The 57,671-nt window shown below is 71.1% G+C and carries 43 protein-coding genes, 3 tRNA genes and 2 pseudogenes (1 of these 48 running past the window's edge); 32 read left to right on the forward strand and 16 right to left on the reverse strand.

Annotated elements, in window-relative coordinates:
- Positions 1 to 365: 365 nt before the first annotated feature.
- Entirely contained in the window at positions 366 to 1,358 is a 993-nt protein-coding gene (locus CC117_RS22285) for an aldo/keto reductase (protein WP_071087355.1), read from the reverse strand.
- A 186-nt stretch (positions 1,359 to 1,544) separates the two neighbouring features.
- On the opposite strand from CC117_RS22285, the pseudogene CC117_RS22290 reads away from it, so the two are divergent.
- A pseudogene (locus tag CC117_RS22290) lies at positions 1,545 to 1,868 on the forward strand (helix-turn-helix domain-containing protein); the annotation flags it as partial.
- Here CC117_RS22290 and CC117_RS40635 read toward each other — a convergent pair.
- Positions 1,865 to 1,951, reverse strand: a pseudogene (locus tag CC117_RS40635) (alpha/beta hydrolase); the annotation flags it as partial. The pseudogenes CC117_RS22290 and CC117_RS40635 sit on opposite strands and share 4 nt — an antisense overlap.
- Positions 1,952 to 2,198: 247 nt before the next feature.
- Here CC117_RS40635 and CC117_RS22295 point away from each other — a divergent pair.
- Positions 2,199 to 5,057 carry a helix-turn-helix transcriptional regulator gene (locus tag CC117_RS22295; protein ID WP_071087258.1) on the forward strand — a complete coding sequence of 953 codons (2,859 nt, stop codon included), beginning with the start codon at positions 2,199 to 2,201 and terminating at the stop codon, positions 5,055 to 5,057.
- A 147-nt stretch (positions 5,058 to 5,204) separates the two neighbouring features.
- Here CC117_RS22295 and CC117_RS22300 read toward each other — a convergent pair whose 3' ends face one another.
- Together CC117_RS22300 and CC117_RS22305 are read right to left on the reverse strand one after the other, a co-directional pair.
- Positions 5,205 to 6,641 carry an alpha/beta hydrolase domain-containing protein gene (locus CC117_RS22300; protein ID WP_084132582.1) on the reverse strand — a complete coding sequence of 479 codons (1,437 nt, stop codon included), beginning with the start codon at positions 6,639 to 6,641 and terminating at the stop codon, positions 5,205 to 5,207.
- Positions 6,642 to 6,869: 228 nt separating this feature from the next.
- Entirely contained in the window at positions 6,870 to 7,433 is a 564-nt protein-coding gene (locus CC117_RS22305) for a TetR/AcrR family transcriptional regulator (RefSeq protein ID WP_198541945.1), read from the reverse strand.
- Between the two features lie 235 nt (positions 7,434 to 7,668).
- Here CC117_RS22305 and CC117_RS22310 point away from each other — a divergent pair, with 235 nt between their 5' ends.
- The 5 genes from CC117_RS22310 to CC117_RS22330 all read left to right on the forward strand — a co-directional run bounded on the left by CC117_RS22310 (position 7,669) and on the right by CC117_RS22330 (position 14,006).
- Positions 7,669 to 10,578, forward strand: a complete 2,910-nt coding sequence (locus CC117_RS22310; protein ID WP_071087263.1) for a helix-turn-helix transcriptional regulator — start codon at positions 7,669 to 7,671, stop codon at positions 10,576 to 10,578.
- Between the two features lie 43 nt (positions 10,579 to 10,621).
- Positions 10,622 to 11,407: an MBL fold metallo-hydrolase gene (locus tag CC117_RS22315; protein WP_071087265.1), complete on the forward strand. Its 786-nt coding sequence runs from the start codon at positions 10,622 to 10,624 to the stop codon at positions 11,405 to 11,407.
- A 120-nt stretch (positions 11,408 to 11,527) separates the two neighbouring features.
- Positions 11,528 to 12,370: an alpha/beta fold hydrolase gene (locus tag CC117_RS22320; RefSeq protein ID WP_071087267.1), complete on the forward strand. Its 843-nt coding sequence runs from the start codon at positions 11,528 to 11,530 to the stop codon at positions 12,368 to 12,370.
- 14 nt (positions 12,371 to 12,384) lie between these two features.
- Positions 12,385 to 13,215, forward strand: a complete 831-nt coding sequence (locus tag CC117_RS22325) for an alpha/beta fold hydrolase (RefSeq protein WP_071087269.1) — start codon at positions 12,385 to 12,387, stop codon at positions 13,213 to 13,215.
- Positions 13,212 to 14,006, forward strand: a complete 795-nt coding sequence (locus CC117_RS22330; protein ID WP_071087271.1) for an alpha/beta hydrolase — start codon at positions 13,212 to 13,214, stop codon at positions 14,004 to 14,006. The genes CC117_RS22325 and CC117_RS22330 overlap by 4 nt, the downstream gene beginning before the upstream one ends.
- Before the next feature lie 43 nt (positions 14,007 to 14,049).
- Here the strand turns inward: CC117_RS22330 and CC117_RS22335 are convergent, their stop codons facing one another.
- The gene (locus tag CC117_RS22335; RefSeq protein WP_198541946.1) at positions 14,050 to 14,481 is read right to left on the reverse strand and encodes a VOC family protein; all 432 of its coding nucleotides are present in this window, start codon (positions 14,479 to 14,481) and stop codon (positions 14,050 to 14,052) included.
- 60 nt (positions 14,482 to 14,541) lie between these two features.
- On the opposite strand from CC117_RS22335, the gene CC117_RS22340 reads away from it, so the two are divergent.
- Both CC117_RS22340 and CC117_RS22345 read left to right on the forward strand, forming a co-directional pair.
- Positions 14,542 to 15,147, forward strand: a complete 606-nt coding sequence (locus CC117_RS22340) for a TetR/AcrR family transcriptional regulator (RefSeq protein ID WP_071087272.1) — start codon at positions 14,542 to 14,544, stop codon at positions 15,145 to 15,147.
- A 1,202-nt stretch (positions 15,148 to 16,349) separates the two neighbouring features.
- Positions 16,350 to 17,702, forward strand: coding sequence for a PhoX family protein (locus tag CC117_RS22345; protein WP_071087274.1), 1,353 nt, complete (start codon positions 16,350 to 16,352; stop codon positions 17,700 to 17,702).
- A gap of 338 nt (positions 17,703 to 18,040) precedes the next feature.
- Here the strand turns inward: CC117_RS22345 and CC117_RS22350 are convergent, their stop codons facing one another.
- Both CC117_RS22350 and CC117_RS22355 read right to left on the reverse strand, forming a co-directional pair.
- Positions 18,041 to 18,466, reverse strand: a complete 426-nt coding sequence (locus CC117_RS22350; RefSeq protein ID WP_198541947.1) for a YybH family protein — start codon at positions 18,464 to 18,466, stop codon at positions 18,041 to 18,043.
- Positions 18,467 to 18,876: 410 nt separating this feature from the next.
- Positions 18,877 to 19,416 (reverse strand): hypothetical protein, encoded by a 540-nt coding sequence (locus CC117_RS22355; RefSeq protein WP_071087278.1) that lies wholly within the window; start codon positions 19,414 to 19,416, stop codon positions 18,877 to 18,879.
- A gap of 405 nt (positions 19,417 to 19,821) precedes the next feature.
- Here CC117_RS22355 and CC117_RS22360 point away from each other — a divergent pair, with 405 nt between their 5' ends.
- Positions 19,822 to 20,241 (forward strand): nitroreductase family deazaflavin-dependent oxidoreductase, encoded by a 420-nt coding sequence (locus CC117_RS22360; protein WP_071087359.1) that lies wholly within the window; start codon positions 19,822 to 19,824, stop codon positions 20,239 to 20,241.
- Between the two features lie 114 nt (positions 20,242 to 20,355).
- On the opposite strand, the gene CC117_RS22365 is transcribed toward CC117_RS22360, so the two are convergent.
- Together CC117_RS22365 and CC117_RS22370 are read right to left on the reverse strand one after the other, a co-directional pair.
- Positions 20,356 to 20,598 carry a hypothetical protein gene (locus tag CC117_RS22365; protein ID WP_241830322.1) on the reverse strand — a complete coding sequence of 81 codons (243 nt, stop codon included), beginning with the start codon at positions 20,596 to 20,598 and terminating at the stop codon, positions 20,356 to 20,358.
- Positions 20,599 to 20,720: 122 nt separating this feature from the next.
- On the reverse strand, positions 20,721 to 21,653 hold the full coding sequence (locus CC117_RS22370) for an AfsR/SARP family transcriptional regulator (RefSeq protein WP_241830323.1): 933 nt from the start codon (positions 21,651 to 21,653) through the stop codon (positions 20,721 to 20,723).
- 766 nt (positions 21,654 to 22,419) lie between these two features.
- Here CC117_RS22370 and CC117_RS22375 point away from each other — a divergent pair.
- The 3 genes from CC117_RS22375 to CC117_RS22385 all read left to right on the forward strand — a co-directional run bounded on the left by CC117_RS22375 (position 22,420) and on the right by CC117_RS22385 (position 26,189).
- Positions 22,420 to 23,919 carry an MFS transporter gene (locus CC117_RS22375; protein WP_241830324.1) on the forward strand — a complete coding sequence of 500 codons (1,500 nt, stop codon included), beginning with the start codon at positions 22,420 to 22,422 and terminating at the stop codon, positions 23,917 to 23,919.
- Positions 23,920 to 24,063: 144 nt separating this feature from the next.
- Positions 24,064 to 24,813: a hypothetical protein gene (locus tag CC117_RS22380; protein ID WP_071087280.1), complete on the forward strand. Its 750-nt coding sequence runs from the start codon at positions 24,064 to 24,066 to the stop codon at positions 24,811 to 24,813.
- A gap of 602 nt (positions 24,814 to 25,415) precedes the next feature.
- The gene (locus tag CC117_RS22385; protein WP_071087365.1) at positions 25,416 to 26,189 is read left to right on the forward strand and encodes an AfsR/SARP family transcriptional regulator; all 774 of its coding nucleotides are present in this window, start codon (positions 25,416 to 25,418) and stop codon (positions 26,187 to 26,189) included.
- A gap of 83 nt (positions 26,190 to 26,272) precedes the next feature.
- Here the strand turns inward: CC117_RS22385 and CC117_RS38205 are convergent, their stop codons facing one another.
- Both CC117_RS38205 and CC117_RS22390 read right to left on the reverse strand, forming a co-directional pair.
- Complete coding sequence (locus tag CC117_RS38205; protein WP_198541948.1) at positions 26,273 to 26,437, reverse strand: hypothetical protein; 165 nt, start codon at positions 26,435 to 26,437, stop codon at positions 26,273 to 26,275.
- Positions 26,438 to 26,519: 82 nt separating this feature from the next.
- Positions 26,520 to 27,557, reverse strand: coding sequence for a DUF2156 domain-containing protein (locus CC117_RS22390; RefSeq protein ID WP_116287867.1), 1,038 nt, complete (start codon positions 27,555 to 27,557; stop codon positions 26,520 to 26,522).
- Between the two features lie 406 nt (positions 27,558 to 27,963).
- On the opposite strand from CC117_RS22390, the gene CC117_RS22395 reads away from it, so the two are divergent.
- The 17 genes from CC117_RS22395 to serS all read left to right on the forward strand — a co-directional run bounded on the left by CC117_RS22395 (position 27,964) and on the right by serS (position 51,039).
- The gene (locus CC117_RS22395) at positions 27,964 to 29,658 is read left to right on the forward strand and encodes an aldehyde dehydrogenase family protein (protein ID WP_241830325.1); all 1,695 of its coding nucleotides are present in this window, start codon (positions 27,964 to 27,966) and stop codon (positions 29,656 to 29,658) included.
- 32 nt (positions 29,659 to 29,690) lie between these two features.
- Positions 29,691 to 30,830, forward strand: coding sequence for an acyl-CoA dehydrogenase family protein (locus tag CC117_RS22400; protein WP_071087282.1), 1,140 nt, complete (start codon positions 29,691 to 29,693; stop codon positions 30,828 to 30,830).
- Between the two features lie 19 nt (positions 30,831 to 30,849).
- Positions 30,850 to 32,145, forward strand: coding sequence for an aspartate aminotransferase family protein (locus CC117_RS22405; RefSeq protein WP_071087284.1), 1,296 nt, complete (start codon positions 30,850 to 30,852; stop codon positions 32,143 to 32,145).
- A gap of 5 nt (positions 32,146 to 32,150) precedes the next feature.
- On the forward strand, positions 32,151 to 32,666 hold the full coding sequence (locus CC117_RS22410; protein WP_071087370.1) for a type II toxin-antitoxin system RatA family toxin: 516 nt from the start codon (positions 32,151 to 32,153) through the stop codon (positions 32,664 to 32,666).
- 12 nt (positions 32,667 to 32,678) lie between these two features.
- Entirely contained in the window at positions 32,679 to 33,182 is a 504-nt protein-coding gene (locus tag CC117_RS22415) for a hypothetical protein (RefSeq protein WP_071087286.1), read from the forward strand.
- Entirely contained in the window at positions 33,179 to 33,736 is a 558-nt protein-coding gene (locus CC117_RS22420; RefSeq protein ID WP_071087288.1) for a flavin reductase family protein, read from the forward strand. Before CC117_RS22415 ends, CC117_RS22420 begins: the two co-directional genes overlap by 4 nt.
- Positions 33,737 to 33,810: 74 nt before the next feature.
- Positions 33,811 to 34,797: a ferritin family protein gene (locus CC117_RS22425; protein WP_071087290.1), complete on the forward strand. Its 987-nt coding sequence runs from the start codon at positions 33,811 to 33,813 to the stop codon at positions 34,795 to 34,797.
- A complete protein-coding gene (locus CC117_RS22430) occupies positions 34,794 to 35,984 on the forward strand; it encodes a beta-ketoacyl-ACP synthase III (protein WP_241830326.1) in 1,191 nt (396 codons plus the stop codon). Before CC117_RS22425 ends, CC117_RS22430 begins: the two co-directional genes overlap by 4 nt.
- 39 nt (positions 35,985 to 36,023) lie before the next feature.
- Positions 36,024 to 36,257, forward strand: a complete 234-nt coding sequence (locus tag CC117_RS22435; protein WP_071087294.1) for an acyl carrier protein — start codon at positions 36,024 to 36,026, stop codon at positions 36,255 to 36,257.
- Positions 36,247 to 37,791, forward strand: a complete 1,545-nt coding sequence (locus CC117_RS22440; protein WP_071087296.1) for an acyl-CoA carboxylase subunit beta — start codon at positions 36,247 to 36,249, stop codon at positions 37,789 to 37,791. Before CC117_RS22435 ends, CC117_RS22440 begins: the two co-directional genes overlap by 11 nt.
- 172 nt (positions 37,792 to 37,963) lie before the next feature.
- On the forward strand, positions 37,964 to 39,547 hold the full coding sequence (locus CC117_RS22445; protein WP_084132589.1) for an APC family permease: 1,584 nt from the start codon (positions 37,964 to 37,966) through the stop codon (positions 39,545 to 39,547).
- Between the two features lie 31 nt (positions 39,548 to 39,578).
- Positions 39,579 to 39,965 carry an acyl carrier protein gene (locus CC117_RS22450; protein WP_071087298.1) on the forward strand — a complete coding sequence of 129 codons (387 nt, stop codon included), beginning with the start codon at positions 39,579 to 39,581 and terminating at the stop codon, positions 39,963 to 39,965.
- Between the two features lie 86 nt (positions 39,966 to 40,051).
- Complete coding sequence (locus CC117_RS22455) at positions 40,052 to 46,684, forward strand: type I polyketide synthase (RefSeq protein ID WP_407673572.1); 6,633 nt, start codon at positions 40,052 to 40,054, stop codon at positions 46,682 to 46,684.
- A 116-nt stretch (positions 46,685 to 46,800) separates the two neighbouring features.
- Positions 46,801 to 48,378, forward strand: a complete 1,578-nt coding sequence (locus CC117_RS22460) for a long-chain-fatty-acid--CoA ligase (protein WP_071087302.1) — start codon at positions 46,801 to 46,803, stop codon at positions 48,376 to 48,378.
- Positions 48,375 to 49,136 carry a thioesterase II family protein gene (locus CC117_RS22465; protein ID WP_071087304.1) on the forward strand — a complete coding sequence of 254 codons (762 nt, stop codon included), beginning with the start codon at positions 48,375 to 48,377 and terminating at the stop codon, positions 49,134 to 49,136. The genes CC117_RS22460 and CC117_RS22465 overlap by 4 nt, the downstream gene beginning before the upstream one ends.
- A 116-nt stretch (positions 49,137 to 49,252) precedes the next feature.
- Positions 49,253 to 49,636, forward strand: a complete 384-nt coding sequence (locus CC117_RS22470; protein ID WP_071087306.1) for a nuclear transport factor 2 family protein — start codon at positions 49,253 to 49,255, stop codon at positions 49,634 to 49,636.
- A 110-nt stretch (positions 49,637 to 49,746) separates the two neighbouring features.
- A complete protein-coding gene (gene serS / locus CC117_RS22475; protein WP_071087308.1) occupies positions 49,747 to 51,039 on the forward strand; it encodes a serine--tRNA ligase in 1,293 nt (430 codons plus the stop codon).
- On the opposite strand, the gene CC117_RS22480 is transcribed toward serS, so the two are convergent.
- From CC117_RS22480 to CC117_RS37535, 4 genes are all read right to left on the reverse strand, one after another.
- On the reverse strand, positions 51,023 to 51,823 hold the full coding sequence (locus CC117_RS22480) for a helix-turn-helix domain-containing protein (RefSeq protein WP_071087310.1): 801 nt from the start codon (positions 51,821 to 51,823) through the stop codon (positions 51,023 to 51,025). The genes serS and CC117_RS22480 overlap by 17 nt on opposite strands.
- 155 nt (positions 51,824 to 51,978) lie before the next feature.
- Positions 51,979 to 52,066: transfer RNA gene (locus tag CC117_RS37525), tRNA-Arg, on the reverse strand.
- Between the two features lie 68 nt (positions 52,067 to 52,134).
- Positions 52,135 to 52,222: transfer RNA gene (locus tag CC117_RS37530), tRNA-Arg, on the reverse strand.
- A 68-nt stretch (positions 52,223 to 52,290) separates the two neighbouring features.
- Positions 52,291 to 52,378, reverse strand: a tRNA-Arg gene (locus tag CC117_RS37535).
- A gap of 222 nt (positions 52,379 to 52,600) precedes the next feature.
- On the opposite strand from CC117_RS37535, the gene CC117_RS22485 reads away from it, so the two are divergent.
- Positions 52,601 to 54,172, forward strand: coding sequence for a class I adenylate-forming enzyme family protein (locus tag CC117_RS22485; protein WP_071087312.1), 1,572 nt, complete (start codon positions 52,601 to 52,603; stop codon positions 54,170 to 54,172).
- 166 nt (positions 54,173 to 54,338) lie between these two features.
- Positions 54,339 to 55,688 carry a nucleotide disphospho-sugar-binding domain-containing protein gene (locus CC117_RS22490; protein ID WP_071087314.1) on the forward strand — a complete coding sequence of 450 codons (1,350 nt, stop codon included), beginning with the start codon at positions 54,339 to 54,341 and terminating at the stop codon, positions 55,686 to 55,688.
- A gap of 29 nt (positions 55,689 to 55,717) precedes the next feature.
- On the opposite strand, the gene CC117_RS22495 is transcribed toward CC117_RS22490, so the two are convergent.
- On the reverse strand, positions 55,718 to 57,671 hold the 3' portion of the coding sequence (locus CC117_RS22495) for an MMPL family transporter (protein WP_071087316.1). The gene runs 440 nt beyond the window's last position; the window shows 1,954 of its 2,394 coding nt (coding positions 441–2,394); its start codon lies beyond the right edge, outside the window — the gene reads right to left on this strand; its stop codon occupies positions 55,718 to 55,720.

Here is a 57,671-nt window from a genome sequence, read left to right on the forward strand (position 1 = left end):
AAACGTCACCAAACCACCCAGCGGCACCCACGCCACCACGCCACGCCGCACCAGCCCGAACCAACCCACCCGACCCCACCACCCACAAGATCAAACTAAGCTAAACGGCATTGCCCCAAGGCTGGCTGGCCTCCTATCCGGCATCCTGACCAAGCCGTGGCGACTGGCCTGGCTGACGACGAAGTCGGCGGCGGCGGCCGATAGGTAGCTGTAAGCGACCATCACCGGCACGTCCGGAGCTCAGGTAAGGCACCTCCCGGACGGTCAGCACGCGGACGCCGGCCGCCAACACCCCGTCACTCAGCAGGCCGCCGGCCTCCTCGCCCGACTCCGCCCGCCATCCGATGTCTGATCACCAGGCGGTGTCAGTTTCCTACGCCGAGGCCGGACATGAACGCGGCCGGGTACCGGTCGCCGCGGGCCGAGCCGGCCGGGACGGCTTTCTCGATCTCGGCGAGGTCGTCGGCGGTGAGGTTCAGGTCGAGGGCGGGCAGCGCCTCGGTGAGCCGCTCGCGGGTGCGGGCGCCGACCAGGGGCACGATGTCGTCGCCCTGGGCGGCGACCCAGGCGATGGCCAGTTGGGCGACGGTGGCGCCCTTCGCCGCAGCGACCCGACGCAGTGCCTCCACCAGGGTGAGGTTGTGCTCCACGTTCCCGCTGGAGAACCGCGGGCTGTGGGCACGGGCATCGCCGGGGGCTGACTGACCGGCGTTCCAGTGCCCGGAGATGAGGCCACGGCTGAGGACCCCGTACGCGGTCAGGCCGATACCCAGCTCCCGCAGTGTGGGCAGGACGTCCGTCTCCATCGCCCGCGACACCAGCGAGTACTCGATCTGCAGGTCGGCGATCGGGTGTACGGCGTGCGCGCGGCGGATCGTCTCGGCGTTGACCTCCGAGAGGCCGACGTGTCGCACATGGCCGGCGTCGATCATCTCCTTGACGGCGCCCACGGTCTCCTCGATCGGGACGGCCGGGTCCAGCCGGGCCGGGCGGTAGATGTCGATGTGATCTGTGCCCAGCCGGGTCAGCGAGTAGGCCAGGAAGTTCCGCACCGCCTCGGGACGCCCGTCCATCCCGCCGAACCCGCCGCCCGGCCCGCGCAGCATGCCGAACTTGACGCTCAGGACGTAGCTGTCCCGGTCCCGGCCGCGTAGTGCCTCGCGGAGCAGCAGCTCGTTGTGGCCCATGCCGTAGAAGTCGCCGGTGTCGACGAGGGTGACGCCGGCGTCCAGGGCGGCGTGCACCGTGGCGATGCTCTCCGCGTCGTCGGACGTCCCGTAGGCGCCTGACATGCCCATCGCGCCCAGACCGAGCGCGCCGACGGCCGGTCCGGTGCTGCCGAGAGTTCGTGTCCGCATCGTGGTCTCCTTCATCGTCTGCTGGCCTCGTCTGCTGGCCTCGGCGCCGTCGTCGACCGTCGTGCCCGACTGTCGTCGGCTGTCGTCGTCCACCGTGGCCCGGCGCCGGCGCGTCCGGGAGCGGAGCGTCCATCCTGGGAGTGCCGCTCCCTGGCTGGACGCGCCGGGCCGAGGAACCATGAAGCGATGCAACGTGACCAGCTCGCCGACTTCCTGCGACGGCGCCGGGCGGCGATCCGCCCTGCCGAGGTGGGCCTGGCCGACGGCCCGCGGCGGCGCACCACCGGCCTGCGCCGGGAGGAGGTCGCCATGCTCGCCGGCATGTCGGTCGACTACGTGGTGCGGCTTGAGCAGGGCCGGAGCAGTCAGCCGTCCGTCCAGCTGCTGGGCGCGCTGGCCCGGGCGCTGCGGCTGTCCGACGACGAGGGTGACCACCTAGTTCCGCCTGGCCGGCCACCAGCCGCCGACAGCACGACCCGGCTGGCCCGCGCCGGGCTGGTGCGCCTGCTCGCCCCGGCGACGACGATGCGTCCGAGGTCGATGCCCAGCTCGGCCGCGTGGTCGGCGCCCCAGAGCAGCCCGCGGTAGCAGTCGCCCCGGCTCCGAGCCCGGGAACAGGTTCGCCCGTCACCCCATACTGGGCCAGGCATGTCGAGGGGATGGACGTTCCCGGCCGCAGAACCGCCAGGGCGCCGTCCGACGCGACCGTCCGGTTCCGCAAGCGACACTGGACAGGTGACGAGGACAGGAGGCTTGTGGCGGTCACGGTGAGCGCGATGCTCCGGCGAAGCGGGCGGTCCCCGGGTGGGCCCGGTCCCCGCCGTGCGGCCATGTCACACCGTGGCTGACGCGGCCTCGTTCGCGGCACGGACGGCGCACCACGGTGAGGGCCGGCTGCTGGGGCGGGATGCGGAACAGCGGCGGGTCGGGTCGCTGCTGGAGGCGGCCCGTGGCGGCCGCGGGGGTGCGCTGCTGGTCTGCGGTGAGCCGGGTATCGGGAAGACGGCGCTGCTGGAGACGACGGCGTCCCAGGCTGTGTCCGAGGGCTTCCGGCTGCTGCGGGTGGACGGTTACGAGGCGGAGGCAGCGCTCCCGTTCGCCTCGGTGCACCGGTTGACGATTCCGTTCCGCGAGCATCTCCCGGTTCTTCCGGAGCGGCAGCAGCAGGCACTGCAGGTGGCGACCGGGGCGGTGGACGGCCCCCCGCCGGATCGGTATCTCGTCGGTCTCGGTGTGCTGGGCCTGCTGGCCTCGGCCTCCACGGCGCCGGCGGGCGAAGCGATCCCGGCGGGCGAAGCGGCGCCGCCGATCGTCTGCGTTGTCGATGACGCCCATCTCCTCGACGCGGAGTCGTTGGACGTGCTGGCCTTCGTGGCCCGTCGGCTGGAGGCGGAGCGTGTCGCGCTCGTGTTCGCCGCCCGTGACGAGTCGTGGGTGGCCGAGCGGATGGCCGGGCTGCCCGTTCTGCGGCTGGGCGGGCTGGGGACGGAGGCGGCGGTCCGGCTGCTGAGGTCGGTGTTGCGGGAGCCGATCGACACGGCGGCGGCCGCGCGGATCGCCGGCGCGACCGGGGGCAGCCCGCTGGCCCTGATCGACCTGGCGGACGAGCTGGGCGTCCAGCAGCTGACCCGGTCGAGTGTCGCCGTGGAGCCGATCCCTGTCGGGAGCCGGCTGGAGGCGTGCTATCTCCGTCAGGTACGCAAGGCCGATCCGCGGCTGCAGGCGTGGCTGTTGGTCGCCGCCGCCGAGTCGACCGGTGATGTGGATCTGATCCGGGCGGCGTCCCGGCGGCTTGGCATCGTCGACGTTGTCGGTGACGAGGCGGAGCTGGCCGGTCTGGTGGAGCTCGGCGCGTCGCTGAGTTTCCGGCATCCGCTGGTTCGGTCCGCGACGTACCACGGTGCGCCGGGTGCGGAGCGGCGGCGGGCGCACCGCGCGCTGTCCGCCGAGGCGGAGGCCAGGGGCATCGTGGAGCTGGCGGCCTGGCATGCCGCGAAGGCGACGGTCGGTACCGACGAACAGGTCGCCGACCGGCTGGAACGGGCGGCGGATCTCGCGGGGCACCGCGGCGGGCTCATGTCCCGGGCCAGCGTCCTCACGCAGGCGGCGGCACTGACACCGCCGGGGCCGGCGAGGAACGGCCGGCTGGTCGCGGCGGCCGAGGCCGCGTTGGCGGCCGGTGCCGCCGGTCTGGCGAAGAGCCTGGCGGACGAAGTGGCCGAGGCGAGCGAGGCAGGAGGGAGCGGCGAGACGGGCGGGGAGGCGCTGGACCCGGTCACCCGCGGCCGGCTGACCAAGGTCCGGGTCGATCACACGTTCTTCACGGCCGGGCCGGCGGTCGTCCGCGGTGCGGCCGACATGCTCGCGGTGGCCGCGTGTTTCCACGGGCATGATGTCGGCGCCGAGCAGGACGCGCTGCTTGACGCCTTCCACCGTGCGCTCGCCGTGGAGCGGCAGGGGCGGGAGGTCAGCCTGCCTGTGCTGGGCCGCCGCCTGCTCGACGGCGCCGGGTTGGCGCACGGCGTCGCCGGAACGATTCTGCGTGCGCTGGGCACGTACATCCTGCGGCCCTACCGAGAGGCGGTGCCCGAGCTGCGCGCCGCCCTCGACGTCGTCAGCGGGCTCACCGGCGCCGATCTGATGAGGTACGGCGCGATCAGTATCGCCCTGACCACCGCGCTGTGGGACGAGACGGCGACGCGGGACATCCTGGAACGGACGGCCGCCGCCGCGCGGGAGTGGGGCGCCCTGCCGGTGCTCGACACCACCCTGTGGATCCTGTCGCTGACCCTGCTGCACAGCGGTACACCGCGGCTCGCGGACCAGTACGTCGAGCAGGTTCGCGAGCTGCGCCGCGCGATCGGCTACGACGCCGAGCATGTGGTCAACGTGGCGCTGCTGGCCTGGTCCGGGGGTCCGCGTGACCAGGTCGAGGCGGCCGCGGACGCGGCCCGCGCGGCCGGCTTCGGCGGTGTGTACGCCTCAGGGGTGGGCGCGCTGGCCGTGCGGGACCTCGCCGAAGGTCGTTACGACGACGCGTACGCGCGGCTGAAGCCTCTGGTGGACGACCCCTTCCTGCAGGTGACGCCGCTGGAGTACCCGGATTTCGTCGAGGCCGCCAGTCGCAGCGGACGTCTCGCCCAGGCGGTGGGGGTCGTGGCGCTTCTCGAGGACCTGGCGTCGGTCAACGGTTCGGTCTGGACGCGCGGCGCGGCCCACCGGTCCCGGGCGTTGGTGTCCGACGACCGCGAGGCCGAGGCGCACTACGCCGCGGCCGTCGCGACGCTTCGTCCCACTGTGCTGACCGTCCAGCTGGGCCGGTCGCACCTGGTCTACGGGGAGTGGCTGCGGCGCGCCCGGCGGCGCCGGGAGGCCCGGGAGCACCTGCGGCGCGCGGTCGAGATCTTCGAGGGCGCGGGCGCGCCGGCCTTCGCCCAGCGGGCCCGCGCCGAGCTGGAGGCCACCGGGCAGCGCCTGCCGGCCGGACAACCACGCGAGGCTCTCGACCTGACTCCCCAGGAACGGACGGTCGCCCGGCTCGCCGCCGCCGGCCGCACCAACGCGGAGATCAGCGCGACCATGTTCATCAGCACGAACACCGTCGACTATCACCTGCGCAAGATCTTCCAGAAGCTCGGCGTCACCTCCCGTCGGCAGCTCGCGGGCCGTCTCGAAGAGTCCCGAGCGGGTGTTCTGTGACGTCTTGTCAGGTTTCGCTCTGTGGCGGTGACCCAGAGCCCGTTGCGGGTGACGCCGGCCGGAGAGACAGGAGAGACAGCCCGGGTTCGGGCTCGGTCGGGCGGTCGCAGGGCCGGCCTTGCGCTGCTGTTCGTCGATGCCAGGGACCTATTGGATGCGGGTCGGTTGCGCGTAGGCGAGGAGCGCGTCGCGGTCTGCCGGCAGGGCGAATCCGGCTTTGATCGTGCTGTCTGCGGCGGTGGTGTATTTCTGCAGGTAGGCGTCACTGGACGGGTAGAGCGCGGTGAGACGCTCGGCGGGCAGCGGTGTCGTGGATCCGAACAGGCTGCAGATCACGGAGKGGTTCGGGCCGGGGGTGCCCGACAGGATGTCGACGGGTACGTCGACGGGTGGTGTACGGACGCCACCGCGGGCGATGCCGTCGGCGTCGCGGGCGACCTGCGGCGGGGTGTTCTGGGTGACCTCGAGCCGCGGTGCCGTGGCRGGCAGCGTCCCCTCTCTTACCCATTCCTCGAGGGCGTGCAGTGCGGCCTTGACGACGACGTGCATGGGTGCATTGTTGATCGCTCCGCAGCCGAGGGCGTCCGCGAACGGCCCGACCGTGTGTGCGTCAGCGTGCGCGGCCCCGGCGACCTCCCAGAGGCGGAACTGGCCGCTGTCGGGTTGGCGTGAGACGACGGAGTTCAGCGGGGCGCGCAGATCCCCCTCGGCTTGTACCTCGAGCACCGGCACATCGGCGTCGGCCCGGATGATCGTCGGTGAGGTCGCCGTTTCGGAGCCGAGACTGGCGGGCTCACCGGGCGCGACGAGCGGAAGGCCGCCGCCGCCCCGGCTGTGGACGAGGAAGCCGTCGAACTCGCGCGTGAGGGGTTGCACCCCGTTGATGTAGGTGACCAGCGCGAACGCCGACTGGGACTGGCCCGCTGCGAGCACGTGCCGCGGCTTCAGGTCACCCATCGCCACGCCGCCGGCACGTACCGCGCGGGCGGCTTGGGTGAAGATGTCGAAGGAGTACCCGTCGCCGGGTTGGTTGAGGGAGCCGTACCGCGCGGGGTCGGTGTTGACCAGTCCGCCCGCGGTGGCGCTGCCGCCGCCGGTCGGGGTGAGGGCGGGGCCGCCCATGACGCCGATGCGCTGCGCGGAGACACCGACCCACGCGTGGCCCCGCCGCACCAGCTCCTCGTGCGTGCTCGACCACACGACGTCGGAGTCGGTCCCGGAGCTGACGTTCAACCACTCGACGATGACAGTGCCGCTGAACTTCTCCGCGGCCGGCCGGCGTACGAGGACCCGGGTGGTGTACTCGGCGGTGGTGCCGGACTGGAATGTCCAGCGGCCGTCGGGAGCGAGTTCACCCTGTGGGTCGTAGGACGTCGCCGTCCCAGACGCGGCGTACTCGGTCTCGACGTACCCGGTGTTCGCAAGGTCGACCCTGGTCGGGGAACCCAGGCCGACGCCATTGCCGCCGCTGAGCTCATGCAGGTCGGCAGCCGGTCCCGCGGGTCGCGGCGGTGCCGCCGTAGTCGTCTTCGACGCCGTGTTCGGCGTCGAAGACGACCCGTCGGAACATGCCGACCCGAACACGGCAACAGCTAGGAAACAGGCGAATGCCGAGACCTGCCTACCCGCCGAAAACCTGCGCTTTCTGGGCAAATTCTCAAGCCTCCGTCGTTTCCGTCGAATTTCATCTGGTCCCGCGATCAGGCCAGCTGAGCTGAATCGCGGATCGGCCCGCTGATCACATCGGTGATCGGATCCTGGTCGTCGGCGGCGGAAGGCAGCTCGCAGTGGAGGACACGGCTGCCCGGGTCATCAGACGTGACCTCCGTCCGCTCGGAGGCGCTGGCCAGCGGTGACGACCGACATGAGGCGGAGCAGTCGGTCCGTGAACTCCTCGGGATCGAGCGGGTCATCACCGTCGATCAACCAGTCGTTGATGACCGCGGCCATCCCGCCCGAGAAAAACGCCGTCAGGTCCTCCGCCKCGCCCTGGTCCAGCTCACCGAACAACATCCGCACGACCGGCCGTTGGAATGAACCGAGCACACCGTTCAGCGCCCTGGCCATGGCGAACGCGCACGAGCCGGTCAGCATCGCGCGGTAGAACGACCGGTGGTGGGCGAAGTGCCGCGCCGTCGCCAGTGCCCGCCGCCGCCCGGCCTCGGTGCCACCCTCGATCTGCGGCAGGAGTTCCCGCCCGACCAGGTCGATCGCGGCCTCCACCAGAAGCGACTCACGATCACCGAACTGCACGTAGATCACTTGCCGGCTCACGTCCGCCACCGCGGCGAGGTCGGTGACCGGGATGGCCGTCGTGCCGCGCTCGGACACCAGGAGCACCGCAGCCGCGAACAGAGCCGCGCGTGAGCGCTGCACCCTCCGGTCGAGGGGGCGGGGTGCCTGCGACGACTCATGGTGCACAGATCGATAATAGACATCTGTCTACAAAACGACAAGTGTCAATTATCGCCACCGTCAGGCTGTCGATCGGACGACCTGTTCCGACTACGTGTGCCACGTGGTTCGCGCGGCAGCGCCGGGGATTCAGGGTGGGAGAAGGCGATGCCCGTCCACCGGGAACCGCACGAACCTCAGAGGAGAATCCGCCGTCATGCTGCAGTCGGGTGACGGCCGGGAGGTGAGGCACGGCGAGGATATGAGGCACAGCCAGGAGGTGGTGCACGGCCGGGACGCCGAGCTCGCCGTCCTCGAACGTCTCCTCGTGAACGCACGCGCCAACCGCGGCGCGGCGCTGGTCGTGCGGGGGCATGCCGGCATCGGCAAGACGATGCTGCTGACCGCCGCGCGCCGGTACGCGGCCGCGGCCGGGATGACGGTTCTCACCACGAACGGTGCCGAGGCGGAGACGACCCTGCCGTTCGCCGGGTTGCACCAGCTGCTGGCCCCGCTGCTGCATGATCTGCGGGCGCTCACCCCGCGGTTGCAGCGCACGCTGCGCGGCGCGTTCGGGCAGGAGGACACCCGCCCCGACCTGTTCACGGTGGGGCTCGCGGTGCTCGAGCTGCTCGGCGACCAGGCGGCCCACACCCCGCTGCTCCTGCTGGTCGAGGATGCGCACTGGCTGGACCCGGAGACCCTCGACGTGCTGGTCTTCGTCGCCCGGCGCCTCACCGTCGAGCCGATCGCCGCGGTCATCGCGGTCCGCGCCCAGCACACCGACGTCCTCGCCGGCACCGGCATCGGCCAGCTGCCTGTCGCGGAGCTGGATGACGACGCCGCGCGGCGGGTGCTGGCCGACCACGCTCCCGGGCTCGGCCCCGGGCTGCGGGAGCGCATCCTCGCCCAGGCCGCGGGCAATCCGCTCGCCCTCGTCGAGCTGCCCCGGTGTGTCACGGCGGACGTCCTCGACGACTCCCTGGAGCTGTTGCCGCTCAACGAGCGGCTGGAAGGCGCGTTCGCGGACAGGTTCACCCAGCTGCCGCCGGCCTCCCGGGCGGTGGTCGCCGCGTTCTCCGCCGACACCGGCTGCCCGCTGCCGGCGCTGCTGGCCGCCGCGCGGGCACTGACCGGCAGTGAGGTGCCCGCGGAGAGCTTCCAGCCGGCGATCGACGCCGGTCTGCTGCAGGTCCAGGCGCGCCGGCTGCGGTTCCGGCACCCCCTCGTGCGGTCGGCGGTCTACCGGTCCGTCAGCGACTTCGCCCGGCTCACGGTCCACTCGGTGCTCGCCGACACGTTCGCCGACGACCCGGACCGTCGTGCCTGGCACCGCAGCGCGGCGACGCTCGGGCCGGACGAGGACATCAGCGGCGAGCTGGAGGCGGCTGCCGCACGTGCCCTGGAGCGCGGGGCCCTCGGGGTGGCCGTCACCGACCTCGACCGTGCCTCGGAGCTCACCGGTGACCCCGCGCGACGCTCCTCGCTCCTGCTGCAGGCCGCGGAGATCGCCTCCCAGCTGCACGACCGTGGTGTCGCCGCGCAGCTCGTCGCGAAGGCCAGCCCGGCCCAGGGCGACCCGGTCGACCGCGGCCGGCTGGCGCTGGTGCGCGACATCGTCGAGCCCGGTGACGTGCGGGACACCGGTCGGATCGACGTCCTGTGCGACCTTGCGCTGGCGGCTCATGCCGCCGGCGACACGAACGTGGCGGCCATGCTGTGCTGGCGGGCGGCGTCGCGCTGCTGGTGGGCGAGCCTGCCGTCGGAGATCGGCGGACGGGTCACCGCCGTGCTCGCCAGGCTCGGCCTCGCCGACGACGACCCGCGGACCCTCGCGATCAGCGCCTACGCCCAGCCGGACGTGCTCGGCGCCGACGTGCTGCGCCAGTTGCCCACGCTGATCCCGGACCGCACCGACATCGACGCCATGCGCTTCCTCGGCGGGGCGGCTCTGGTCCTCGGCGACTTCGTCACCGCGTCGTCGTACATGGGTACGGCGGCCGCCGGTTACCGGGCGCAGGGCCGGGCGGCCCTGCTCGCGCGGACCCTGTCGTCCACGGGCTTCATCCGCCTGTGGCTCGGCCGGTGGCCGGCTGTCCGGGCCGACACGGAGGAGGCCGAGGCGCTCGCGGAGGAGACCGGCGACCACTTCTGGGTCGTCGCCGCCCGGGCCAGCCGGGCGTTGCACGACGCGATGTGCGGCAACAGCGAGGCCGCGTTCCGGCTCGCCGACGATGTCCTGGCCAGCCCGCTCGTCGTCGGGGTGCGGTTCGCCGCCGAGGCCGCGCAGCACGCCCGCGGTGTCGCCGCGAACGCCGCCGGCCGCCACGACGAGGCCCTCGACCTGCTGATCCGCCTCTTCGACCCGTCCGACGCGACCTTCCAGCTCGACATGTCGGGGTGGGCGTTGCCCGACCTCGCGGACGCGGCCGTCCGGTCGGGGCGCCAGGAGGAGGTGCGGGAGATCCTCGCCCGGGCCGAGGAGCGGGCGGCGCGGTTCCCGTCACCGGCGCTGCACCGCTCGCTCGCCTACGCCGCCGCCGTGCTGGCACCGGAACCGCAGGCGGCTGCGGCGTTCGCCCACGCCCTGGCCATGGATCTCGGGGACTGGCCGGTCCACCGCGCCCGGCTGGGTCTCGCCTACGGCTCCTGGCTGCGCCGGCGCCGGCGCATTCTCGAGTCGCGGGTGCCGCTGCGCGCCGCGCGGGACGGCTTCGACGCCCTCGGCGCCGCCGCGTGGGGTCGGCTGGCCCGTGAGGAGCTGCGCGCCGCCGGCGAGGAGAGCGCCGGCCGGTCGGCGCCGTCCGGCGAGACGCTCACCGCCCAGGAGCTGCAGACCGCGATGCTGGCTGCCGCCGGGCTCAGCAACCGGGAGATCGGCCAGCGGCTGTTCGTGTCACACCGCACGGTGAGCTCGCACCTCTACCGGATCTTCCCGAAGCTCGGCATCACCGCGCGCTCGCAGCTGCGGGAGGCCCTCGACGCGCTGCAGGCCCGGCCCCCGGCAACCGACGACCGCCAGCCCACGAACCACAGCCAGCCCGTCGACGGCAGTCGAGCCGCCGACGACAGTCAACCTACGGATGCGTCCCCTCCGCCGTCCCTCCAGCCTGGGGCCGTGGTCTGAGTATGGCCGCGACCGACACAGCACCGAGGTGAGGACGACGCCGTTGAAGGACCTACGCGTGACGCACATCGGGGGCCCGACGACCCTTGTCGAGGTAGGCGGCTGGCGCATCCTCACCGACCCGACGTTCGACCCGCCGGGCCGCCGCTACTCGTTCGGCTGGGGCACCAGCTCGCGCAAGTGGACCGGCCCGGCCCTCGATCCCGACGAGATCGGGCCGATCGACGCCGTCCTGCTCACCCACGACCATCATGCGGACAATCTCGACGACCGCGGTCGCGCCCTGCTCGCCCAGGCACCGACGGTGATCACCACCCGGTCGGGGGCCCGGCGTCTCGGCGGTGGGGCACGCGGCCTGCGCCCGTGGATGCAGACCGAGCTGGACGCACCCGGCCGGCGGCGCATCACCGTCACCGCGACCCCGTGCCGGCACGGCCCGCCGCTGAGCCGCCCCGTCGCCGGCCCGGTGGTCGGGTTCGCGCTGCGGTGGGACGCCCAGGAACACGGCGTCTTCTGGATCACCGGTGACACGGTGCTCTTCCGCGGTGTCCGGCAGGTGCCGCACCGGATGACGGTTGACACCGTGCTGCTGCACCTCGGTGCGGTCCGCTTCCCGCTCACCGGGTCGCTGCACTACAGCCTCACCGCGGCCGAGGCGGTCGAGCTGTGCACGCTCGCGAAGCCACGCACGATCATCCCGGTGCACTATGAGGGCTGGTCGCATTTCAGCCAGGGGCGCGAGGCCGTCGAGCGGGCGTTCGCCGCCGCGCCGGACGGGCTCGGCGAGCGCCTGCACTGGCTGCCACTACGCCCGGCGGACAGCCTCTGACCCGGCGACCGCCAACACCCAATCCGCCCAGGACCGTCAACCTACCGATGCCGCGCCTGGCTGGTTTCCCGCACCGTGGTGCCACCTCGTCGCGCTTCCTCCCGAAGGGACCACGTCTTCGTGTCAACGACCCGCCGAACAGTGATTGCCGGATCCGCGGCAGCCGCGACCGGCGCCCTCGTCGGAGCACCCCTGGCCTCCGCGTCCACAGCCACCACGGCCACTCCGGCGGCCGCGGCGGCCCGGCCACCGGCCGCGGCCAGGCCGACGGTCGTGCTCGTGCACGGCGCCTTCGCCGACGCCTCCGGCTGGAACGACGTCGCCCGTCTGCTGCAACGCGACGGTCACCGCGTCCTGGCACCGGCGAACCCGCTGCGCAGCGTCTCCGCCGACGCGGCCTACCTCGCCAGCATCCTGGCGACGCTGCCCGGCCCGATCGTCCTGGTGGGCCACTCGTACGGCGGGATGGTCATCACCAACGCGGCGGTGGGCAACACGAACGTGAAAGCCCTGGTGTACGTGGCCGCGTTCGCGCCGGACCAGGGCGAGACGCTGCAGGGACTGCAGCTGAAGTACCCGGGCAGCAGGCTCGGCGAGGCCGCGCTGGACTTCCGGCCCTACCCGACAGCCGACGGCGCCGGCAGCATCGACGGTTATGTGAAGACCGACGTGTTCCGCGACGTCTTCGCAGGCGACCTGCCCAGGGCGACGACGGACCTCATGGCTGCCGCCCAGCGGCCCGGCGACGTCCACACCCTGCAGGAGCCCTCCGGGACACCGRCCTGGAAGAGCATTCCCAGCTGGTACCTGGTGGCCCGCAACGACAACCTGATCCCGCCCGCCGCGCAGCGGTTCATGGCGAAGCGGGCCGGCGCGCGCACGACCGAGGTCAACGCCTCGCACGTCGCCATGATCTCGCAGCCCCGCATCACCGCTGACGTCATCAGGTCCGCGGCCCGCTGACAGGAGGGCTCCTCATGTACATCACCGCCGCCGACGGCGCCAGAATCTTCTACAAGGACTGGGGCACCGGCCGCCCCGTCGTGCTGTCGCACGGCTGGCCGTTGAACTCCGACAGCTGGGAGGCGCAGGCGCTCTTCCTGGCCGGCCACGGCTACCGGGTCATCGCCCACGACCGCCGCGGCCACGGCCGGTCCACGCAGACCTGGCACGGCAACGAGATGGACACCTACGCCGACGACCTCGCCGCCGTCCTCGACACCCTCGACCTGCGCGACGCCACGCTGGTCGGGTTCTCCACCGGCGGCGGCGAGGTCGCCCGCTACATCGGCCGGCACGGAACCGCCCGGGTCGCCCAGGCGGTCCTGGTCTCCGCGGTGCCGCCGTTCATGCTGCGGACCGCCGACAACCCCGGCGGCGTGCCGGTCGAGGTCTTCGACGGAATCCGGGCGGGCTCGCTGGCGGACCGCTCCCAGACCTACCGCGACCTCGCCGACGGCCCGTTCTTCGGCAACAACCGGCCCGACGCCGAGGTCTCCCAGGGCATCCGCGACGCGTTCTGGCTGCAGTCGATGGYCTCGGGCCACCGCAACGCCTACGAGTGCATCGCCGCGTTCTCGGCCACCGACTTCCGTGGCGACCTCGCCGCGTTCGACGTCCCCACACTCGTCATCCACGGCGACGACGACCAGGTCGTCCCGTTCGAGGTCGGCGGCATGGCCTCCTCGGCGCTGGTCAAGGAAGCCCGCCTGCTCGTCTACTGCGGGGCGCCGCACGGCATCACCGACACCCACAAGCAGCAGCTCGGCGACGACCTGCTCGCGTTCCTCAAGGAGTACGACGGATGAGCACGATCGTCCTGATCCACGGCCTCTGGATGACGCCGCGCAGCTGGGAGCACTGGGTTCCCTACTACGAGGCGAAGGGGCACACCGTCCTCACACCGGCCTACCCCGGCTTCGAGGTCGAGGTGGAGGCGCTGCGCGCCGACCCGACGCCGATCGCCACGGCCACGGTGCCCGACACCGTCGCCCACCTCGAGAAGATCATCACCGAGCTGCCCGAGAAGCCGGTCCTCATGGGCCACTCGTTCGGCGGCACCCTCACCCAGCTGCTGCTCGACCGCGGCCACGGCGCCGCCGGTGTGGTCATCAACTCGGCCCCGCCGGAGCGGATCCGCGTCAACCCGCCGTCGCAGATCAAATCCCTGTTCCCGATCCTCAACAACCCGGCCAAGCGGCACCAGGCGGCCGGATTCACGCCCGAACAGTTCCACTACGCCTTCACCAACACCCTGCCGGAAGCCGAGTCCCGCGCGGCCTACGACCGGTATGCGATCCCGGCCCCCGGCAGCTGGGTCTGGTCGTACGGACTGCTGGCCAACTTCACCCCCGGCAAGGGCGACACCTGGGTCGACTTCCACAACGAGAAGCGCGCGCCACTGCTGTTCATCGCCGGCGGCGCCGACCACATCATGCCGCCGTCGGTCAACAGGTCGAACGCCCACCACTACAAGGCAGCCGGCACCGTCACCGACTACCACGAGTTCCCCGGCCGCTCCCACTGGACCTGCGCCGAACCAGGCTGGGAACAGGTCGCCGACCACGCGCTGGAGTGGGCGCTGCGCCAGGCCGGATGACGAAGAAGACGCCGCGCGCAGGACAAGGATCACCGACCCGCGTTCACCGCGCCGCCGGCTGGATCAGTTCGATGAGGTTGCCTTCCGGGTCCTTGATGTAAGCGAACCGAGCGCCTGGCTGCACCGCGTCGGCCGGCGGCCACACCCCGATGCCGCCGGCCGCCACGATGGAGGCAAACGCCGCGTCCAGGTCGCGAACCGATACCGCCCAGTGCCCGAACCCCAGAGTGCTCGCGGCGTCCAACGGATCGACATGGACACGGTTCCGGCTCGCGCCGGCCCGCTCGACGAGTTCCAGGCRCACACCTGAACCCGACCGCAGCACGACTGTGCGCACCGCCGGCTCGTCGAGTCGGAACTCCTCGATGACCTCGTGCAGGCCGAGCGCTCGCTGGTACCAGGCGCGCTGCGCATCAAGATCCGCGACGGACAGGCTGGTGTGGTGCACATCCAGCCCAAGGTCGACTTCGGACACGATGACCTCCAAGGCGAGGTTAGTGACACTAACCTGGTTAGCGCCACTAACCTTAGCTCCATGCCGGAGAACGTCAAGCGGCCCAGCGGGCACCACCACGGTGACCTGCGCCGCGCGTTGGAGGAGGCCGCGCTGGAACTGGTGGTCACCAAAGGCCTCGGCGGATTCACCATGGCCGAGACCAGCCGCCGGGCCGGCGTCAGYGTGGCCGCTCCGTACAAGCACTACGCCGATCGCGACGCGCTGCTGGCCGCGCTGGTGGTTCGCGCCTACACCGAACAGCGCGAGCAGTACCGCGCCGCCATGGCGGAAGCGACCGATCCGGGCGAACAACTCGTGGCCTTCGCTGCGGCCTACGTCCAGTTCGCCGCCGACCAGCCGGCGCTGTTCGAACTGGCCTTCGCCGCCGGCCTGGACAAGACACGCTTCCCGGTGCTTGCCGAGACCGGCCAGGCGCTGTTCACCGAGCTGTCCGCGCCGGCCACAGCCCTGTGCAGCGAGGACCATCAGGCACGCGGACTGGTGTTGGCGATCGCGGCCTGCGCCCACGGCCACGCGGTGTTCCTCCTCGAGGGCGTGCTCGACGACCTGCCGAATCCGCTCGACGCGGCCAAGCGCGAGGCCGCTACCGCCGCCGCAGCGCTGATCGCCGCCTATACCGCCTGACCGGCGGGGCAATGGAACGTGGGGCTGCGCTCGGCATGGGTGGTGCCGCCACGCCATGATCGGCTGATCGAAAGATCGGCGCTGTCAGTCCCTCCAGGGGCGGCGTGGGGTGTAGGCAGGGCCTTTTGTCGGGCCCCCGGCACTGACGATCCATCACACCGTTCCGATCGCCGGTGTCGGCGGTGACGACGCGCAGGGCCTCACCGAGAAACTCGCCGCTGCCCGGGTTGGTCGCCAATCGCTGTCGTCGGTGGGGAGGTCCAGCGGCCAGCGATCGAAGGCCAGGTCCTGGCCGTTGGCGCACGTCCTGCGCTCCTTGTGCACCGGCCGTTCGACGGACCGGGGGTATTGCGGGGAACAGGTGGCTCTCCTCGCCGGAAGAACGGGACGGGCTCACCCGGCCGCAGGCGGCGTTGCCCAGTGCCGGTGGGTTTCCATTCTCTGGCGCAGGGATGGACTTTCCGGGGTGCCGGCCACATCCAGGGCGCTGCGCGTGACTTCGCCACCAATGCCGCGGAGCCAGCGGTCCTGGATCGTTGTCAACAGCGCCGAGCTGTCGGCGTTTCATGGCGTCCGGGGCGACTATCAGAGCAAGGCATAGAGGCCGGTATCGGGGTGAGCGAGAAGCCGATGGTGGCCCATTCAGAGAGCTGGGTCAGCAGGCCATGTGAGGGATCCGTTCGACGAGTTCCCAGCTGCTCCAGGCGCGGCCCGGATCGTCCTTCCTGAGTTCGATGGMTCATTCGCGGCGGGGTGGTTCAGGCTGCCCTCCGTCACAGAGCAATGGTCGCCATCGCAGCTATCAGCACCTGGCTACACCAAAGATCATTTGAAGCAGACCCCGACAGAGCCCCGCCGAAACAGGGCCGGGCCGCACATAGCACGCCCTCGCCATCTGATCACAGATAGCACCTCAAGCCCAGCCAGATCCTGGCCTGCCACCCTTTCCCGGGGCTCAACAGCCACCACTTGGCACTCAAAACCGAGTGACATAGAAGTCACTCACCGCACAATCGAGATCCATGGGCACGGGGAGTAGCAATTTGTATGCAAATTTGCGATGACGATCTTATCCCAAAGAAGGCATGTACATACTGTACATGCCTGCAACATCAGACGTTCGGCGTGCGTTAAACAAGGCTTCCTAGGTTTACCCATCGAGCACGGACGGGAGTTCACTAATTCAACAGGGGAGTCATTCAATGGCAGCAGATTCGCAGGTCGGGCCGCAGCGGCGTGGGCTGCTGAAAGGAGCGGCAGTGCTGGGAGGCGCCGCACTGGCCGGCCCGTTCAGCTCACTTTCCACGCGTATTGCCTCCGCCGCCCCGATCAGGGGAGGCGGGTATGGTCCGCTCTACCCGGCCGCCGACCGGACGACGGGCCTCGAGCTGCTGCGGCTGCCCCGCGGCTTTGAGTACATGAGCTTCGGGTGGACCGGCGACCCGATGACGGACGGCAGCGCGACTCCCGGCGCGCACGATGGAATGGCTGCTTTCCGACACAACGGAAATATTCACCTGGTCCGCAATCACGAGCGCGGCACCGGCGCTCCGATCGGCACGGGTGGGATCCCGACCTACGACAGCACCGCTGCGGGTGGCACCACGACGGTCGTCTTCGACCCGGACCAGGCGAAGTACATCGAGACCCGGCCGAGCCTCGCCGGGACGATCCGCAACTGCGCGGGCGGTCCCACCCCCTGGGGCACCTGGCTCAGCTGTGAGGAGACGACGACCATCGGCTCGAAGCGGCACGGGTATGTGTTCGAGGTCCCGGCCGACGGGGTGTCCGACGCGATGCCGATCCCCGCCATGGGGCGGTTCAGCCATGAGGCGACCGCGGTCGACCATCACGGCTACGTATATCTGAGCGAGGATGYCACGCCCGGCGGCTGGTACCGCTTCACGCCGAACACCCAGGGCCGCCTCGCCGACGGGGGAAGGCTGGAGATGCTCGCCATACGAGGCGAGTTCCGGAAGAACCTGCGTGGCGCGGTCGGCACCGGCACCACTCTGCCGGTGGAATGGGTACCGATCGCGAACCCCGACCCGGACACCGGCAATGGTGTGGTGCAGCAGGGTCTGGTGCTGGGAGCCGCCGAGTTCGCCCGGCCGGAAGGCCTCTGGTACGGAAACCGGCTGGTCTACATGACCGCCACCAGCGGCGGTGCGGCCGGACAAGGACAGGTCTTCGCTTACAATTCCGACACGATGACCCTCACCTGTGTGTTCGAGTCACCGGCCGCCAACGTGCTCAACTTCCCCGACAACATCACGGTGAGCCCGCGTGGCGGCCTCGTCCTGTGCGAGGACGGGAGCGGCCGGGAGTTCCTGCACGGCCTGTCCACGGACGGTCTGATCTTCCAGTTCGCTGAGAACAACGTCGTGATCCCCGGCGACAAGGCAGTCAACGGCATCAGCGGCGACTTCACCGGTTCCGAATGGTGTGGGGCCTGCTTCGACAACGGCGGCGGCGGAAACTGGCTGTTCGTGAACATCCAGTCACCGGGCATCACCTTCGCCATCACCGGGCCGTGGCGTCAAGGCATCCTGTAACACCTCGCACCTGACCGGCACGGCATCTCCTGCGAAACGAACCCGGCGCCAGGTGGTCACCTGAACGGAGCGGGGTCCGGGTCGAATCGGCCCGGACCCCGTGGGGCTACAGAGGCTGGTCCGCTGCTCACAGCCACTGTTCACCGCTGGTGTTCAGGCCACCCTGAACCCGGCCGGAGAGGGGCGGCCGGCGACGGCCGGCCAGGCCGCCGGAAGCCGCGGCGCGGTCGCTGGTTGTGTTCGCATATCCCCAGGACGCCCGACCCGCCCGTCTGCTGCTCGGGAAGCCCCGGATTCTGCTCACCGGTGCCGTGACCGGCCGGGGCGAACCCAGCCGGTCACGGCACCTGGGCCGGCGGGGTGTAGCCGAGGATCTCGTGCTCGGCGATGCGCCACACACCGTCCGGTTCGCACCGCTGGACCTGACGGTGGTCGAACACGGACCGGGCGGTGAACGGCCCGTCGCCCTCAAGCGTGAACGCCGCAGCCGTGTACTCGACGGCTGTCCGGCCGGCGTCGAGGGACCAGGCCCGCAGATTCGTGATCAGGTGCCGGCCACGCGACGGCGACATGCCGCGCTCCATCACGGACCGGACGGCATCTCTCCCACGGGCCTGGAACACCGTCGCATCCTCGGTGTACAGCGCCAGCGCGGCGTCGACATCGCGAGCGTCGAACCGGCTGAACAGCTCGGCCACGAGCGCCTCGGCAGTCAGCCGCCGCGCGATCTCGGCACTGTCGGGAACCACTCCTGGATCGCGCATACGCGGCGCCTGCCCATCGTCGTCGGCGAGCATTCGGCCAAGCCTAGCGTGCCGGGTGCGGGCGGCTGGCCGCTTTCCCGCGACAAGATGTCACACGATGGAGAGGTCGCGGGCGACGATGATGCGCCCGGCGAAATGCGGCGCGACTGCCGACCGCCTACCGTGGGCTCGCTCAGGAATCCGTCATCAGCGCCGGAGGCCCGCCCCGGTGCGCGAGCACCGGGGCGGGCCTCCGTGCGGACAGCCCTCAGCCCCCGAGAGAGCGGTCACCTGCCCGCCCTGTCTGCGGCCAGGTCAGAGGCTTCGGCGGCCGACCCTGCGCGACGTCCGGCGGGCGGTACGGCGGGCGGTACGGCGGGCGACCCGGCGAGATCCGAACATGATGTCTGCCTCCTCGTTCACGATGGTGCTCACGAAGTCCTGCTACCCGCGCTCTCCATTGCGCGCAGCTCGGGCGCTTCCTCGGCCGCGAGCAGCCCGATCTCGACGAGGTCGAAAGGATCAATGAATCCGTCGGCGAGGCGGAACCCTCCCGACCGAGCGATGGCATCACGCAGGGGCACGGCCCAGTGATGCTCAAGGAGAACGAGCGCAGCCGCCGAGTCGTTCGGAATGTCCGCGATGACGTCCCACATCTGTTCGTCCGGGGGTGACCCGCCCGCCGAGGATTCGGAGCCGGCCGGCGTGTCTTCCCGGGCGCCGCCCTCGCCCTCGATGGTGAGCCCGACGAGAGCTCCGACCTTGCTGCCGAGCTCGATCGCCTCGTCCTCGGAGAGGTTGCTCAGGTGCTCTACCTCGACATCTCCGTCAGCGTTCTTGTAGACGGCCAGAGAATCGATCACACGCACGGTATCGCTTTCTCGAAGACGCTCCAGTTCTTCGATTATTTCCCCATGAAAGTCAGGATGATCGAATCCCAGAACAAGCAGCTGGACCGGTCCAATAGTCACTACTGCCACCCTTCTCGCGAAACTGCGGAGACAAAACGGCCCATCGGCCCGGCTTCATCTCGCCGCAACCCCTCAGCCGCGACATCTCAGATCAGATCACGGCCGCGACATCTCAGATCACGAAAGATTACTGTTTGAATTCCCCCCGGGGGTTCTCTACCCGAATCCGGCCTGCGCAAACAGTTTACAGATGCAGCGGGATCAGATCAGTCCACCAGAAGCGTTACGAGGATTTAGGGATGATGGGGGTTCAGCTCATTCAACCTGAAATCGAACGAATGGTCCGCCTGTCGGGGCTGTGACAGGTCCGGATCCCGCCTGCGTCGCACGGTGCCACCGGAAGCGGTCCCATCGTCCTGGCGGAGGAAACGTTCGTCGGCCGTCACCTCGGGCAGAATGGGGCACATGACGTCTGCGATCGAGCTGCACGGAGCTCCCCATGTGGAGCGATACCTCGAGACCGACGGGCGCGACGGGTACCACTGGYGCAACGGCACGACGATCCTGCTGCTGTTCACCACGGGGCGCTCGTCCGGTCTGCCGCGCACCAACGCGCTGATCTTCCAGCCCTGGGAGGACGCGTACCTCGTCGTCGCCTCGAAGGGCGGCGCCCCGGAGCCGCCGGCGTGGTTCCTCAACCTGGAGGCCACCCCACTCGTCGAGGTCCAGATCAAGGGCGAACGCTTCGCAGCCCGGGCCCGGGTCGCCACACCGGAGGAGAAGCCGGGGATGTGGGCGAAGATGGTCGAGGCCTGGCCCGACTACGACGACTACCAGACGAAGACAGCACGGACGATCCCCGTGGTCGTGCTCGAGCGCGCCTGAGGGACACGTCTGAGGGACAGGGACCGGACGTACCACTCAGCCGTGGGTGACGGCCCGCAGCTCCGCCGGCCTGTCCGCACCCACGGCTGGTCGCGCCGGCGGAGCTGCGGGCCGTCACCAGGTTCGAGCGAGGACGTTGGGCAGGTAGCCGGTCATGCGGTCCAGCTTCGGTTTGTCGTCGGGGTTGGCGGCCGAGAGCTTGCCCTGCGCCCGTTCGGCGGCCCACGTGGGCACGTTGTGGGCGACGATGACGTACGTCCAGTTGTGGCCCCATCGATCGGAGTCGTACCGTTCACGCATTGCCCTGGCGGTCGAATCCAGGGCCCAGTACGGATCGAGCGTCTGCTCTCTGGTCACGCCCGGCAGGGTGCCCCCGTAACCGTCCCTCGGCCAGCTGCCCCGACCCACGCGCACCCGGTCCGGTGTGGTCGCCGTGCCTCCTCATCGCTGCGGTCAGGGCAGCTGGCGCCGTGCCGCGATCAGCCTGCGATGGACGGTTCCCGACCCAGGGTGCGCAGCAGGTTCTTGCTGAGGACGCCGCCCGGGCGGACGGCTGGCTGGGCCTTCCCCTCGACGGCGGACACCGGACCGACGCCGGACGCCGGACCGACGGCGGACACCGGACCGGCGACGTGCACCTGCGCCGGCCGGCCAAGCATCGGATCCTGCTCAAGGATGGCGCGTTCGTAGTCACGCATCCTCGGGGAGGGTTCGAGGCCCAGTTCGTCCATCAGCCGGAACCGCAGCGCGCGGTAGACGTCGAGCGCCTCCGCCTGCCGGCCGCACCGGTACAGCGCGATCATGAGCTGCTGGCTGAATCGTTCCTGGAACGGGTGTTCCCGCAGCAGGTCCCGGAGCAGGGGGATGGTCCTCGCATGCTCACCGCACTGCAGTTCGCAGTCGATCAACGATTCGAGGGCGCCCAGCCGTAGCTCCTCGTACCGTGCGGACGCCGCGCGGCAGCGGGGGCCGCCGCGGGCCGCGCCGAACATCGGGCCGCGCCAGAGTCCGAGAGCATCCTGCAGCGCCTCGGCGGTGACCGCAGGCGGAGTGCCGCTCTGCCGGGCGCGGATATCCGTCAGGGCGTTCGCGAAGATCTCGGCGTCCAGCTCGCCCTCGCCGACAACGAGCTCGTAGCCACTGGAGTGGGCGATGAGCCGGGACGTGGCCGCGTCGGGTTCCAGCGAGGCCAGTTTCTGCCGGAGCCTGCTGACATGGGCCTGCAGGGCGTTCTCCACCCGGTCCGGATGCTGGCCGTTCCACAGCTCGTCGATCAGCATCCCGGTGCTGACCAGGCGCTGAGTACTGGTCAGCAGGGTGAGGAGAAGGGTCCGCTGCAGCGATCCGGTCGGACGGACGATCCGGGTTGACGTCTCGATCTCGAGTGGGCCCAGAACACGAAAGATCAGCATCTTCTCTACTACCCGTGAAGCACAGCGGGACGGTGGGGTGAACGGCGAGATCGCCGCGGGAGGCCGGGGCGTTCTCGAAATACCTGTTGCTGCGGCACCACACGGTTCTCCCGACTATGGATGGCCTGYCGACCGATACCAAGGTCCGACCTGCTTCGCTGCGATYGTGACAACATCGATGATGACAACGATTCTCCCAGCGCTGGTGTCTTCTCTCCGACAGGCTTTGCAGCCATCCACGCCACCCTGCCAGCTATCTCGCCCACAGGACGCCGCACTGATCACGGCTCGACCAACAGTAGCCATCCGTAACCAGATATACACATTGAATAGTAGGCCTGACATCGCCGTGACGGGGTACTGACGAGCGGAATGACCAGCGACCTTAGCGGGCACGGATGTCGATCGGCCACCTGCGGAGACCGGTAATTCCGCCACTGGTTTCGGCATGCTGTCGGCCGCGTGCCCGGCCAGCACTCTCGATACCTGCGGTTTCCCGGCCAGCACCGCTCGGACCCCACCGCACCGCTGCTTTGCACCCTTGCATCCGCCTCAAGCACCCTCTCCTRCAGCGGCACTGGCGGATGCAGTTGCTTCAGGCGCTCGGACGACCGCTCCGTCGACCRCCCGGACGACCGCTCCGTCGCGCTGTTCGCTTACCTCGCAGGTAATTGACGGGCCTGCGGCCGGCCGTGGATCGTTCCCCCGAGCCAGTTCCGATCTGGTTCGACCGGCGGAATGGTCCTGTCGATGAGGAGTGCCCTCGATGACCACGAGTTTCAACCCCGCAGCCCCGGCCAGGGCCGCGGGCGCCCCGACGGCGGCGCCCGCGCCACCCTCGCCACCTGCGTCACCGGTCACAAAGCCACATCTCGGAACACTTCTGGTGGTCCTGACCGGCACATTCATGGGCGGCCTGGACTTCTTCATCGTCAACGTGGCCATCCCCTCCATGCAGATCGATCTGACGGCCAGCGCGGCGGCCATGCAGTTCGTGATCGCCGGATATGCCCTGGCCTTCGGCTCCGGCATGATCCTGGGCGGCCGGCTCGGTGACATCTACGGGCGGCGTCGCGTCTTCATCGCGGCGATGGCCGTGTTCACGTTGGCGTCGGCGGTCTGTGGCGTGGCGCCCAACGTCGAACTTCTGATAGCCGCCCGGCTCCTCCAGGGCGCCGCCGCCGCGGTGATGTCACCGCAGGTGCTGACCATTCTTGGCACCACGTACAGTGGTGAGGCGAGAGCCCGAGCCATCAATGCCTACGGCATGGCGATGGGTATCTCGGCGGTGTTCGGCCAGCTGATCGGTGGCCTGCTTATCAAGGGCGACGTGTTCGGGCTGGGCTGGCGGGCCTGCTTCCTCATCAACATTCCCATCGGTCTGGTGGCGATCCTGCTGGCGCCCCGGTGGGTTCCCGAATCCCGCGCCCCGGGTCGCCCCAGGCTCGACATCGTCGGCACGCTCATCGTGACGGCGGCTCTGGTCGCCGTCGTGCTGCCGCTGATCGAAGGCCGGGAGCAGGGCTGGCCGCTGTGGTCCTGGCTCCTCCTGGCCGCCGCGGTGCCGCTGTTCGCGCTGTTCGCCGTCTACGAACGCGCGGCAGCCCGGCGCGGTGCCTCGCCCCTGATCGACCTGAGCCTCTTCCGCGAACGCGCGTTCACCGCGGGGCTGCTGGCCCAGGTGGTCTTCTGGACCGGCCAGGCGTCGTTCTTCCTGGTGTTCGCCATCTACGTGCAGCAGGGCCGAGGGCTGGACGCCCTGGAGGCCGGGCTCATCTTCGTCGCGATCGGCGGCGGCTACATGGCCACCTCGATGACCGCGCGGCACGTCGCCGCCCGGCTGGGCCGGCAGGTCATCGCGCTGGGCGGGGTGCTGCGGATGATCGCCCTGACAGCGATGGTGATCATTCTCTACGCCGCGAGCAGCGATGTGAGCCTCGGCTGGCTGATCCCGGCGCTCATCCTCGACGGTGCCGGAATGGGGCTCGCGGTCGCTCCGCTGGCGGCGACGGTGATCTCCCGCATCACCCCGGCACACGCCGGCTCCGCGACCGGCGTCCTGACCACCGGGGTGCAGATCGGCAACGCACTCGGCGTCGCGCTGATCGGCGTGATCTTCTACGACATCATCGGCGACGGTGCGGATCTGGAGACGTTCACCGACGCCTTCCGGACCAGCCTGTTCTTCCTCATCGGCATCGGGGCCGCGCTCGCTCTGCTGGTCCAGCTGCTCCCCCGGGTGCCACGCGGCGCGGGTGGCCGCTAGCCGTTCCCCCTCAGGGGAGGCGGGCTCCGGCAGTTCGCGTGACAGGTCCCGACACCATGCCCCGGCCCATGCCCCGGCCGGGGCAGCGCCGACTTTCTGTATCAACCACATCTCGATCAACCACATCTCGGGCAGGAGACTCCTGTGATCAACTATCGCGACCTGGTCGAGCGGTACATGGCGATCTGGAACGAACCCGACCCCACGGCACGTCGCCGGGCGGTGGAGGAGCTCTGGGCACCGACGGGTGAGCATTTCGTCCAGACCTTTGCCTTCCAGGGCTACGACGCCATCGAAGGCCGGGTCGGCCGGGCCCACATCCAGTGGGTACGGGACGGCGGCTACCTCTTCCTCGTGGGTGATGACCTCGCCGGCCACGGCAATCTGGTGAAGTTCAGCTGGGAGATGGTGCCCGCGGCCGGCGGTGAGGCCGCCTCGACCGGCTTCGACGTTCTCGTTCTTGACGACGAGGGACGGATTCTGATCGACCACCAGTTCAACGACCCGGCCGTCCCGTCGGTGGAGCACAACGAGCTGGCAGACCGCTACCTCGCGGTGTGGAACGAGCCGGACCAGGCACGGCGCCGCGAGCGGCTCGCCGCCGTCTGGGCGCCCGGCGGCACGCTGGTGGACGCCGAGACCGGCGGCACGGCCAGCGGACTGGCAGCCGTCGAGAAGGTGGTGGCGGCCGCGGACGCCCGGATCGCCGCGGGCTACCGTTCCCGGCGCACCGGCGACGCCGACGGCCATCGCGACGTTCTGCGGCTGCACTGGGAGCTGCGCTCGGCGGAGGGCCGGCGGGCGGCGGACGGGTTCGACTTCCTCGTGCTCGACGCGGACGGGCGGATCTCGGCCGGCCACCGGTTCGTCGAACGGGTCGAGCCAGGCATCTGAGTGCCGGGGCCGCCAGACATTCCTGGCGCGGCGGCCAGGTGACAGCAGCCCGGGGAGCGGGCAGGAGAGGCCAGGCGGGCGGGAAACGGGCTTATGACCCTTCCCGCCCGCTTCGCGTTGTCCGAAGCAACCACCTGCCGCTCGGCGCCGCGGAGCGGCGAACCACCGGCGCCATCCCATCGCAGCCCACCGCGCCGCAGCGAGCACGCGCCGGCCGCCAGTCGCAGCCGCAGTCACAGTCACAGTCACGCCCGCGCCTTATATCACGTTCTGTGAACGGTTGCTGTTCATATTGATATCATCTGCCCGACAATTGACTCCCAGCACCGAGCCACTCACCATGAGCATCAGCCGAGTGCAAGGAACCCTTGCCTATCTCGGCAGTGCCCGGCCTTTCAGCGTGGGGACACGGCGAGATCCCGGCACCCAGTTGGACAGTCGCGCTGGTCCCAGCGGCGCAAGCCGCTGATCACCCGGACCCGGCGCGACCATGTCGGCGAGTCGCATCGCCATGAGCGTGCGTCCACGGCCCAGGGTTTCGTGGCGCAGCGCAGGGTCCACGCGTGGATCCGATCCCGATCTCGCGGCAGGAGTGGATCGCCATGCAGTTTTCCGTTCTCGGCTCACTGGCAGTCTCCGCGCACGGCCGACGGAGCAGCATCAGTGGAAGATGCCAGGAGGCGCTTCTGCTGACATTGCTGATCAACGAGGGAACGGCAGTCGCGGTGGGAACCCTCATCGAGGAGCTGTGGGGGCCGCAGGCGCCCCGAAACGCAAGGAACGCTCTCCAGGCGCATGTGAGCCGATTACGGCGGGAACTCCACCGGCTGGAGCCGGACCGGCCCGAAGGCAGCATTGTGGCCCGCCACGGCGGCGGCTACCGGCTGAAACTGGCGCCGGCCGACGAGATTGACGCGACTGTCTTCATGACCGGTCTGCGTGACGTCCGGAGCTGGTGTCACAGCCGGCGGGACGAGGCCGTCGCACGGCTGCGGGAGCTGCTGTCACTGTGGTGTGGTCCGCTCTCGGGCGCCGCCGTCGAGGGCGCGATGTGCCGGGCGGCCGCAGCCCACTACGAGGAATCCCGGCTGGACGCGCTGGAGCTGCTGTTCGACCTCGAGCTGGTGGAGAACCGGCACGAGACGATCCTCAGCGAGGTGCGGGAGCTGGCCGCCATGCATCCGCTGCGGGAGCGGTTCTGTGAACAGCTGATGATCGCGCTGTACCGGTCCGGGCGGCAGGTGGAGGCACTCGACTACTACCACCGGCTGCGCCGCCGACTGACCGGCGAGCTGGGCACCGGGCCGTCGGCGACGCTGCGGCGGACCGCGGAGGCGGTGCTCTCCCACAGCCCGCTACTGACTGTTCAGCGGTGAGGGCAACGCGCCCAGCCGCCGGCCGCAACACGCCGGCGGCTGGGCGCGGGCCTGACCCCGCCCGGCCACGGGGGCCTGACCGGTCAGCGTGCGTCGGCGGTGAGCAGGCCGTCCAGCTCGGCGAGCACGCCGTCGGCCGCCGCGCACAGCGCGGTGTCGTCCGGGTCGGCGCACACCGCGCCGAACAGTTCCACGAGTTTCTCCCTGGTCCGCTCCACGGCGGCGGGCGTCTCGGGCAGGTCGTTCATCTGGAGAATCTCCGATCGGTGTTGGCGGAACGCCGGTAGCCGGAGCAGGCCGGCGCGGTGGGTGACTGGTGCCGTCGTGCCGTCACAGCGCGCCGGCCGCCCGGAAGATGTGGACGAAGTCGGCGATGCTCGCCGGGCCCTGGAACGCGACGTACTCGGGCAGGATCACGCTCTGCGCCCACTTCTCCTTGTAGGCGAGCTGGGTCGCCGCCGGGTAGACGGCCGCGCCGTGCTCCCAGAGGAAGTRCATGAACCAGGTGAACGCCGTGCTGGCGCCCGGGAGCTCGAGATCGTCGCGCAGGGTGGTGAACGGCGTGAAGCCGAAGTGCAGCCATCGCACCCCCTCCGACTGGAGGACGTCGATGGCGGCCTTGTTGATCGCCTCCATGATTCCGGGTGAGTTGCCGGGCAGCCGTCGACTCAGGTCGTGCATCCAGCCCGGGCGGCTTCCGTACACCGGGGAGTAGGAGATGTACCCGGCGAGCCTGCCCTCGACGAGGCCGACGAACAACCGCCGGTGCTCCTGCATCGGCCCGCCGTACTGGCCGACCAGATACTCCAGTTGGCGGGCGTTCTCGCCCTTGCTCGGCAGCCAGACCCGGTCGAGGGCGCGCATCTCGTCGTGCCAGTCGTCCAGGTCGGCCTCGATGACGGTCAGCCCGTTACGCAGCGCCCGCGAGATCTTGTTCCGCAGCTGCATGAACCTGGTGCCGGCCAGGGTGAACCCCGCCAGGTYCACCGCGTACGAGGAGCCGATCTGGTTCACCGTGAAGCCGTGCTCGGAGTAGACCGCCGCATCGGCGGCCTGGACCTGCACCGCGACGACCGTCTTTCCCTGCCGGCCGGCGAAGTCGACGAAGGCCGTCAGCAGCTCGCGGTAGGACTCCGCGGGCGCGAAGGGGCCGCCGAGCTGGACGAGGTTGCGGCTGGTCGGTCGGTAGACGACGACTCCGGGCCGGCCGGGCAGCGTGAAGTACGCATTGCCCTCGTTGACCGCCAGGAAGGAGCTGGGATTCTCCGCGTCGGTGAATTCCTGAATGGCCCGGAGCGCGGCCTGGGCAGGACTCGCCGGGCTGGTCGGGTCGGTTCGGGTCACGGTTCTGGTCACGGTTTCGGTCATCGGGATAGTCCTGTCCGCCGGTTCCGCAGGGATGGCTCGCCCGGGTGCCGAGCCTGCGACGGCGACACTCACCGCACCTGCAAGGCTTCCTGATCCGACCCACGGGCGTCGCGCGACCATACGACGCCAGAACTCAGGGCGGCAAGATACAAGAATGCGTTTTGGGGCCCGTCCCGGCCCGGTCGTCAGCGTCCGGTAAGCGCACTGTCAGAAATACGTCCGCGACGGCCGGTGGAACGACGGGCGTCAGAAGAGCGTCAGCGTCGGGTAAGCCGGCACCGCCAGCATCGAATTCGACGGGCCAGGCACCAGCCGCCCGGTGGAGCCGGGGTTGCGCAATGCGGGTTCCGGCACCTTTCACAGGTCCCCGAGACATCGGCGATGGTCTGAGGAGAAGTCGACAGCCATGGCGAGACCACATCCGAGGCCAAATTCTGGAGACGGCCGGTCTGCGGGCGCGTACACGCCGCCGGCCCGGGCGACCGTTTCCCCCGGAAGTCGGGAGAAGCCGCTGCTGAGCTATCCCTCCTACATCGGCGGCAAGGATGTCGAGGGTGTCGGCTGGGTGTACACGGTGAGTTCCCGGTCGCTGTTGGAGGACGTCTTCACCAGCGTCAGCCTGAAGCGTTCGCTGGAACAGGATCCGGATCCGCTTTCACCGGCCGCCCAGCACCGGTATGTGACGGGCCGCTGCGCGGTCGTCGCCGATGCCGACGTCGACACGGCGACGGAGGCGGCCGCCGCCGCCGTGCCGGAGTGGGCGGCCGTTCCGCTGGCCGACCGGCTCCGGCTCGGCCGGCTCTTCCGGGAGAAGCTGCTGGAGCACGAGGAGACCTTCCTCGAGATCCTGGTGGCCGAGGCGCACCCCCGCCGGCTGGCCCGCTGGGAGCTGGCCTGCCTGTTGCAGGTGTTCAGCGAGGCCAGCTGCTCCTTCTACGAGCAGCAGATGTACGCCGAGTTCACGCACGGCCCGCGCCGGCTGATCGTCCGCCGGCAGCCGGACGGCGTCGTCTGCCTGAATCCGCCGCAGAACGCGCCGGCGCCGAGTTCGGCGCTCGCCGTGCTGGCGCTGATGGCTGGCAACGCCGTTGTCGTGCGGGCGCCCCGCAGCATCGCGCTGAGCACGATGTTCCTGTTGCGGGAGCTGGTGGTGCCGCTGCTCGACGAGCTCGGGGCGCCCCCGGGAACGCTGAACGTCATCTGCGGCAAACCGGCGCAGATGCTCGACCGCTGGCTCGAGCATCCCCAGGTGAACGACATCCTGTACTTCGGCGGCAGCGAGGCGGGGCTGCGCTTCGAACGGGAGTGCGTCGCCCGCGGCAAGAAGCCGATCCTGGAGCTGGCCGGCAACGACAGCTTCGTGGTGTGGAAGGACGCGGATCTCCCGCTCGCCGTCGAGGCGATCACCGAGTGCTTCTACGGCTCGGGGCAGATCTGTATGGTGCCCAACCACGTGATCGTGCACCCGGATGTCGCCGAGGAGCTGTTGCGGCTGCTCAAGGCCCGGGCCGAGACGATCCGGCCGGGTTTCCCCGACGACGACGAGGTGGTRCTCTCACCGGTTCGTCGCAGCGAGAAGTTCTTCGCGCTGCTGCGGCAGGCCATCGCCGGGGGCGGTGAGCTGGTCACCGGCGGGCGGCGACTCGAGGTGGACGGGACTCCCTCCCAGGCCGGGATGTTCCTGGAGCCGACGGTGGTCCGGGTGAACGGGCTGGCCGGTGCACGGGGACTCGACATGGTGCGGCACGAGACGTTCTTTCCGCTGCTGCCGGTCGTCGTCCCCGCGCCGACCCCGGACGACGAACTGCTCGCCGAGATCATCGAATTCACCAACGCGAACGAGTACGGGCTGCGCAACTCCTTCTGGTCCGGCTCCCCCACCGTGGTGGAGCGCTACATCAGCCGGCTCCGCAACGGCGGCCTGGTGAAGGTGAACGACTCGCACATCGGATTCCTGCCCTACCTTCCGACGCACGGCGGGACCGGGCTGACGGGCGGCGCCTTCGGTGAGGCGAACTACCCGATCCTCAAGACCTCGCACATTCAGGGCGTGAGCATCGCGACCGGCGTCGTGCCGAGCATCGCGGCCTTCGAACGCTGATTCCCGCCAGGGCCGACCGGAGGACATTTCCCATGCGTTCCCTCGACGTGGCGCGTGACGCCTGCGAACGTCATCACCCCGGGCTCGTGAAGAGCCTGGCGGACATTCCGCTGACCGAACGGGAAACCCCCGGCAGCCCGGTGATCGACCTGTTCCGGACGCACGGCGGCACCGGGCTGCTGGCCCCGGCCGCCTACGGCGGGCACGGCGTCGACGCGCTGGAGGCGGTGCGGGTGACCCGGGCCGTCGGGGCCAGCTCGCCGTCGCTCGGCGTCGCCGCGACCATGCACAACTTCACCACCGCGATGCTCTTCGCGCTCGCCGCCGACGCGGACCGGCTCACCCCGTCGCAGATCCGGGAGCTGGCCCGGATCGCGCCGGAGGGCCTGCTGCTCGCGTCCGGCTGGGCGGAGGGCCGCACCGAGCAGAACATCCTCAGCCCGTCGGTGGTGTGCGCCCCGGTCGACGGCGGGTTCCTGGTCAACGGGGCGAAGAAGCCGTGCAGCCTGTCCGGCTCGATGAGCCTGCTGACGGCGAGCGTGTCGGTTCCCGGGGAGAACGGCTCGCCGACCCTGGCGGTGCTGCTGATCCCGGCGGACTCGCCGGGCATCACCACCCACCCGTTCTGGTCCAGCCCGGTCCTGGCGGCGGCCCAGAGCGAGGAGGTGCGGCTCGCCGACGTGTTCGTGCCGGACAGCCTGCTCATCCGGACGACGGCGGACGACCCGAAGCGGCTGGACGATCTGCAGGCCGCCGCCTTCGTCTGGTTCGAGATGCTGGTCACCTCCGCCTATGTCGGGGCGGCCAGCACGCTCGTCGAGCTGGTGCTGGCGCGGGGCCGCGGCAGTGTCAGCGACCGGGCAGCCCTCGGGCTGCACCTGGAGAACGCGGTCGCGCTCACCGAGGGCGTGGCCCGGGCGGTGCGCGACGGCCTGGACGGCGACGAGGCAGTCTCGGCCGTCCTGGTGGCCCGGTTCGCCGCGCAGACCGCGATCGCCCTGGCCACCGACCTGGCGGTCGAGCTGCTCGGCGGGATCGCCTTCATCACCGCACCGGAGATCGCCTACCTGTGCTCGGCGGTCCGCCCGCTGGGCTTCCACCCGCCGTCCCGGACCAGCACCGCGGACGCCCTCGTCGAGTACTGGGCCGGCGGCCCGCTCGTCCTCGCCTGACCGCACTGGAGGCCTGTCCATGACCACAGTCACCCAGCCGCCCACCAACATCGCCGGCCCCGAGTCGCCGGCGCAGACCCTGCGGCGCTACCGCCAGCATCTGAGCAAGGGCCGGGCCGTCGTCGCCGAGATGTTCGGCAGCCACATGGAGATGGCGTCGTCCGGTGCCTGGCTGTGGACCAGTGCGGGCGAGCGGTTCCTGAACTGCGGCGGCTACGGCGTGCTGACCCTGGGCGCCCGGCATCCGACCGTGCTGGCGGAGGTTCGCAACCAGCTGGACGCCCATCCGATCGCCACCCGCATCCTGCTGGAGCCGACCGTCGGCCGGGCCGCCGAGGCGCTGGCGTCGGTCGTCCCGCCGAGCCTGAACCGGATGCACTTCGCGCTCTCCGGCGCGGAGGCGGTGGAGACGGGGCTGAAGCTGGCCCGGGCCAACGGCCGGCGCCGGCTGGTCTCGATGCACCTGGGCTACCACGGCAAGACCCTCGGCGCGCTGTCCGTCACCGCGAAGGAGGTGTACCAGGAGCCGTTCCGGCCGCTGCTACCGGACGTCACGCACATCCCGTTCGGGGACCTGCCCGCGCTGGAGGCGGAGCTCGCCGCCCATCCGGGCGAGGTGTGCGTCATCGTCGAGCCGGTCCAGGGCGAGGGCGGGGTCATCCTGCCGCCGCCGGGGTACCTGCCCGGCGTCGAGGCGCTGTGCCGGGAGTACGGCGGTTTCCTGATCCTGGACGAGGTGCAGACCGGCATGGGCCGGCTCGGCGCCTGGTGGGGCGCGGACCTCTACGGGGTGCTCCCGGACGTCCTGCTCACCGGCAAGGCACTCGGCGGCGGGGTGCTGCCGGTCTGCGCGGCGCTGGCGAACCGCAGGACGTTCTCGGTCTTCGACAAGGACCCGTACCGGCACACCGGCACCTTCACCGGCGCGCCGGTCCTGATGGCCGCCGTCGTGGGGGCGATCAGGGCGACGAAGGAGGAGGACGTCCCAGCGCGGGCGGCCAGCCTCGGCGCGCGGCTCCTGTCCGCCCTCACCGAGATCGTCAACCGGAAGCTGCCGGGGCTCGTGGTCGAGGTGCGTGGCCAGGGCCTGCTGATCGGCATCGAGTTCGCCGAGGCCGGGCTGGCCGGCGAGTTCCTCATCGAACTGTTCAACAACCGTGTCGTCGCCAACCACTCGATGAACGGGAGCTCGGTCGTGCGGCTGACGCCGCCGGCGATTCTCGACGACGCGCAGGTCGACTTCCTGCTCGCCGCCTTCGAGCAGGCCACCGACGACCTGCTGGCACACGGTGCCACGATGCCGGAAGGGCTGTGACCGTCATGCGGAAAGTCGTACTGGACGCGGTCGTCCACGGGGTCTCCCCGGGGGACGTCTTCGAGAACGTGGCGTCGTGGGAGCGGTACCAGGAACTGGCTCCGCACGCGGAGTCGGTGGTGGTGCACCGCGGCCGGCCGGAGCCGACCGGCTCGTCCAGCTGGGAGCTGCATTTCCGCAGCGGGCTGCTGCAGTGGTCCGAGGACGAGCGTTTCCTCACCGACCAGCTGCGGATCGAGTTCGAGCAGACCGAGGGCGATTTCGACGTCTTCACCGGTACCTGGACGCTCGCCGTCGACGGCGGCAACCCGGCTGACACGGCCGTGCGCTTCGTCTGCGACTTCGATTTCGGTATCCCGAGCCTCGAGGRCATTCTCGACCCGATCGCCGAGCGGGTCATCAAGGAGACGGTCGCCTGGGCGATCGCCGRCATGCACGAGAAGGTCACCTTCGGCGGCGGCCTGGACCTGACACCGGCGAACGTGGGCGGCGCCGAGGCTGCCGTCCCGGCCACGGCCTGACGGGGTATCGCCATGGACGCCGCAAACCCGGTCGAGACGCCGACCACCTAMCGACTGCACCGGGCCGAGTACCTGGTCGCGTTCGCCGTCCTCACGGGCCTGTTCCTCGCGAACATCGGCGAGGTCCGCTGGCTGCCCGCGATCGTTCTCTTCGCCTACATCGACCTCATCGGCTACATCCCCGGCGCGATCGCCTACCGGCGCAGCCCGGACCACCAGGTTCCCAGGGCCTACTACGTCGCCTACAACGTGATGCACAGCATGATCACGCAGGGGGCGGTGATCGGTATCTGGATCTGGGTGGCCGGTCCCGAGTGGGCGCTGCTCGTGATTCCGATCCACCTGTTCGGCGACCGCGGCCTGTTCGGGAACTTCTACAAGCCGTTCGGCTTCGCCTTCGAACCCGAGCCGCACCCGGCCTACCAGCGGTTCGCCGCCGACCTCGACAGCGACCGCGGACGCGGCAGCGAGACGGCTCCGAGGCTCTCCGGGCTGACCGCCGGCTCCGGGACATGACCGTCGGGCCCGGGTCCGACGGTCGCCGTGACGCCGTCCGCCGGCTCTCCACCGGCGTGACGGTGCTGACGGTGCGGCACGGCGACGTCGTGCACGGCACCACGGTCAGCTCCGTCCTCGCCGTCTCCCGGGATCCGCTGCTGGTCGGGGTCAGCCTGCGCCGTGGCTCGCTGACGTCCGATCTGGCCGTGACCAGCGGGATGTTCGTGGTGAACGTGCTGTCCCGCCGGCAGGCCCTGCTGGCCGACTGGTTCGCCGATCCCGACCGACCGGCCGGCCTCGCCCAGTTCGACCGGCTCGACTGGCGACCGGACGCCGGCTGCGGCGCGCCGCGGCTGGCCGGCGCCGTGGCGGCGATGAGCTGCCGGCTGCAGGCCCGGCTGACCACCGGCGACCACGACCTGCACGTCGCCGAGGTCGTCGAGGGGACGGTCGGCACCGGCAGCCCGCTGATCAGCTATGCGGCCGGAGTCCACGGCGCCGAGCTGCACGAGGTGACCCGCCGGCGCGGCCGGCGGCCGCTGACCGGCGCTGCCGCGACCGGGCTCGACTGACCTGCGACCGATCTGGCGCCCGATCTGGCGAACACCGACCTGGCGCACACCGATCTGACGAACGGAGTACCACGATGGCCACCACCGTCCCCCGCGAGGCGGACTGGGACCAGGCCCCCGGGCTGCTGGACGGCGCCAGCACCCTCACCCTGACCACCGACGACTGCGGACTGGCCTACTGGCTGAGCGCCGTCGCCCAGGGCACACTGGCCGGTCGCGCCGAGACCGGCCACGCGCCCGGCGCACCGACACCGGAGTACATGTGCCGGCCCGGGCCGCTGCGGGACTCGCTGCTGATCGAACTGGGCTGCCGCTCGGTCGCCGAGGAGCAGGCGACCCGGGTGCTGTCGTACTACGTGACGCACGCGCCCGGCATCCCGGAGCTGGAGTTCTACGCCACCCAGCTGATCGACGAGGCACGCCACTCGCTGGTGTTCCGCAACCACCTGGTGGAGCTGGGGGTGCCCCGGGAGCGGCTGGCCGCCGCCGTCGAGGAGGTGTCCGCGGACTTCACCGCGGCGGTGATCGACCCGATCATCGACTTCACCCTCGCCACGGTGCGCGACGAAGGTGACTTCTTCGGCGGGGTCGCCATCTTCGCGATCATCATCGAGGGGGTGCTGGCCCCCGCCGCCGAGCTGAGCGAGCGCAAGTGGAGCCGGCTGGACCCGGCGGCCGGCGAGATCGCCCGCGGCACGTCCATCGACGAGATCCGTCATCTGACGGTGGCCAGCTCGATCGTCCGCGACCGGCTCGCCGTCGACCCGGAGTTCCGGCCGCGGCTGCTCGACATCCTGCGGCGCGGCCGGCTGCTGTGGGACACCGTTCCGGACCGGGCGTTCGTCATGCACCGCGAGGAGCTGTTCCAGGCCGGTCTCGCCGAGCACGCCGACCTGCTGGCCGACTACGAGATCTGGCCGGGCCGGCGGCTGCTCGACACCACCCCGGCCGAGCGGTACGAGACCGCGGAGCGTTGGACCGACGAGATGGCGCGGGCCCGGATGGCCTACATGGGGCTGGACCCCGCGATCATCATCGGCCACCAGGCGGGTGCCCGATGACGGCCACGCCGGGCGGCCGGCCGCGCGGGGTGACCGCACCGGCCGGGCGGGCCGCCGTGATCGCCGGCGCCGGTTCCTGGGTGCCGCCGCGCCTCGTCACCAATGACGACCTCGTCCGCTTCCTGGACACCTCGGACGCCTGGATCCGGGACCGCACCGGCATCGGGCAGCGCCGCCATGTGACCCCTGGCCTGTCCACCGGGGACCTGGCGGTCGAGGCCGGCCGGCGGGCACTGCGGGCGGCCGGCGAACCGGCGGTCGACGCCGTCGTGCTGGCCACCACCACCCCGGACCGGCTGTGCCCCGCCACCGCACCGGACGTGTCGGCCCGGCTGGGGTTCAACGGCATCCCCGCGTTCGACGTCTCCGCCGTGTGCGCCGGCTTCCTCTACGGGCTGGCGACCGTGGCCGGGATGATCGCCACCCGGACCGTCGAGACGGTGCTGCTCATCGGCGCCGACTCGTTCAGCACCATCGTCGACCCGGCCGACCGCAGCACCGCACCCATCTTCGGGGACGGCGCCGGCGCGGTGGTGATCCGGGCCGGCGACACCGACGAGCCCGGTGCGGTCGGCCCGGTGGTGCTCGGCAGCGACGGCGACAACACCTACCTGATCGGCATCCCCGCCGGTGGGTCCCGGCAGCGCTCCGCCGGCAGCACGGTCGAGCCGGGCGACAACTACCTGCACATGCGCGGCCGGGACACCTACCGGCACGCCGTCGAACGGATGACCCAGGCCGGCCGGACCGCGCTGGCGCTCGCCGGCTGGGCGACGTCCGACGTCGACCGGTTCGCCGGGCACCAGGCGAACGCGCGCATCCTCGACGCGGTCGCCGACCGCCTCGGAGTGCCGGCCGGCGGGCACCGGCTGTCCAACATCGAGCGGGTCGGCAACACCGCGGCCGCCTCGATCCCGCTGCTGCTCACCGAGTCGGCGGCGGCCGGCCTGCTCCGCCCCGGCGACCGGACCCTGCTCACCGCCTTCGGCGCCGGCCTGAGCTGGGGCGCCGCCACGGTCGTCTGGCCGGAGGTGACCGCCCTCGCCGGGACCGGCGACACCACCGGCGCCGTCGACACACCGGCCGTGCCACCCGCCATGCCGACCGAGACGCCGCTGGTGGTGCCGTCGACAGCGCCGCTGGTGGTGCCGCCGGCGGGCGACCAGGCCGCCGCGGCCGTCGTCTGACTCCGCCGCACCTTCGCACGCACTCCCTGGGGAGATCTCATGTACGACCAGATCAAGCACCTGCTGGTGAGCGCGTTCCACGTGGACGTCGCCGAGGTCGCGCCGGAGGCCAGCCTCGAGGACCTCGGACTCGACTCGTTGGACATCGTCGAGCTGGCCTGGGCGCTGGAGACCGAGCTGCGGGTCCGCATCACCGACGACGAACTCGCCGAACTGCAGCAGGTGAGCGCGATCGTGCAACTGGCACAGGAGCGCGCCGCCAATGTCGTCTGAGCTCGCGGTCGCCGAGCCGGCCCCGGTGGCGACCGGACCGGCGCCGGTGGCTGCCGGAGCGGTGGCTRCCGGACCGGCGTCCACCGCGGTCGCGCCGGGACGGACGGCGCCGTCGGCCGGCGGCGCCAGGGACCGGCTGCGCCGGCTGGTGGACAACGCCTCGTTCCTGGAGTCGGGCAGCCAGGCCCGGCACCGGGCCACCGCGTTCGGGATGGACCGTCGCCGCCCGGCCGGCGACGGGGTGGTGACCGGACTCGGCCGGGTCGACAACCGGCCGGTCTCGGTCTTCGCCCAGGACCCGTCGGCCCTCGGCGGCTCGCTCGGCGAGGTGCACGCGGCCAAGATCGAACGGGCCGTGCAGACGGCGGCCCGGGCCCGGATGCCCGTCGTCGGCCTGCTCGACTCCGGCGGCGCACGCATCCAGGAGGGGGTCGGCGCGCTCGACGGCTACGGCCGGATCTTCCGCTCCAACGTGGCGGTGTCGGGCCGGATTCCGCAGATCAGCGTGGTGCTCGGGGCCTGCGCCGGCGGCGCGGTCTACTCACCGGCGCTGACCGACATCGTCATCATGTCGGCCGAGCGGGGGTGCATGTTCCTCACCGGTCCGGCGGTCGTCAAGGCCGTCACCTTCGAGGACGTCACCGCCGAACAGCTGGGTGGGGCGCGGGTGCACAGCCGGGACTCCGGGGTCGCCCACCTGGTCGCCCCGGACCCCGACAGTGCGATCGCGATGGCCCGGCGGGTGCTCGGCTACCTGCCGAGCTCCTGCTGGGACGACCCGCCGGCGGCGCCACCGGCCGACCCGGAGCCGATGCCGGTGGTGCCGGCGGACCCGCGCAAGCCCTACGACGTGCGCGGGGTCATCCGCGGGGTGGTGGACGCCGGCAGCTTCCTGGAGCTGCAGCCCCGGTTCGCCCGCAACCTCGTGACCGGCTTCGGCCGGATCGACGGTGTGCCGGTCGGCGTCGTCGCGAACCAGCCGAACGCCCTGGCCGGGGTGCTCGACATCGCCTCGGCGGAGAAGGGCGCCCGCTTCGTACGGTTCTGCGACGCCTTCGGGCTGTCGCTGGTCACCCTGGTGGACACCCCGGGCTTCCTGCCCGGTACCAGCCAGGAGGCCCGCGGCGTGATCCGCAAGGGGGCCAAGCTGCTGTACGCCTACGCCGAGGCGACGGTGCCCCGGGTGACGRTGGTGCTGCGCAAGGCGTTCGGCGGCGCCTACATCGTGATGAACTCCCGGTCGCTCGGCGCCGACGCGGTGTTCGCCTGGCCCGACGCACAGCTCGCGGTGATGGGCGCCGAGGGCGCCATCGACGTCATCTACCGTCGGGAACTGGCGGCCGACCCGTCCCGCCGCGGTGAGCTGCTGACCCGCTACCGGGACGAGGCGATGCTGCCCCGGATCGCCGCGGAGCGGATGTCCGTCGACGAGATCATCGATCCGGCGGACACCCGGGCCGCGGTCCAGGACACCCTCGGCTACCTGCGGGGTGCCGGCTCCCCCCGGTTCCGCCACGACAACCTCCCGCAGTAGATCCGAGGCCGATCCGGCGACCGATCCCGAGGCTCCGCCGCGGTGATGCCGGCTCCTGACCATGCGGACGTCCGGTGACGGCCACCCGTCCCGTGCCCGCCCGCCTCCTCCGTCCCCCCCGCATGGCCGGCACCCGGCTGCCCGGCCGTCTTCGACCTGGACAGGTGCGACAATGACCGACACGACCGGGGCCCACTCGGGCGGCGCCCGACCGCCGGTCCTGCCCGGCCCTCCCGGCCCTCCCGGCCCTCCCGGCTCGCCGGGTGACCCGACGGCCGGCGACGACCGGCTGCGGCGGACCCTCACCACCCCGAAGATCGCCTTTCTGATCGTCTCGGCGGCCGCGCCGCTGGGTGCGCTGGTCGGCACGGTGCCGTTGGCGTTCGCGCTCGGCAGCGGCCCCGGTGTGCCCGCGACGTTCGTGCTCGCCGGTCTCACCCTGCTGTGCTTCTCCGTCGGCTACGCGGCGATCAGCCGGCGGGTGGTGAACGCGGGCGGCTTCTACACCTATGTGGCGCAGGGCCTGGGCCGCGTGCCCGCGGTCGGCGGCGGGTGGATCGCGCTGCTCGCCTACAACGCGGCGACGATCGGGGTGACCGGAGCGTTCGCCTACTTCGCGCAGCTGGTCGCCGCCTCGCACGGGCTGGACCTGCGTTGGGAGCTGTGGGCGGCGGCCGGTATCGCGGTGACGGCAGCGCTCGGCTACCGGCAGATCGACATCAGCGCCCGGGTGGTGGCGGTGCTGCTGGTCGCCGAGGTCGGCATCCTCATCGCGCTGGACGTCGCCATCCTGGCCAGGGACGGCACGGCGGCGCTGCCGGCCACCGCCTTCGCCCCGGACACCGTGTTCGGCCCCGGCCTCGGGGTGTCGCTGATGTTCGCGTTCGTCTCCTACATCGGGTTCGAGTCCGCGGCGCTGTACGGCGAGGAGGCCCGGGACCCGGAACGCAGCGTGCCGCGGGCGACGTACCTGGCAGTCGTCGCGATCTCGGTGTTCTACGCCCTGACCAGCTGGCTGGTGGTCGGCGCGGTGGGCGCGGGCAACGTGCGCGCCAGCGCCACCGAGCAGCTCGGCGACCTGTTCTTCCAGCTCAGCGACGACTACCTGGTCTCCGCGGCCACCACGGTGATGCAGGTGCTGCTGTGCACCAGTCTGCTGGCCGGCATGCTGGCGCTGCACGGCGCGGCGGTGCGCTACCTGTTCGTCCTCGGTCGGGAGCGGCTGCTGCCGACCGGGCTGGGGGCGGTGCACCCACGGCACGGTGCGCCGCACCGGGCGAGCCTGGTCCAGTCCGGGCTGACCGTCGTCGTGGTCGCCGCGTTCGCCGTCGCCGGGCTCGATCCCTACGTGAGCCTGGCGACCAGCATGCTCGGGCTCGGCACTGTGGCGATCATCGTCCTGCAGGCACTGGCCGGAGTGGCGGTGCTCGGCTACTGCTGGCGGCATCCCGCCGAGCGGCGGCCGGGGGTGGTGGTGGCGTCGCTGGCCGGCGTCGCCGGTCTGACGGCCGCGGCGGTCCTGGTCGTGGGCAACTTCTCGGTGATGACCGGGACGACGAACGCCGCGATCACCTCACTGCCCTGGCTGGTGCTGGTCGCCGCCGTCGGCGGGACCGCCCACGCCTGGTGGCTGCGCCGGGCCAGGCCGCAACGTTTCGCGGCGCTGGCCCGCCAGCCCGCCACCGACCACCCGGCGTCGGATGACGGTCCGGCCGATCAGTCCACGGTCAGTCCGGTGTCAGCCGCCTCTGTTTGACTTCCACCATCCGGGTCGACGAGGTGACCAGATGAGTATTTCAGCACAGCACACCGAGACCATTGAAAGAATCGGCGAGCTGCCCCGGTCGGAACGTTTCGATGCTCTCGAGGAGCTGGTCGTCGCAGAGTTCAGAAGAACTCTGCTGATGACCGACGACGAGGAGCTGGAAACCGAGAAAAGCTATTTCGAGATGGGCTTCACCTCACTACGGATCATCGAGATCAAGCAGCGCCTCGAGGAACTGCTCGGCTGTGACATCAGCGCGAACGTGCTGTTCAACCGGCCGACCGTCGGGCGCCTCATCTCCCATCTGAGCGAGGACGTGCTGGCCGACCTGTTCGTCGGCCCGGGTGGCGGGTCCAGCGGTCGGCAGGTGTCCGGCCCAGCCCCGCAGGACAAGGAGACGGCACTGTGACGACCACACCGACGGACAGACCGACGGCCGCGCCGACGCRCACGCCGGAGGCCACGGGACAGGACGCCGCCGAGCTCGCCGCGGCCCTGGCGACGATCCGCGGCCGGCAGGAGGCCCTCGACGCCAGGGAGAACCGCCTGCACGAGCCGGTCGCCATCGTCGGCGTCGGGCTGCGCTTCCCCGGCGACAACCACACGCTGGACGATTTCTCCGCATTCCTCCGAGCCGGCAGAAACGGTATCCGTCCGGTACCGGAGGACCGGTGGGACCTGGATGCCTTCACCGCCCGGAACCCGGATGACCGGGGCCGCATCCGGGTAGCCGGCTGTGGTTTCGTCGACGATATCGACAAGTTCGACGCCCAGTTCTTCAACATTTCCCCGCTGGAAGCCCAGTTCACCGACCCGCAGCAGCGGATGCTGCTGGAGACGGCCTGGGAGGCGCTCGAGGACGCGAACATAAACCCGACGACCCTGCGGCACGGCAACGGCGGTGTTTATATCGGCGCGAGCTCCATCGACTACGCCCTCGAGCTGGACTCCCTGCCGTACGAGGACCTGGACGGCCATCTCGCCTCGGGCATCACCACCTTCCCGATGTCCGGCCGGCTGTCGTACTTCCTCGGCTGGCGCGGGCCGAGCATCAGCACCGACGCGGCCTGCGCGTCCTCGCTCACCGCCCTGCACCTGGCCGTCGACGGGCTGCGCTCCGGGCAGACCGACATCGCGCTGTGCGGCGCGGTCAATGCCATCCACCACCCGCGGATCCTGGTGGTGTTCTCGAACGGCAACATGATGGCGCCGGACGGTCAGTGCAAGACGTTCGACGAGGCGGCCGACGGCTACGCCCGCGCCGAGGGCTGCGCCGTGCTGGTCCTCAAGCGGCTCTCCGACGCCCGTCGGGACAACGACCGCGTCCTCGCGGTCGTCCGCGGCACCGCGATCGGCCAGGACGGTGAGAGCGCCGGGCTCACGGTGCCGAACGGCACCGCGCAGGAAGCCGTGATGCGGTCCGCGCTCGCGGACGCCCGGCTCTCCCCGTCCGACATCTCCTACGTCGAGGCGCACGGTACCGGCACCCCACTGGGCGACCCGATCGAGATGGGCGCCATCACCGAGGTGTTCTCCGAGTCGCGCACGAAGGCCACGCCGGTCTCCGTCGCGTCGGTGAAGACCAACATCGGCCACATGGAGCCGGTCGCCGGCCTCGGCGGGGTGATCAAGACCATCGCGCAGATGCGGGAGCGGACGATCTTCCCGCACCTGAACATGCCGAACCCGACCGGGCGTATCCCCTGGGAGAGCATCCCGGTCACGGTGCCCACCGAGAACCGCGACTGGGACGGCGGCGGTGACGGGGACGTCCGGCGGGCCCTGGTGAACAGCTTCGGGTTCGCGGGCAGCATCGCGTGCGCCGTCCTCGAGGAGGCACCGGCCGACACGTCGACTGCGACGCCGACCCCCGCGACGCCGACTCCCCCGGCGCCGGCGCCGCCGGCACCCGCCGCCACGCCGGCACCCGCCGCGTCACGCATCCCCGCCGACACGGAGATGACCGCCACGGACGGGGCGACCGGCCGGGTGTTCACGCTGTCGGCGAAGAGCCGGCCGGCGCTGAAGCTGCAGATCGAGCGCTACCAGCGGTTCCTCGCCGAGAACCCGGGCGTCGACCTGACCGGTCTGTGCTACACGGCGAACGTCGGCCGGGCGCACTTCACGCACCGGCTGGCCGGTGCGGTCCGCGGCCACGAGGAGCTCACCGACCTGCTGGCCCGGCAGCACGACCAGCTGGAGCGTGGCAAGGCCGGTGGGCCGGACGTCCGCAAGGTCGCCTTCCTGTTCACCGGGCAGGGCTCGCAGTACGCCGGCATGGGTGCCCCGCTCTACGACCGGTTCGCGGTGTTCCGCGAGCACGTCGACGAGTGCGACCGGCTGTTCGCGCCGTACCTCGGCGCCTCGGTCCGGGACATGATCCGCGGCACGGCCGCCGACCCGGAGCAGATCCACCAGACCCGTTTCACCCAGCCCGCGCTGTTCACCCTCGAGTACGCGCTGGCGAAACTGTGGCTGTCCTGGCGGGTCCGGCCGAACGTGCTGATCGGGCACAGCATCGGCGAGGTGGTCGCGGCGGCCGTCGCGGGCCTGTTCACCGTGGCGGACGCCGTCCGGCTGGTAGCGGCCCGGGCCCGGCTGATGCAGTCGGTCAGCGAGCCGGGCGGGATGATCGCGGTGAACGCCGCCGCCGCGGACGTCGAGCCGCTGCTCGCCGGCTACCCGGATCTGGCGATCGCCGGCATCAACGCGCCCGAGCAGTGCGTCGTCTCCGGTGGGGACAAGGCACTGGCCGAGGTCGGCGATCAGCTGACCGCCCGGGGGAACAACGTCCGGCGGCTGGCGGTCTCGCACGCGTTCCACTCCCCGCTGATGGCCGAGGTGTACGAGGCCTTCCGGGCCGAGATCGCCGACATCACGTTCCACGAGCCGACGCTCACCCTGATCTCGAACGTGACCGGCGCGGTGGCGAAGCCGGCCGAGATCTCGACGCCGGACTACTGGGTCCGGCACATCGGCGCACCGGTGAACTTCGAGGCCGGGGTGGGCGCGATCGCCCGCCGCGGCCGGCACGCCTTCGTCGAGGTGGGGCCGACCCGGGCACTGACCGCGCTGGCCCGCCAGTGCGTGCCGGCCGGGGACCACCGCTGGCTGACCAGCCTGGCGCCCAAGGACCTCGACGGCGCGACCATCGACGCCGCCGTCGCCGGGGTGTATGCGGCCGGGCTGGCGTTCTCCTGGCCGGCCTACCACGCCGACCGCCCGGGCCGGCTGATCTCGCTGCCGACCTACGCCTTCGACCGCCGGCGGCACTGGCTGCCGGTGAAGGGCCGCCGGCACGCGCTGGGCGGCGCTGCCATCGCCGGCCCGGTCACCCACCCCCTGCTCGGAGCCGAGGTGCCCACCGCCGGAACGGACACCCCCGGGACGGACACCGCCGGCTCGAACACCGCCGGCTCGGACACCCGCGTGCCGGGCGCCGACGGCGTACGCGAGTTCACCGCGCAGATCAGCGTGACCGAGCCCGCGTGGCTGGCGGACCACGTCGCGATGAACCGGGTGGTCTTCCCCGGAACCGGCTACCTGGAGACGCTGCTGGCGCTGCAGGACGCCGTGTACGGCGACACCGGACGGCCGATCGTGGACCTGCGCATCGCCGAGCCGCTGTTCCTGGCCGAGGACGAGCGGGTGCAGCTGCGGACCAGGCTGCGCCCGGCCGCGGACGGCACCGCCACGGTGGAGATCGTCAGCATCGTGCCGGGCTCCGACGGCCCGATCGAGCGCCGGCATGTCACCGCCGTCTTCGGGCCGCGGGCGGACGCCGCGCCGGCCCCGGCCGGCGAGCTGACCGCGGCCGGCCAGCGGCTGCGCGAGCTGGCCGCGGCGGCCGGGGCGGCCGGGGCGGCGGAGCCAGCGACGGCGGCCTCGGCTACGGCCCCGACCGCCGAGCTTTCCGCCGAGGAGGTCTACGCGGCCTACGCCGCGGCCGGCCTCGACTACGGCGAGCAGTTCCGTCGGATGCGCCGGGTGCTCCGCTACGGCGAGATCGGGACGCCGGACGTCCTGGCCGTCGGCGAGCTGCGGGGCAACGAGGCGGCGGGCGGCACCTCCGGCGTCGAGCTGGTGGCGCCGGCCATCCTCGACAGCGCGTCGCACGCGTTCGCCGCGCTGGCCGTCGACGACGAGAAGTACCTGCCGGTGCGTTTCGGCTACTTCCGGCTACTGAAGAAGCCCCGCTCCGCCGACCTGCAGGTGCTGCTGGCCACGGCTGAGGTGGACGCCGACGGCGTCGACGTCTCGCTCGACCTGCTCGTGCTGGAGGACGGCGAGCCGGTGTTCGAGCTGCGTGGCCTGGGCTGCCGCCGGCTCGCCGAGAGCACCGGCCGCCGGACGGGCCTCGTCCAGCACCTCCGCTGGACGAAGCAGTCGCTGCCCGGGCAGGGCGGTCAGACCGACCGGCATCTGCTCGCGGTGCTGCCGACCGGCACCGACGAACCGGCCAGTCTGCGGGCGCGGGCGGAGGGCGCCGGGGTGCGCCTGAGCATCGCCCGGACCCTCGCCGAGGTCCGCACCGCGCTGCGGGACGGCGCGGTCACCGACATCGGCTGGTGGTGGGCCGCTTCCGGCGGGCGGCCGAGCGCCGGGCCGGCGAGCGCCAGCCCGGCCGCGGCCAGCCTGGACACGGACAGCTCGGACACGGACGGCCCGACTGTGGCCGCGCTGTGGTCCGAGACGGAGTGGAACTACACCGAGCTGCTCGAGCTGGTCCGGGTGCTCGGCGATGCGGGGTTCGGCCGGGACCAGCGGCTGTGGCTGCTCACCGAGCGGGCCCAGCATCTGCCCGGCGACGCCCCCGCCGCCGCCGGGCCACCGGCCGCGGCGAGCCTGTGGGGCTTCGGCCACACGCTGCTCAACGAGTTCCCGTCCTGGCGGGTCACGCTGGTCGACCTGGCCGACACCGACACCGGGCCGTTCCTCGACGAGCTGACCGGCCGCACCGGCGAGGAGTTCCAGCTCGCCTTCCGCGGCGGTCTGCGCCACGTGCGCCGGCTGCTGCCAGCCGGCCCCGACGGCGGGCCGGAGGACGGGCCGGCCGGGCCGGACGGCAACGCCGAGCTGGTGATCCGGGAGTACGGCCGGTTCGGCGGGATCACGCTGGTGCCCAGCGCGGACGTCCCGCCGACCGGCGACGAGATCCAGGTGGCGGTACACGCGGCCGGGCTGAACTTCAAGGACGTGCTCAACGCGCTGGGGATGCTCCGCGAGTTCGGTGACCAGCCACTCGGCTTCGAGGCGGCGGGCACCGTCGTCGCGACCGGCCCGCAGGCAGCCTTCCAGCTCGGCGACGAGGTCGTCATCAACCACATGGGCTGCATGAAGCGCCGGATCACGGTGCCGTCGGCGATGGCGGTGCCCAAGCCGGCGAACGTCAGCTTCGTCCAGGCCGCCGGCCTCGGCTCGGTGTACGTCACCGCCTACTACGCGCTGACTACCCTGGCCGGGATGAAGGCCGGCGACAAGGTGCTCGTCCACGCCGCCGCCGGCGGTGTCGGCCAGGCCGCCGTGCACATGGCGAAGGCGGTCGGCGCCGAGGTGTACGCCACCGCCAGCCCGCACAAGTGGCCGCTGCTGCGGGCCCAGGGTGTGCGGCACGTGATGAACTCGCGCACGCTCGACTTCGCCGACGAGATCCTCCGGGCCACCGACGGCGCCGGCGTCGACATCGTCCTGAACAGCCTGAACAAGGACTTCATCCCGGCGGGGCTGCGGGCGCTGGGCGACGGCGGCCGGTTCGTCGAGATGGGCAAGGTCGGTGCCTGGACGCCGGAGCAGATGCAGGCTGCCCGCCCGGACGTCACGTACCACAACTTCGATCTCAGCGAGCTGCCCGAGACGGAGATGTACCGGCTCAACAGCGAGATCATGGGCATCGTCGTGAGCCGCGTCGCGGCCGGCGAGCTGCCGCCGATCCACACCACCGCCTACGCGCTCGACGAGGTCGAGGAGGCGTTCGGGGTCCTCAGCCGGGGTGCCAACATCGGCAAGCTGATCCTGACGTTCGTCGACGAGCACGTCCCGGCGGCCCGGGAGGTGACGCTCGACCCGGAGCACACCTACCTGGTCACCGGTGGGCTGGGCGGGCTCGGCCTGCTCACCGCCGGGCAGCTCGTCGACCGGGGCGCCCGGCACATCGCGCTGGTCGGCCGGCGCGCCGAACCCGCCGCGGACGTCGCGCCGCTGCTCGCCCGGTTGCGGGAGAAGGCCGAGGTCACGGTGCACCGGGCCGACATCTCCGAACCGGTCGAGGTGACGCGGCTGGTCCGGGAGCTGACCGCCGGGCGGCCGGTCGGCGGGATCGTGCACGCCGCCGGTGCCATCGTCGACGGCCCGGTCGCCGCCATGACCTGGGAGCAGATGCGTCCGGTGCTGGCGCCGAAGATGGCCGGTACGACGCTGCTGCACGAGGCCACGCGGGCCTTCCCGCAGCTCGCGTTCTTCGTCGGGTACTCGTCGGCCGCTTCGGTGACCGGCGCGCAGACCCAGGCGAACTACGCGGCGGCGAACGCCTACCTGGACGCGCTGATGCAGTGGCGGGCCGCCCGGGGCCTGCCGGGCCTGAGCATCAACTGGGGCCCGTGGAGCACGGTCGGCATGTCCGCCGGGCTCAGCGAGCAGCTGATCCGGCGCTGGGCTGACGAGGGCGTGCGGCTGCTGGCACCGGCGAAGGGCGTCCGGGCGTTCAGCGCGGTTCTCGGCGCGCCGACCGCCCAGGTGGTCGTCGGCGACGCGGACTGGGGCCGGTACGCCGCGACCCGGCCGGCCGGGAACGCCCTGTACGCCAGGTACGCCGTCGACGACGGTTCCGCGGCGCGCATCGACCTGGAGGCGCTCCTCGCGGCCAGCCGTCCGGAACGCACCGCGGCCATCGACGAGTTCGTGCGGGCCAAGGTCGCCGACGTCCTGCACTACGACGACGTCGAGGACGTCGACTCGGTCACCGAGTTCACCGCTCTCGGCCTCGACTCACTGGTGGCCGTCGAGCTCAAGAACGCCCTGGAGTCGGCGTTCCGGCTGCCGCTGGCGACGTCGATCGCCTACGACTACCCGTCGGCCAGCCTGCTCGCCGAGTTCCTGGACCAGCAGCTGGTGCCTGAGCCCGCGGCCTGAGGCCCACATCCCGGTGCCGGTGCCGGGCTGGTACCGACCCGGTGCCGGCCGGCACCGCACCGGCGGAGACGCCAGACGCCAGACGCCGGACACCAGACAACAGACGGAGTGAGGTCATGATCGATCCCGACGCCCACACGCTGACGGCCAGGTCCGCGGTGCACGCCGCACGTCGTCCCGATCACGTGGCCCTCATCTGCGAGGACCGGGAGCTGACCTACGCGCAGCTGCACCGGGAGAGCAACCGCACCGGGCACGCACTGCTCGCCGCCGGGCTGCGGCGCGGCTCCCGGGTGGCCTACCTCGGCCGGGAGTCCGAGTACTACTACGACCTGGTGCTCGGCTGTGCGAAGAGCGGCACCGTGCTGGTGCCGATCAACTGGCGGTTGACCGCCCGCGAGGTCGACCACGTCCTGCACGACTCCCACGCCGAGATCATCTTCGTGGAGGAGGAGTTCCGCCCGGTCGTCGAGCGGGTGCGGATGGACCTGCCGCGGCCGGTGACCGTGGTGACGGTCGACACCCCGGGCACCAGGTCGGGTGGGTTCCTGGCCTGGAAGGCCGGCCAGCCCGACACCGCGCTCGACCCGGGCACCGGCCCGGACGACCCGGTGGTGCAGATGTACACCAGCGGCACCACCGGRCTGCCGAAGGGCGTCGTGCTGGCGCACCGCACCTACTTCGTCTTCATCGAGAACATCCGCCGGGCCGGCAACGACTGGATCGACTGGCTGTCGACGGACCGTGCGCTGATCGCCTTCCCCGGTCTGCACTCCGGCGGCATGGCCTGGTTCCTGCACGGTTTCGTGGTCGGCTGGACCAGCGTGGTGATGCGGATGTTCGTGCCGGAGGAGGCGGTGCGGCTGATCCGGCATCACCGGATCACCAACACCTTCGCCGCCCCGGCGATGCTGCAGATGATGCTGGACGAGCGGGGTGCCACCCCGGAGGCGTTCTCGTCGCTGCGCAAGGTGGTCTACGGCGGCGCGCCCATGCCGGCGGCGCTGATGCTGCGCTGCGTCAAGGAGTTCGGCTGCGAGCTGGCGCAGATGTACGCCTCCGCGGAGACCGGCAGCGTGGTGACCGCGCTCGCCCCGCACGAGCATGTGCCCGGCCACCCGAAACTGGGCACCGCGGGCCGGGCCTGCCCGGGCAACGAGGTGCGGATCGTCGACGAGCAGGGCCGTGCCCTGCCCGCCGGCGAGATCGGTCAGGTGTGCGTACGGACGCCGGCCCGGTTCCTGGAGTACTGGAACCGTCCGGACGCCACCGCCGAGACCGTCCAGGATGGCTGGCTGCACATGCCGGACGCCGGTTACCTGGACCCCGACGGTTACCTGGTGATCTGCGACCGGATCAATGACATGATCATCGTTGCCGGGCAGAACATCTACCCGGTCGAGGTCGAGAACGCCATCCGGACCCATCCGGACGTGGTCGACGCGGCCGTGGTCGGGGTGGCGGACCCGCGGTGGGGCGAGGTCGTCCAGGCGGTCGTCGTCGCCCGGCCGGACGTCACCGTCACCGGCCGTGACCTGATGCGCTGGCTGCGCGGCCGGATCGCCGACTTCAAGATTCCCAACCGGTACGAGTTCGTCGATCAGCTGCCCCGCAACCCCACCGGGAAGGTCCTGCGCCGCGAGCTGCGGGCCCGGGCCGGCGCGGCGGCCGCGGCCGGCGGGGAGACACCATGAGCCCGCGGCCGCGCTGGTTCCAGCCGGCCGAGATCGACCCGGAGGCCGCGGTCCGGCTGTTCTGCCTTCCCCACGCGGGCGGCGGCGCGTCAACCTTCCACGGCTGGGCGGAGTACCTGCCCGCGGACGTCGCGATGCAGGCCGTGCAGCTGCCCGGCCGGCAGGACCGGCTCTCCGAGCCGCCGTTCACCCGGCCGGAGCCCCTGGTCGACGCGCTGTACGAGGCTCTGATGGACGAGCTGGACGACCGGCCGTACGCACTGTTCGGCCACTCGCTGGGCGCCCTGCTCGCCTACCGGCTGGCGGTGGCGATCGATCGGTACGGCGGCCCCCCACCGGTGCTCGTCGGCGCCGCCGGCTGGACGCCGCGGGGGTTTCTGGTGCCCCCCAAGGACAAGATCGACGCACCGCAGCAGGAGCTGGTGGACTGGCTCATCAGCCTCGGCTCGCTACCACCGGAGATCTACACCGACGAGCGGATGCTCGCGATCACGATGCCGCCGACCCGGGCCGACCTGACCGTCTGCGCCTATCTGGTGGACGACGGAGCCCGGGTGCCGTGCCCGCTGGTCACCTACACCGGGCGGGCGGACACCCTGATGAGCGAGGGCGCCGTCAGTTCCTGGCTCGGCCGCGGAACCAGCTACCTCGGCAACCGCGAGTTTCCCGGCGGCCATTTCTTCGTCGACGACTGCGGCCTCGCCATCGCCCTCGACCTTGTCAGCCACCTGCGCCACTACCTGGCCCCGGCCCGTTAGTACCGCGCGGCGCGGTTGGTACCGCGCCGCGTGGTTCGCCTTCGGCCCGAGGCGGCCCCCGACCCGTCCCGTTTTCGTTCCCGTTCGTTCGTTGCGCACCCGAAGGAGTCACGGACATGATCCCGAACAGCGACTGGAACAACTTCGTCGACCGCTACATGGCCTCCTGGAACGAGGAGGACCCCGCCGCCCGCCGGAAGATCATCGACGAGATCTGGGCGGAGGACGGCACCTACTACAACCGGCTCTTCGTGGTCAGCGGCCGCGACATGATCGAGAACGCAGTCACCGCCGCGCACAACGAGTACTTCACCAAGGGATTCTCGTTCCGCTCCCAGAACGACGCCTACGRCCATCACGGCGGCTGTCTCTTCGGCTGGGTGATGGTCAGCACCGCGACCGGTGCGGTCGACACCTTCGGCCGGGATTTCATCGTGACCAACGCCGACGGGCAGATCACCATCGACTACCAGTTCGGCATGAAGCCGCCGTCGCTCTGACGTGAACTGACCGGGTCCGGCGTGGCCTGATCCGGCGAGAACACAGAAACCCGACACCTGACGCCCGGGACCCGGCACCCGGCGGACGCGGACGCGGAAGAGGGATCCCGATGCATGACCCGCAGGCACTGCTCGACTCGGGTGAGGAGGCCGTCGCGCGGATGTGCCGCCGCGGCCACTCCCTCGATCTGACGACCCTGGGCGAGCTGACCCGGCTGCGCCGCCAGACGGTGGACGCGGTCGGGCGCCTGCGGGCCGAGTCCAACCAGCTCGCCCGGGCCGGCCGGGACCGCGGCCGATCCGGCGGGGTCGCCCAGGCCGACGTCCGGAGCCGGGCGCGGGAGCTCAAGGAACGGATCCAGCAGACGGAGGCCGAGCACCGCCTGGTCTCCGCCGAGCTGGACGACGTGCTGTTGGCGATCCCGAACCTGCCAGCCGACGACATCCCGGACGGGAACTCGGCGGCCGAGGCGGTCGAGCTGTACCGGGTCGGCGCGCCGCCCGTGTTCGACTTCCCGGCCCGCCACCACGCCGAGATCGGGGAGCTCACCGGGGTGCTGGACATGCGCCGGGCCGCCCGGCTCTCCGGCGCCCGGTTCGCCGTCGCACGGGGCCAGGGCGCTGCGCTGGGACGCGCCCTGGCCGCCTTCTTCCTGGACGTCCACACCAGAGAGCACGGCTACACCGAGTACGCGGTACCGAGCCTGGTCAGCCGGGAGACGATGACCGGGACGGGACAGCTGCCCAAGTTCGAGCAGGATCTGTTCCGGACCAGGGTCGGGGACCGCGATCTCTACCTCATCCCGACCGGAGAGGTGCCGCTGACCAGCCTGCACGCCGGGGAGACCCTCGACGCGGCAGAGCTGCCGCTCGCGCTCACCGGCCACACACCGTGCTTCCGGTCGGAGGCCGGCTCCTACGGCCGGGACACCCGGGGCATCCTGCGGCTGCACGAGTTCGCGAAGGTGGAGCTGGTACGCATCTGCGCGCCCGAGCAGTCCGAGCAGGAGCTGGCGCTGCTCCTCGGGCACGCCGAGGAGCTGCTGCGCCGCCTCGGGCTGGCCTACCGGGTCGTCGTGCTACCCGCCGGCGACATCGGGTTCTCCGCCCGCAAGACCTTCGACATCGAGGTGTGGCTGCCCAGTCAGGACGACTACCGGGAGATCTCGTCCTGCTCGGACTGCGGCACCTTCCAGGCCCGCCGGGCCCGTATCCGGATCCGGGACCGCCACGGCGCCACCAGCTTCGCGGCGACGCTGAACGGCTCCGGCCTGCCCGTCGGCCGCACCGTCGCCGCCATCCTCGAGCAGTACCAGCGCCCCGACGGTTCGGTCACGGTGCCCGACGTCCTCGTCCCCTACCTCGGCGGCCAGCGGCTGATCGAGATCACGCCCCGGACCTGAGAGCCTCGGTCGTCGTCGCGTCCGCCGGGAAGAACGACTCGATCGTCAGCTCGGCGACGGTGACGTCGCGCGGTGTGCCGAATGTGGCCACCATGCAGAAGAAGGACAGCTCCTGGTCGCCGACCCGCAGCCGCAGGGGTACGAAGATGTCCCCGGCTCCCGGGACGGCGACCTCGGGCTCCTCCTCGTCGCACGGATAGCTCGACAGCTCGGCGTACAGGTCCGCCAGCCGACCGTCCGCCGCGACCCGCCGCCGCACGCGGCCGAGCAGGTGCGCCCGCCATTCACCGAGATTGAGGATCCACGGCGCCATTCCGAGCGGGTGCAGGGCCAGCCGCAGTGTGTTGACCGGCGGCGCGAGCACCTCCGGAGCGGCCAGGTCGGTGAACAGCGACAGGCTCGGATTCGCGTCGACAATGTTCCAGTCCCGGTCGACGACGACCGCGGGATACGGCGCATGGCCGGCCAGCACGCTGCGCACCGCTGTCCGCACCGAGGACATCTGCGGGGCGGTGAGCGAGGTCTCCGGATAGGCCGGCGCATAACCCGCGGCGAGAAGCAGGTCATTGCGGTCCCGCAGCGGGACGTCCAGCTGGTCGGTGAGCCGCAGCACCATGTCGCGGCTCGGGCGGGCCCGGCCGGTCTCCAGAAAGCTCAGATGACGGGCCGAGACCTGGGCGTACGACGCCAGTTCCAGCTGGCTGAGACGTCGGCGCTCCCGCCAGAGCCGCAACAGCTCACCTACCTGTGGGCTACGGTACGTCCCGGCAATCGCCGTGGTCATGCAGCCTCCTGCCATCCGGCGGTCCTGATCGACACCGACCGTACGCCATGGCAACGGACCGCAACCACATGTGTATCCCACAGACACCGCCGCCGGGCCGGCACCTCCCTCGTGCGGAGGCACCGGCCCGGCGGCGGGCCACTGGTGGTGAAACGCGGAGAGGGCAGGATTCGAACCTACGTGGATCAGAGATCCTCCCAGACCGAAGCCCGGGCCCCGTTAGGCCGCTACGGAAACCTCTCCCAGAAACATGATGCCGATGGTACGGGTGGCGCGGTACAACCCCTCCCTTACAGCCTGACAGTGAAACGCGGAGAGGGCAGGATTCGAACCTACGTGGATCAGAGATCCTCCCAGACCGAAGCCCGGGCCCCGTTAGGCCGCTACGGAAACCTCTCCCAGAAACATGATGCCGATGGTACGGGTGGCGCGGTACAACCCCTCCCTTACAGCCTGACAGTGAAACGCGGAGAGGGCAGGATTCGAACCTACGTGGATCAGAGATCCTCCCAGACCGAAGCCCGGGCCCCGTTAGGCCGCTACGGAAACCTCTCCCAGAAACATGGTGCGGGTGGTGCGGGTGGTGCGGTGCAGTTCGTTTCTTGCAGTTCTTACTGTGCACCCTGCCTCTGATGTGCCGCTGACGTCGGTCTGACGTCGTCGGTCTGCTCGGGGCGGCCGGCCGAGCGCTGCACGAGGGTCGAAACCCTGGCTGCGCCACCTGCGCGACGCCCATACTGATCCGTAAACGTCATCGCGGAGGGCGGGAAGCTYACAGTGCGGCCACCGACCGGCAACGAGATCCGTCCGACCGTGCCTGATCTGTTGGGGCGCTGTGTGCGGGAGTTCGGGTCCGCCGACTACCTCGTCTCGCTCACCGACCGGCTGACCTACGCCGAGGCGGAGGCGCGGTCCGCCCGGGCGGCCCGGTGGCTGCTCCACGAGGGTGTCGGCAAGGGCACCCGGGTGGGCCTGTTCTTCCCCAGCGGCGTCGAGTGGGCCGTCTGGTGGCTGGCGGTGAGCCGGATCGGGGCCGTGGCCGTTCCGTTCAGCACGCTGTACCAGCCGATGGAGATCGCCAAGGTCGCGCGGCTGGCCGATGTGCAGCTCCTGATCGCGCCGACGACAGTGCTGAGCATCGACATCGCCGATCGGTTCGAGACGGCCTTCCCGGAACTGGCGGGGCAGCTCGCCGGGCAGCCGGTCGGTCAGCTCGAGCTGGCCGGCGCGCCGTACCTGCGGCGGATCGTGCTGACCGGGCCGACGGACCGGGGGTGGGCCACCCGCTGGGATCCGCGGGACCCGGCGATGGTGCGGGCCGAGCTGCTTGCCGCGGTGGAGACCGAGGTGACCCCGGCCGACCTGGCACTCATGGTCCACACCTCCGGTTCGACCGCTGACCCGAAAGGCGTGCTGCACACCCACGGCACGCTGGTGCGTCAGACCTCCACCTGGCCGGCGGCGATCCGCGGGCTCACCGGCGTCGACCACGAGCCCCGCATCCTCTGTGCGATGCCGTTCTTCTGGATCGGCGGGATCCTGGCCGCGACCGGCGCTCTGCACGAGCCTGTCGCGGTGCTGGTGCTGGCACGGCTGGAGGCCGGGGCGGCTCTCGACCTCGCCGAGCGGGAGCGTGCGAACGGCGTCGTCGGCTGGCCGGCGTTCACCCAGCAGCTGCGGCTGCACCCGTCCTTTCCCGACCGGGACCTGCGCAGCGCTCCCGCGCTCCGGGACGGACCGGTGGATCTCTCGATGGCGGGCGTCCCGGACGGTCATCCGACCCACCGCAGCCTGACCGAGTCCGGCGGGAGCTTCGCGTTCACCGAGACCTCGATCATCGACGCCGACGGCGCGCCGGTCCCGGACGGGACGGTCGGCGAGCTGCTCATCCGCGGCATCGGCGCGATGGCCGGCTACAACAAGCGCGAACGCTGGGAGGTCTTCGACGCGGACGGCTGGTACCACACCAGCGACCGCGTCTACCGGAGGACGGGCGACCCTCGGCTCTTCTACGTCGGCCGGGACAGCGAACTGATCAAGGTCGCCGGGTCGAACGTGTCACCGCGCGAGGTCGAGGCCGTCCTTGAGGAGTTTCCCGAGGTGGYGCACTGCATCGTGACCGGCATCGAGCATCCTGGCCGTGGGGAGGAGGTGTGCGTGGTCATCGTCCCGGCCACGGCGGGCATCGACGTGGCCGCTCTCACCGCCCGCGCCCGCGCCCGGCTGTCGAGCTACAAGGTCCCGACCCGGTGGATCGTCGCCGCGGACGACGAGGTACCGGCTCTGCCGAGCGGCAAGCCCGACCGCCGGGGCCTCCGCTCCCTGATCAGGGACGGCCGGTTGACGTAGGCGCGGCCCCGGCACGGCGTGGCGAGGACAGCCGCCTCAGGGTGGCAGCATGCGAGTCAAGGCGTCGGGTGGCACGTGGAATCCGAAGAGGGCTCGTCTCGTGGTGACCACGGGCCAGCTCGTATGCAGGCTGTCGCGCAGCCGTCGACCTTGCCCGAGGGGAAGAATGTCGCGATTCCTGTTCGCCACAATCCCGGCCGTCGGCCACACCGTGCCCGCACTGCCCATTGCCCACGCCCTGGTCGAACGCGGTCATACCGTGCGCTGGTACACCGGCGCCGCCTTCGAGGCGAAGATCACCGCGGCCGGTGCGCGATTCCGTCCGATCACAGACCCGGCCTTCGACTACAGCCTCGTCGGGCTGGATCAGCACTTCCCGCGGCGCCGGGCACTGTCCGGGCTGAAGAAGCTGCGGTTCGACCTGGTTCAGGCGCTTGCGAAGCCGGCGCCGAACCAGGTTCGGGACCTGACGGCGCTGTTGCAGGAGGAGCCGGCTGACGCGGTGGTCACCGACACCGCGTTCATCGGCGGGATACTCCTGCAGGAACTGGGCGGACCGCCGCTGGCCGGATTCGGCATCAGCGTCCTGCCCTTCCCCAGCAGGGATCTCGCGCCCTTCGGCACGGGACTGGCGCCGGCCACCGGCCCACTGGGCCGGCTGCGCAACAGGATGCTGGACAGTTTCACGCGCCAGGTGGTGTATCGGCCGGTCACCGCCGACATCAACCGGACCCGGCGGGTGTTCGGCCTTCCCGCGGCAACCGGAACGATTTTCTCCTACCCGCTGGCCACTGCGCTCTATCTGCAGTTCAGTCCGCCCAGTTTCGAGTACGACGTCTCGGACCTGCCAGGCCAGGTCTCGTTCGTCGGGCCGCCGCGCCCGTCGGTCGACCCCGGGTGGCGGCCGCCGTCCTGGTGGGACGAGCTGTCCGGACGCCGGGTCGTTCTCATCAACCAGGGAACGATCGCCACCGACGCCGATCAGCTGATCCGACCGGCGCTGGCCGGGCTCGCGGGCGAGGACGTTCTCGTCGTCGCGGTCACCGGGGGTGGCGACCCGGCGGAGCTCGGGCCGCTGCCGGCCAATGCGCGGGTGGAGCGGTTCATCCCGTTCGACCAGCTGCTCCCGTGGGTCGACGTGTTCGTCACCAACGGCGGCTACGGCGGTGTGCAGCTCGCGCTCTCACACGGCGTCCCGATGGTCGGCGCGGGCCGAACGGAGGACAAGATCGAGGTCACCGCCAGGATTGCCGCCTCCGGCGTCGGGGTGAACCTGCGCACGCAGACCCCGGAGCCGGCCGCGGTCCGGGCAGCTGTCGCGGCGGTTCTCGGCGACTCCCGGTACGCCACCGCCGCGCGTCGGATGCAGGCCGAGATCGCGCAGGCAGGACGCGAGACCCGGGCGGCCGAGCTGCTCGAGCAGCTCGCCGACGGATCGGCGCCGAGGCGGTCCGTACCCCGTCAGGGACGACGGTCGATCGACTCCAGGTCCAGCTACCGGGGCGCCAGGCGATGACGGCACCGTCTGGCGCCCCGGTGTGGTTCTCAGGAGCGGGCCGTCTCCCGGTCCGGGCCGGGCCGGCCATCGTCGGAGGAGCCGGGGTTCTCGTCCGGCGCGGTCGCCCCGTCCGGGGTGGTTGATGCGTCCGGCGTGGTCGACGCGTCCGGCGAGGCGGCCGTGGCTGTGTCCGGCGCGGTGCCCGTGCCCTGGGCGGGAACCGCGCCCTGGGCGGGAACGGCACCGTGGGCGATGGGCTCGTCGGCCGGTTCGACCGAGACGTGCGGGATGATGCGGTCCAGCCACTTCGGCAGGTACCAGTTCGACTTTCCGACCAGGTGCATCACCGACGGTACGAGCATGGTCCGCAGGACGAACGCGTCGAGGAACACGGCGGCCGCGAGCCCGGTACCGAAAATCTTGATCGCACGGCCGGGGCTGATCACGAAGCCGAGGAAGACGGCAATCATGATGATCGCGGCAGCGGTGATGATGCCGCCGGTCTCAGCCTGCCCGACGGTCACCGACCGCTTGTTGTCGCGGGTGTGGATCCATTCCTCGTGCATACGGCTGACCAGGAAGACCTGGTAGTCCATGGACAGGCCGAACAGGATGGCGAACAGCATGACCGGCATCCAGGCGTCGATCGGACCACCCGGCCCGGCGCCCATGGCTTCGGAGAGCCAACCCCACTGGAAGATCGCCACGGACAGACCGAATGCTCCACCAGCCGCGAGCAGGTTCATCACCGCGGCGGTCAGCGGGATCACCAGGCTGCGGAAGGCGATGAGCAGCAGGACGAACGACATGCCGACCACGACCGCGATGAACAGCGGCATCTTCCGGGCGAGCACACTGGCGAAGTCGACGTTGATCGCCGTCTCGCCGTAGGCGTAGATCTGGTTCGGCGTGCCGTCATACAGCGGGGGCAGCACGGACGACCGCAGGTGCCGCACCAGTTCGTAGGTCTTCTCCGACTGCGGTGACGTAGTCGTCTTGAAGGTCACGAAGGCGACGTTCTCCGCCAACGGCAGGGGCGCCACGCTGGCCGGGTCGATACCCGGGGTGTCGGCCAGCACGGTGGACACGCGCTCCAGGTAGGCCTCGTCCGAGGCGCCCGGGCCGCTCACGACCGCTTCCAGCGCGGAGTTGTAGCCGACACCGAAGTCGTCCGAGATCAGGTCGTAGCCGGCGCGGGTCGTGGAGCTCTTCGGGTCGCTGCCCTGGTCGCTGGCGCCCAGCTGCAGGACGAAGATCGGCAGGCCGATCGCGATCATGATCACACCCGAGACGACCGCGACGCCGATGCGCTGCCGGGCGACGAAGTTCGACCAGCGAGCCCACACCCCGACCTGCTCGTCGTCGATGAAGTCGCCGGCCCGCACCGCCGCCCGCTGCCGGCGCGGCAGCACCTTCAGGCCGAACAGGCTGAGCAGGGCCGGCAGCAGGGTGAGCGAGGCGATCATGGTGAGACCGACCGCGAGCGCGGTCGCCACCGCCATGCCGTTGAAGAAGCTCACTCCGAGCGCGATGAGGCCGAGGATCGCGATGCACACGGTCGTGCCGGCGAACAGCACCGCCCGGCCGGAGGTGTTGATCGCGTTCACGATCGACTCCGAGACGGGCATGCCACGCCGCAGGTTGCGGCGGTGCCGCGTGACGATGAACAGCGCGTAGTCCACACCGACACCGATGACCATCAGCTCGGCCAGGTACGGGGTGATGTTGGAGACGTTGATGGCGTGGCTGAGGATGTAGATCGCACCGAGGCCGCTGATGAGCGAGACGAGCGCGGTGGCCAACGGCAGAACCGTGGCCGCCACGGTGCGGAACACCAGCGCCAGGATGACGAGCGCGGCGCCGAAGCCGATGAGGACCGACAGGCCCGACCCCTCGCTCTGGCCGATGCCGGTGAACGCGTTTCCGGTGAACTCGACCTGCAGGTCGTCGCTACGCAGTTCCACCAACTGGTCGTAAACGTTCACGAACAGCTCGGTGTCG

Source organism: Parafrankia colletiae (assembly GCF_001854655.1).
Lineage (GTDB): Bacteria > Actinomycetota > Actinomycetes > Frankiales > Frankiaceae > Parafrankia > Parafrankia colletiae.

Bases quoted from the DNA above. Each gene is read 5' to 3' on its own strand.
- CC117_RS22400 (WP_071087282.1), top strand. From the start codon at position 29,691: ATGCGTTCCCTCGACGTGGCGCGTGACGCCTGCGAACGTCATCACCCC.
- CC117_RS38205 (WP_198541948.1), bottom strand. From the start codon at position 26,437: ATGAACGACCTGCCCGAGACGCCCGCCGCCGTGGAGCGGACCAGGGAG.
- CC117_RS22490 (WP_071087314.1), top strand. From the start codon at position 54,339: ATGTCGCGATTCCTGTTCGCCACAATCCCGGCCGTCGGCCACACCGTG.
- CC117_RS22430 (WP_241830326.1), top strand. From the start codon at position 34,794: ATGACGGCCACGCCGGGCGGCCGGCCGCGCGGGGTGACCGCACCGGCC.
- CC117_RS22285 (WP_071087355.1), bottom strand. From the start codon at position 1,358: ATGCGGACACGAACTCTCGGCAGCACCGGACCGGCCGTCGGCGCGCTC.
- CC117_RS22425 (WP_071087290.1), top strand. From the start codon at position 33,811: ATGGCCACCACCGTCCCCCGCGAGGCGGACTGGGACCAGGCCCCCGGG.
- serS (WP_071087308.1), top strand. From the start codon at position 49,747: ATGCATGACCCGCAGGCACTGCTCGACTCGGGTGAGGAGGCCGTCGCG.
- CC117_RS22480 (WP_071087310.1), bottom strand. From the start codon at position 51,823: ATGACCACGGCGATTGCCGGGACGTACCGTAGCCCACAGGTAGGTGAG.
- CC117_RS22465 (WP_071087304.1), top strand. From the start codon at position 48,375: ATGAGCCCGCGGCCGCGCTGGTTCCAGCCGGCCGAGATCGACCCGGAG.
- CC117_RS22405 (WP_071087284.1), top strand. From the start codon at position 30,850: ATGACCACAGTCACCCAGCCGCCCACCAACATCGCCGGCCCCGAGTCG.
- CC117_RS22330 (WP_071087271.1), top strand. From the start codon at position 13,212: ATGAGCACGATCGTCCTGATCCACGGCCTCTGGATGACGCCGCGCAGC.
- CC117_RS22310 (WP_071087263.1), top strand. From the start codon at position 7,669: ATGCTGCAGTCGGGTGACGGCCGGGAGGTGAGGCACGGCGAGGATATG.
- CC117_RS22350 (WP_198541947.1), bottom strand. From the start codon at position 18,466: ATGCGCGATCCAGGAGTGGTTCCCGACAGTGCCGAGATCGCGCGGCGG.
- CC117_RS22450 (WP_071087298.1), top strand. From the start codon at position 39,579: ATGAGTATTTCAGCACAGCACACCGAGACCATTGAAAGAATCGGCGAG.
- CC117_RS22385 (WP_071087365.1), top strand. From the start codon at position 25,416: ATGCAGTTTTCCGTTCTCGGCTCACTGGCAGTCTCCGCGCACGGCCGA.
- CC117_RS22420 (WP_071087288.1), top strand. From the start codon at position 33,179: ATGACCGTCGGGCCCGGGTCCGACGGTCGCCGTGACGCCGTCCGCCGG.
- CC117_RS22375 (WP_241830324.1), top strand. From the start codon at position 22,420: ATGACCACGAGTTTCAACCCCGCAGCCCCGGCCAGGGCCGCGGGCGCC.
- CC117_RS22435 (WP_071087294.1), top strand. From the start codon at position 36,024: ATGTACGACCAGATCAAGCACCTGCTGGTGAGCGCGTTCCACGTGGAC.
- CC117_RS22370 (WP_241830323.1), bottom strand. From the start codon at position 21,653: ATGCTGATCTTTCGTGTTCTGGGCCCACTCGAGATCGAGACGTCAACC.
- CC117_RS22445 (WP_084132589.1), top strand. From the start codon at position 37,964: ATGACCGACACGACCGGGGCCCACTCGGGCGGCGCCCGACCGCCGGTC.